General features: G+C 65.8%; 43 protein-coding genes, 1 other RNA gene and 1 pseudogene (1 of these 45 only partly in view). 22 read left to right on the top strand and 23 right to left on the bottom strand.

Annotated features, from left to right (window positions below):
* Positions 1-486, bottom strand: a 486-nt coding sequence (locus ACD584_RS16785; RefSeq protein ID WP_372357315.1) for a S41 family peptidase, incomplete at its 3' end; no start/stop codon positions are given.
* A gap of 320 nt (positions 487-806) precedes the next feature.
* Positions 807-1832, bottom strand: coding sequence for an RNA polymerase-binding protein DksA (dksA, locus tag ACD584_RS16780; protein WP_076035639.1), 1026 nt, complete (start codon positions 1830-1832; stop codon positions 807-809).
* Between the two features lie 90 nt (positions 1833-1922).
* On the opposite strand from dksA, the gene yidD reads away from it, so the two are divergent.
* The 6 genes from yidD (at position 1923) to eutC (ending at position 8814) form a co-directional block, all read left to right on the top strand.
* Positions 1923-2204 (top strand): membrane protein insertion efficiency factor YidD, encoded by a 282-nt coding sequence (gene yidD, locus ACD584_RS16775; protein WP_012438162.1) that lies wholly within the window; start codon positions 1923-1925, stop codon positions 2202-2204.
* The gene (locus ACD584_RS16770) at positions 2201-3550 is read left to right on the top strand and encodes a dihydroorotase (protein ID WP_076035638.1); all 1350 of its coding nucleotides are present in this window, start codon (positions 2201-2203) and stop codon (positions 3548-3550) included. The genes yidD and ACD584_RS16770 overlap by 4 nt, the downstream gene beginning before the upstream one ends.
* Complete coding sequence (locus tag ACD584_RS16765) at positions 3550-4395, top strand: M23 family metallopeptidase (protein WP_175611442.1); 846 nt, start codon at positions 3550-3552, stop codon at positions 4393-4395. The genes ACD584_RS16770 and ACD584_RS16765 overlap by 1 nt, the downstream gene beginning before the upstream one ends.
* An 833-nt stretch (positions 4396-5228) precedes the next feature.
* On the top strand, positions 5229-6593 hold the full coding sequence (gene eat / locus ACD584_RS16760; RefSeq protein ID WP_076035636.1) for an ethanolamine permease: 1365 nt from the start codon (positions 5229-5231) through the stop codon (positions 6591-6593).
* Positions 6590-7999, top strand: coding sequence for an ethanolamine ammonia-lyase subunit EutB (locus ACD584_RS16755; protein ID WP_076035635.1), 1410 nt, complete (start codon positions 6590-6592; stop codon positions 7997-7999). The genes eat and ACD584_RS16755 overlap by 4 nt, the downstream gene beginning before the upstream one ends.
* A 47-nt stretch (positions 8000-8046) precedes the next feature.
* Entirely contained in the window at positions 8047-8814 is a 768-nt protein-coding gene (eutC, locus tag ACD584_RS16750) for an ethanolamine ammonia-lyase subunit EutC (protein ID WP_228438081.1), read from the top strand.
* A gap of 75 nt (positions 8815-8889) precedes the next feature.
* Here eutC and ACD584_RS16745 read toward each other — a convergent pair whose 3' ends face one another.
* Both ACD584_RS16745 and ACD584_RS16740 read right to left on the bottom strand, forming a co-directional pair.
* Complete coding sequence (locus ACD584_RS16745; protein ID WP_175611441.1) at positions 8890-9180, bottom strand: hypothetical protein; 291 nt, start codon at positions 9178-9180, stop codon at positions 8890-8892.
* Between the two features lie 93 nt (positions 9181-9273).
* Positions 9274-10149 carry an MBL fold metallo-hydrolase gene (locus ACD584_RS16740; RefSeq protein ID WP_076037668.1) on the bottom strand — a complete coding sequence of 292 codons (876 nt, stop codon included), beginning with the start codon at positions 10147-10149 and terminating at the stop codon, positions 9274-9276.
* Between the two features lie 179 nt (positions 10150-10328).
* Between ACD584_RS16740 and ACD584_RS16735 the strand changes: the two genes are divergently transcribed.
* A non-coding RNA gene (locus ACD584_RS16735) (sX9 sRNA) lies at positions 10329-10402 on the top strand.
* Between the two features lie 13 nt (positions 10403-10415).
* Here ACD584_RS16735 and ACD584_RS16730 read toward each other — a convergent pair.
* Positions 10416-10904 (bottom strand): pyridoxamine 5'-phosphate oxidase family protein, encoded by a 489-nt coding sequence (locus ACD584_RS16730; protein ID WP_076035634.1) that lies wholly within the window; start codon positions 10902-10904, stop codon positions 10416-10418.
* A gap of 454 nt (positions 10905-11358) precedes the next feature.
* On the opposite strand from ACD584_RS16730, the pseudogene ACD584_RS16725 reads away from it, so the two are divergent.
* Both ACD584_RS16725 and ACD584_RS16720 read left to right on the top strand, forming a co-directional pair.
* Positions 11359-12496: pseudogene (locus ACD584_RS16725) on the top strand (putative acyl-CoA thioester hydrolase).
* A 769-nt stretch (positions 12497-13265) separates the two neighbouring features.
* Positions 13266-14936, top strand: a complete 1671-nt coding sequence (locus tag ACD584_RS16720; RefSeq protein WP_116923771.1) for a glycoside hydrolase family 28 protein — start codon at positions 13266-13268, stop codon at positions 14934-14936.
* Positions 14937-15001: 65 nt separating this feature from the next.
* On the opposite strand, the gene ACD584_RS16715 is transcribed toward ACD584_RS16720, so the two are convergent.
* The 6 genes from ACD584_RS16715 to efp all read right to left on the bottom strand — a co-directional run bounded on the left by ACD584_RS16715 (position 15002) and on the right by efp (position 20018).
* Positions 15002-15691, bottom strand: a complete 690-nt coding sequence (locus ACD584_RS16715; RefSeq protein WP_076035633.1) for a phytoene/squalene synthase family protein — start codon at positions 15689-15691, stop codon at positions 15002-15004.
* A 28-nt stretch (positions 15692-15719) separates the two neighbouring features.
* Complete coding sequence (locus tag ACD584_RS16710) at positions 15720-16385, bottom strand: phosphoglycolate phosphatase (RefSeq protein ID WP_076035632.1); 666 nt, start codon at positions 16383-16385, stop codon at positions 15720-15722.
* A gap of 112 nt (positions 16386-16497) precedes the next feature.
* Complete coding sequence (ubiG, locus tag ACD584_RS16705) at positions 16498-17217, bottom strand: bifunctional 2-polyprenyl-6-hydroxyphenol methylase/3-demethylubiquinol 3-O-methyltransferase UbiG (protein WP_372357314.1); 720 nt, start codon at positions 17215-17217, stop codon at positions 16498-16500.
* A gap of 28 nt (positions 17218-17245) precedes the next feature.
* A complete protein-coding gene (locus ACD584_RS16700; protein ID WP_070694402.1) occupies positions 17246-18583 on the bottom strand; it encodes a TRZ/ATZ family hydrolase in 1338 nt (445 codons plus the stop codon).
* Positions 18584-18600: 17 nt separating this feature from the next.
* On the bottom strand, positions 18601-19446 hold the full coding sequence (locus ACD584_RS16695; protein ID WP_076035630.1) for a hypothetical protein: 846 nt from the start codon (positions 19444-19446) through the stop codon (positions 18601-18603).
* A 5-nt stretch (positions 19447-19451) separates the two neighbouring features.
* Positions 19452-20018, bottom strand: coding sequence for an elongation factor P (gene efp, locus ACD584_RS16690; RefSeq protein WP_011037416.1), 567 nt, complete (start codon positions 20016-20018; stop codon positions 19452-19454).
* Between the two features lie 101 nt (positions 20019-20119).
* Between efp and epmB the strand changes: the two genes are divergently transcribed.
* Positions 20120-21148 (top strand): EF-P beta-lysylation protein EpmB, encoded by a 1029-nt coding sequence (epmB, locus tag ACD584_RS16685; protein WP_076035629.1) that lies wholly within the window; start codon positions 20120-20122, stop codon positions 21146-21148.
* Between the two features lie 447 nt (positions 21149-21595).
* Here epmB and ACD584_RS16680 read toward each other — a convergent pair whose 3' ends face one another.
* From ACD584_RS16680 to ACD584_RS16670, 3 genes are read right to left on the bottom strand one after another with little or no spacing between them, the layout of a single operon-like run.
* Positions 21596-23713, bottom strand: a complete 2118-nt coding sequence (locus ACD584_RS16680) for a bifunctional diguanylate cyclase/phosphodiesterase (RefSeq protein WP_011037418.1) — start codon at positions 23711-23713, stop codon at positions 21596-21598.
* Positions 23710-24627, bottom strand: a complete 918-nt coding sequence (locus ACD584_RS16675; protein ID WP_070691229.1) for a phosphate/phosphite/phosphonate ABC transporter substrate-binding protein — start codon at positions 24625-24627, stop codon at positions 23710-23712. The genes ACD584_RS16680 and ACD584_RS16675 overlap by 4 nt, the downstream gene beginning before the upstream one ends.
* Positions 24628-24687: 60 nt before the next feature.
* Positions 24688-25464 (bottom strand): RNA methyltransferase, encoded by a 777-nt coding sequence (locus tag ACD584_RS16670; protein WP_011037420.1) that lies wholly within the window; start codon positions 25462-25464, stop codon positions 24688-24690.
* Between the two features lie 117 nt (positions 25465-25581).
* Here ACD584_RS16670 and ACD584_RS16665 point away from each other — a divergent pair, with 117 nt between their 5' ends.
* Complete coding sequence (locus tag ACD584_RS16665; protein ID WP_011037421.1) at positions 25582-26415, top strand: inositol monophosphatase family protein; 834 nt, start codon at positions 25582-25584, stop codon at positions 26413-26415.
* A gap of 533 nt (positions 26416-26948) precedes the next feature.
* On the opposite strand, the gene ACD584_RS16660 is transcribed toward ACD584_RS16665, so the two are convergent.
* Positions 26949-27560 carry a superoxide dismutase gene (locus ACD584_RS16660; RefSeq protein ID WP_011037422.1) on the bottom strand — a complete coding sequence of 204 codons (612 nt, stop codon included), beginning with the start codon at positions 27558-27560 and terminating at the stop codon, positions 26949-26951.
* A gap of 286 nt (positions 27561-27846) precedes the next feature.
* Here ACD584_RS16660 and ACD584_RS16655 point away from each other — a divergent pair, with 286 nt between their 5' ends.
* Together ACD584_RS16655 and ACD584_RS16650 are read left to right on the top strand one after the other, a co-directional pair.
* Positions 27847-28296 carry a ribonuclease gene (locus ACD584_RS16655; RefSeq protein ID WP_076035628.1) on the top strand — a complete coding sequence of 150 codons (450 nt, stop codon included), beginning with the start codon at positions 27847-27849 and terminating at the stop codon, positions 28294-28296.
* A complete protein-coding gene (locus ACD584_RS16650) occupies positions 28293-28718 on the top strand; it encodes a barstar family protein (protein ID WP_076035627.1) in 426 nt (141 codons plus the stop codon). The genes ACD584_RS16655 and ACD584_RS16650 overlap by 4 nt, the downstream gene beginning before the upstream one ends.
* 66 nt (positions 28719-28784) lie before the next feature.
* Here the strand turns inward: ACD584_RS16650 and ACD584_RS16645 are convergent, their stop codons facing one another.
* The gene (locus tag ACD584_RS16645) at positions 28785-30692 is read right to left on the bottom strand and encodes an ATP-binding cassette domain-containing protein (RefSeq protein ID WP_076035626.1); all 1908 of its coding nucleotides are present in this window, start codon (positions 30690-30692) and stop codon (positions 28785-28787) included.
* A gap of 107 nt (positions 30693-30799) precedes the next feature.
* Between ACD584_RS16645 and dbpA the strand changes: the two genes are divergently transcribed.
* Complete coding sequence (dbpA, locus tag ACD584_RS16640) at positions 30800-32176, top strand: ATP-dependent RNA helicase DbpA (RefSeq protein ID WP_011037426.1); 1377 nt, start codon at positions 30800-30802, stop codon at positions 32174-32176.
* 89 nt (positions 32177-32265) lie between these two features.
* Here the strand turns inward: dbpA and ACD584_RS16635 are convergent, their stop codons facing one another.
* Together ACD584_RS16635 and ACD584_RS16630 are read right to left on the bottom strand one after the other, a co-directional pair.
* Positions 32266-32826: an adenine phosphoribosyltransferase gene (locus tag ACD584_RS16635; protein ID WP_014507965.1), complete on the bottom strand. Its 561-nt coding sequence runs from the start codon at positions 32824-32826 to the stop codon at positions 32266-32268.
* 84 nt (positions 32827-32910) lie between these two features.
* Complete coding sequence (locus ACD584_RS16630) at positions 32911-34467, bottom strand: YdiU family protein (RefSeq protein WP_076035625.1); 1557 nt, start codon at positions 34465-34467, stop codon at positions 32911-32913.
* 170 nt (positions 34468-34637) lie between these two features.
* On the opposite strand from ACD584_RS16630, the gene ACD584_RS16625 reads away from it, so the two are divergent.
* Positions 34638-35513, top strand: coding sequence for an alpha/beta hydrolase (locus tag ACD584_RS16625; RefSeq protein ID WP_076035624.1), 876 nt, complete (start codon positions 34638-34640; stop codon positions 35511-35513).
* Between the two features lie 56 nt (positions 35514-35569).
* Here the strand turns inward: ACD584_RS16625 and ACD584_RS16620 are convergent, their stop codons facing one another.
* Both ACD584_RS16620 and ACD584_RS16615 read right to left on the bottom strand, forming a co-directional pair.
* On the bottom strand, positions 35570-36268 hold the full coding sequence (locus tag ACD584_RS16620; RefSeq protein WP_076035623.1) for a glutathione S-transferase: 699 nt from the start codon (positions 36266-36268) through the stop codon (positions 35570-35572).
* A gap of 200 nt (positions 36269-36468) precedes the next feature.
* The gene (locus tag ACD584_RS16615) at positions 36469-36678 is read right to left on the bottom strand and encodes a cold-shock protein (protein WP_011037431.1); all 210 of its coding nucleotides are present in this window, start codon (positions 36676-36678) and stop codon (positions 36469-36471) included.
* A gap of 268 nt (positions 36679-36946) precedes the next feature.
* Here ACD584_RS16615 and ACD584_RS16610 point away from each other — a divergent pair, with 268 nt between their 5' ends.
* The 4 genes from ACD584_RS16610 to ACD584_RS16595 all read left to right on the top strand — a co-directional run bounded on the left by ACD584_RS16610 (position 36947) and on the right by ACD584_RS16595 (position 41368).
* Entirely contained in the window at positions 36947-37462 is a 516-nt protein-coding gene (locus tag ACD584_RS16610; protein WP_076035622.1) for a YaiI/YqxD family protein, read from the top strand.
* A gap of 24 nt (positions 37463-37486) precedes the next feature.
* Positions 37487-38035: a YaeQ family protein gene (locus tag ACD584_RS16605; RefSeq protein WP_011037433.1), complete on the top strand. Its 549-nt coding sequence runs from the start codon at positions 37487-37489 to the stop codon at positions 38033-38035.
* A complete protein-coding gene (locus ACD584_RS16600) occupies positions 38032-39213 on the top strand; it encodes an NAD(P)/FAD-dependent oxidoreductase (RefSeq protein ID WP_076035621.1) in 1182 nt (393 codons plus the stop codon). The genes ACD584_RS16605 and ACD584_RS16600 overlap by 4 nt, the downstream gene beginning before the upstream one ends.
* An 85-nt stretch (positions 39214-39298) precedes the next feature.
* Entirely contained in the window at positions 39299-41368 is a 2070-nt protein-coding gene (locus ACD584_RS16595) for an EAL domain-containing protein (RefSeq protein WP_076035620.1), read from the top strand.
* Between the two features lie 147 nt (positions 41369-41515).
* On the opposite strand, the gene htpX is transcribed toward ACD584_RS16595, so the two are convergent.
* On the bottom strand, positions 41516-42394 hold the full coding sequence (gene htpX / locus ACD584_RS16590) for a protease HtpX (RefSeq protein ID WP_042597688.1): 879 nt from the start codon (positions 42392-42394) through the stop codon (positions 41516-41518).
* Between the two features lie 100 nt (positions 42395-42494).
* On the opposite strand from htpX, the gene gluQRS reads away from it, so the two are divergent.
* The 3 genes from gluQRS (at position 42495) to phaR (ending at position 44944) form a co-directional block, all read left to right on the top strand.
* The gene (gene gluQRS, locus ACD584_RS16585) at positions 42495-43388 is read left to right on the top strand and encodes a tRNA glutamyl-Q(34) synthetase GluQRS (RefSeq protein WP_076035619.1); all 894 of its coding nucleotides are present in this window, start codon (positions 42495-42497) and stop codon (positions 43386-43388) included.
* A gap of 89 nt (positions 43389-43477) precedes the next feature.
* Positions 43478-44218, top strand: a complete 741-nt coding sequence (locus ACD584_RS16580; protein ID WP_014507974.1) for a beta-ketoacyl-ACP reductase — start codon at positions 43478-43480, stop codon at positions 44216-44218.
* 159 nt (positions 44219-44377) lie between these two features.
* Positions 44378-44944, top strand: a complete 567-nt coding sequence (phaR, locus tag ACD584_RS16575; RefSeq protein ID WP_011037439.1) for a polyhydroxyalkanoate synthesis repressor PhaR — start codon at positions 44378-44380, stop codon at positions 44942-44944.
* Between the two features lie 46 nt (positions 44945-44990).
* On the opposite strand, the gene ACD584_RS16570 is transcribed toward phaR, so the two are convergent.
* Positions 44991-45947, bottom strand: a complete 957-nt coding sequence (locus ACD584_RS16570; RefSeq protein ID WP_372357313.1) for a TraB/GumN family protein — start codon at positions 45945-45947, stop codon at positions 44991-44993.
* Between the two features lie 8 nt (positions 45948-45955).
* On the bottom strand, positions 45956-46592 hold the 3' portion of the coding sequence (locus tag ACD584_RS16565; RefSeq protein WP_175611440.1) for a DUF1684 domain-containing protein. It continues 302 nt past the right edge of the window; only the last 637 of its 939 coding nucleotides appear in the window; the start codon falls outside the window, past its right edge; it ends in the stop codon at positions 45956-45958.

The following is a 46592-nucleotide window of genomic DNA, read 5'->3' as shown; positions in this document are numbered from 1 at the left end:
TTGGTTGTGAAGCTTCGATGCGCGCGCAACCGCGACACAACTACTGGCTGGGTCCTCCAGCAACGCCCGCAAACCCGCGGCCTCGCCTTCATTGGCAGCCCTAGCGATCAGCGCCTGCACGCCTGATCGGTAGGCCGTCTGCTGCGTCTGTGCGGCCGGCACCGCCACGTCGGGGATCACGCCACTGCGCTCCAAATTGCCGCGGGTGATCGGGCTCACTAACCGGGCGTAGGGCACCACCGCAACAACCTGGTTACTGATCTTGAAGCCGCGGCTTGGATGCGCACCGCAAGCGGTGACCTCGCCCACCACCGTGGCGCGCGACAGCGCCTGCAGCGCATACGCAACGTCTTCGGCTGCCAAAAAGGTCTGCTGGCTGCTCAGGAGGTACACCGGTTTGCTGCCACCAAAAGCCTGCCCTGGCAGACCCGGCGTGGTCCAGGCTTGCTCGATCACTCCGCCCTTGCGGGTCACGATGTCGTGCAAGCGCACGCGCGTGTCGAACCGATAGCTGGCCAGCTACGCCACCATCGCCGGGTCGCCGGGTCGCCGCCACCGTTATCGCGCAGGTCAATGATCAGCGCATCGGTATTAGCGACGAAGTCCATCGCCGAACTCGTGGTTTCGGCGCCAGATACGGGTAGGCGAAGAAGCGGAACTTCGCGTAACCGATGTTGCCGGGCAGGCGCTGGACCTTGTCGAATGCAAAGTTGTCTTGGCCACCGCCGGGTGCGCGGCCCCCACGACAAAAGCCCCGCACTGGGCGGGGCTTGGTCGCAACGGGAGACAATCGCCCTAGCGGGTGATCAGTCGCCCTGCTGCTTCTGCAGGTGCTCCCAACGCTCCTGGGCGTCAATGGTGCGCTCGGCGGTCAGACGCGCCTCCAGGCGGTCCAGGCCGATCTCTTCGCCGGTGTCCACGCAATAGCCGTAGTCGCCGTCTTCCAGACGCTTGAGCGTGCTGTCGATCTTGGAGATCAACTTGCGTGCACGGTCGCGCGCGCGCAGCTCGAGCGAGTTCTCGGTCTCGCGGGTGGCACGTTCGGCTTCGTCGCCGATGTCACGCACTTCTTCGCGCAGGTTCTCGATGGTCTGCTTGGACTCTTCCACCATCTCGTTGCGCCAACGCTGCAGGCGCTGACGGAAGTACTCCTGCTGCAGCTTGCTCATGTACTCCTCGTCCGCGGAGGGCTTGTAGCCCTGCGGCAGGATCGGGCGGCCGGTGGTCTCGTCGGTCTTGTAGTCGACGACCTTGTACTTGGCCTTCGGGGTCGAGCCCGACGGTTTGGAGGTCACGGCCACAGCCACCTTGCCGACCGGACGGGTCGCGGCGGGCTTGGCGGGGGCTTCGGTTTTGGTTGGCGTTTTTGCTGAGGATTTCGAAACGGGCACGGGATTCTTGGATGACGGGGTCGCAGACTTCGCCGGCTTCGCAGGGACGGCCTTGGGGGCCGGTGCGGGCGCGGGCTTGGCAGCCTTGACCGGGACTGACTTGGCCGGAGCCGGCGTGGTGGCCGGCTTCGGTACGGACTTGGTGGCCACCGGTTTGGTGACCGGCTTGGCGGCAGCCTGAGCTGCCTTGCTCGCCGCCGGCTTGGCAGCACTCTTGGCGACGGGTTTCACGGGCTTGGGCGCTGCGGGTTTCGAGGCCGGCGCCGGCTTGGCAGCGGTCTTGGTCGCAGGTGCCTTCTTGGCAACCGGTTGCTTGGCGGCCGGGGTCGCCTTCTTGGCGGCCGGCTTGGCAGCGGCAGGCGCCGCGGCCTTCTTGGCAACAGGCTTGGCGGACTTCTTGGCGGCCTGGACGGCCTTTTGTGCAGTTTTTTTAGCAGCCACGAAACGCTCTTCCTTGGTTCCCCCGGGGCCCGGGAAAGCGGGCCTTTATAGCCTACCCCACAGACCCCCGGCAACCACGTATTAATCCAAGTGGCATATCATTGGCAAGTGATCGGACGCCTGCTCATCGCGCTGCTGCGCTTCTACAAGCGGTTCATCAGCCCCCTGCTGGGGCCGCGCTGCCGTTTTGCGCCCAGCTGCTCGGAGTATGCGATGACTGCCATCGCCCGCTTCGGTCCGCTCCGCGGCAGCTGGTTGGCTGCACGCCGCCTGGGCCGCTGCCATCCGTTCCATCCGGGCGGGTTCGACCCCGTCCCCGATGCGCCCGCATCCTCCCCCTCTTCCTGCCGCTGCAAAGGACCCCATCCATGAGCCGAACCGTCATCGTCAACGCCCGCCTGGTCAATGAAGGCAAGGAGTTCGACGCCGATCTCCTGATCGAAGGCGGCCGCATCGCCCGCATCGACAGCCATATCGCGCCGGCTGCCGGCGACACCGTGGTGGATGCGGCCGGCCGCTGGCTGCTGCCCGGGATGATCGATGACCAGGTGCACTTCCGCGAGCCGGGCCTGACTCACAAAGGCGACATCGCCACCGAATCCGGTGCCGCGGTGGCCGGTGGCCTGACCAGCTTCATGGACATGCCCAACACCAATCCGCCGACCCTGAACGCCGACGCGCTGCAGGCCAAGTACGATGCCGCCGCCGGGCGCGCCTGGGCCAACTACGGCTTCTATATGGGCGCCAGCAACGACAACCTGGCCCACATCCAGTCGCTGGATCCGAAGACCGCACCCGGCATCAAGGTGTTCATGGGCGCCTCCACCGGCAATATGCTGGTGGACAACCCCGAGACGCTGGATGCGATCTTCCGCGACGCTCCCACACCGATCATCACCCACTGCGAAGACACCCCCACCATCGATGCCACGATGGCTGCCTACAAGGAAAAGTACGGCGAGGCGTTGACTGCCGAGATGCATCCGGACATCCGCTCGCGCGAAGCCTGCCTGAAGTCCTCGCAGCTGGCGGTGTCGCTGGCGCGCAAGCACAACACCCGCCTGCACGTGCTGCACATCTCCACCGCCGATGAATTGATGTTGTTCGAAGCCGGCCCGTTGGTGGATGCCGATGGCAAGGTGCGCAAACGCATCACCGCCGAGACCTGCATCCATTTCCTGCGCTTTGACCGCAGCGATTACGCGCGCCTGGGCAACCTGATCAAATGCAATCCCGCGATCAAGGATCCCGAGGACCGCCTGGCATTGATCGAGGCCTTGGCCGAAGACGTCATCGACGTGCTCGCCACCGATCATGCCCCGCATACCTGGGACGAAAAGCAGAAGCCGTATGCGCAGGCACCCTCGGGCTTGCCGCTGGTGCAATACGCGCTGGTCGCCGCGCTGGAGCTCGTGCATGAAGGCAAGCTGCCGATCACCCGTATCGTGCAGAAGTTCGCGCATGCGCCGGCGCAGTTGTTCGACGTGGAGCAGCGCGGCTTCCTGCGCGAAGGCTACTTCGCCGACCTGGTGCTGATCGACAACACGCCGTTCACCGTCAAGCGCGAACAGGTGCTGTCCAAGTGCGGCTGGTCGCTGTTCGAAGGCACCACCTTCCGCTCACGCATCGCTGCGACCTGGGTCAACGGCCAGCAGGTGTGGGACGGCGAACAGCTGGTGGGCAGTGCCGCCGGCCAGCGCCTGACCTTCGACCGCTGATGCGTGCATTGCTGATGGGCGCGGCGCTTGCGCTGGCGCCGTGCGCATTGCTCACGGTGCCGGTGTGCGCGCAGGAGCCCGCCGCTGCAGACGGGCGCGTGGTGTTTCCGGCCAGCGCCTCGCAAGGGGCGATGGTGATCGGCAAGGTGCCGGCGGGCAGCCGGGTCGAGTACGCCGGCCGCGCGCTGCGCGTGAGCGGCTATGGCAGCGTGGTGTTCGGCATCGGCCGTGACGCCACCGGCCCGTTGCAGGTGCAGATCACCCGCGCCGATGGTGGAAAGGAGACCGCAACCATCGCGGTCACTCCGCGTGACTGGCCGGTGGAGCGCGTCAACGGCGTGCCGCCAAAGACCGTGAACCCACCATTGGCCATTGCCGAGCGCATCAAGCGCGAGCAGGCGCAGGTGACTACCGCACGCGATCGCGACGACCCACGCGCCGATTTTGCGCAGCCCTTCGTGTGGCCGGTGCAGGGCCGCATCAGCGGCCGCTTCGGCAATGCGCGCGTGTACAACGGCCAGCCTGGCGCCGGTCATTCGGGCATGGATATCGCCGTGCCCACCGGCACGCCGGTCAAGGCGCCCGCCGCTGGCGTGGTGACCTTTGCGGCACCGGATCTGTACCTGACCGGCGGCACGTTGCTGCTTGACCACGGCTTCGGCATCAGTTCGAACTTCCTGCACCTGTCGCGGATCGACGTGAAGGTAGGCGATCGCGTGGAACAGGGCCAGGTCATCGCCGCGGTGGGTGCCACCGGGCGCGCGACCGGGCCGCATCTGCATTGGGGGATGAATTGGTTCGATGTGCGTATCGACCCCTTGTTGGTGCTTGAGCGCGGGAAGTAAGTGCCAGTGGGCGGCTTTTCCCTTCTCCCCTCGGGAGAAGGTGGCGCGTAGCGCCGGATGAGGGTGCGGCTGCTACTGGTTAACTGAGTAACCGTACCCTCACCCCAACCCCTCTCCCGGGGGGAGAGGGGCTTTCACTTGCCGGCAGCGAAGCGTGTCGTCGACGATTGCGTACAATTGTTGATTGATCGAATGCCTGGGCTGTGGGCTGTGGGCTGTGGCAATGCCAGCGTTTGCGCATCAAGCGCTCAACCCGTGCACGCTCACAGCCACCCGTGGACACCTCCCTTCTCCCACCGGGCGAAGGTGGCGCGTAGCGCCGGATGAGGGCGCGCCGGCTGCTGGTTAACTAAGCAACCGTACCCTCACCCCAACCCTCTCCCGCAGGGAAAGGGGCTTTCAGCAATTGCGGCCGCACAGCGGCCTGTCGGTGATTCCACCCACTTGTCGATTGATCGAATGGATTTGCTGCGCGTGCGAGGCTATGCGGCACTAAAAGCGTGAGCCAACGACACGCTAGTGCCACTGCGCGAGCACAGGGCAGACATGCTGAACTCGCAGACCAGACCAGACCAGACCGGGAACCGGGAGCTGGGCCTGTCTCTCTGGAACCTGAGGTCAAGCATCAGGAAAGTTAATAAAGATCGGAACGCCACCACGTTGCACCACACCTACCCGCTGCGCTTGTGTCCGTCGCCGGGCTTTGGGGTATAACCGGGAGAGCGTCGATCATTGCCGGTGACAGCGGCCGATCAGCCAGCGACGGTCAGTCCGTGTCGCGGCCCAGTCCTGGCAACCGACGCGCTTCATCTCCCCTCCCCCGACTGCAGGAGATGTGCGACATGCGCAACGAGCAACTCAAGCCGACCCTGGGCACCTGGCAACTGTGGGGCATTGCAGTCGGGTTGGTGATTTCAGGCGAATATTTCGGCTGGAGTTATGGCTGGGGCACGGCCGGCACCTTGGGCTTTCTGGTCACCACGGTGCTGGTGGCGGTGATGTACACCTGCTTCATTTTCAGTTTCACCGAACTGACCACGGCCATCCCCAATGCAGGCGGCCCGTTCGCCTACAGCCTGCGCGCGTTCGGCACCTATGGCGGCATGCTCGCCGGGCTGGCGACCTTGATCGAATTCGTGTTCGCGCCGCCGGCCATTGCCATGGCAATCGGCGCGTATCTCAATGTGCAGTTCCCCACACTGGACCCACGCGTCGCCGCGATCGGGGCGTACGTGATCTTCATGAGCTTGAACATCGTGGGTGTGGCGATCGCGGCCACCTTCGAGTTGATCGTGACCTTGCTGGCGGTGATCGAGCTGCTGGTGTTCATGGGCGTGGTGGCGCCGGGTTTCAGCGTGACGCGCTTTGCCGCCAACGGCTGGGCCGGCAGCAATCAGTTCGGGCCGGCGGCGATCTCGGGCATCTTCGCCGCGATCCCGTTTGCGATCTGGTTCTTCCTGGCGATTGAGGGCGCGGCAATGGCCGCCGAAGAAGCCAAGGACCCGAAACGAACCATTCCACGCGCCTACATCGCCGGCATTCTTACCCTGGTGGTGCTGGCGCTGGGTGTGATGGTGTTTGCCGGCGGCGTCGGTGACTGGCGCCAGCTGTCCAACATCAATGACCCACTGCCGCAGGCAATGAAGGCGGTGGTGGGCAACAGCTCGACGTGGTTGCACATGCTGGTGTGGATCGGCCTGTTCGGTCTCGTGGCCAGTTTCCACGGCATCATCCTGGGCTATTCGCGGCAGTTCTTCGCGCTGGCACGCGCCGGCTTCCTGCCGCACGGGCTGGCGAAGTTGTCGCGCTTCCGCACGCCGCACCGGGCCATCCTCGCCGGTGGCGTGATCGGCATTGCGGCCATCTGCAGCGACAGCGTTGTGAAGATTCAGGGCATGTCGCTGACCGCGGCCATGATCACCATGTCCGTGTTCGGCGCCATCGTGATGTATGTGATGAGCATGCTCAGCCTGTTCAAATTGCGCCGCGCCGAACCCACGCTGGAGCGCAGCTTCCGTGCGCCCGGCTACCCGGTGGTGCCGGCGATCGCCTTGCTGCTGGCGCTTGTGTGCCTGGTGGCGATGGTCTGGTTCAACCCGCTGGTGGCGTTGGTCTTCGTCGGCCTGCTGCTGTTCGGTGCGGTGTGTTGCCTGCTGAGCTTGCGTGGCCGCGCCAACGCCGGGGGTATCGCGGGATGAGTGGATTTGCCTTCAGTGCCGGCGGCGAGCGCTTCCGCTTCGCCGATCTGAAGGACCTGCTGGCCAAGGCCACGCCCGCGCGCTCGGGCGACCAGCTCGCAGGGCTGGCGGCCCACTCCGAATTGCAGCGTGTCGCCGCACAGATGGCGCTGGCGGAGCTGCCGCTGCGGCATTTCCTCGACGAGGCGGTGGTGCCGTATGAAAGTGATGAAGTCACGCGCCTGATCGTCGATCAGCACGATGCTGCCGCGTTCGCGCCGGTGGCGCACCTTACCGTTGGCGGGTTTCGTGATTGGCTGCTGGGCGCGCAAGCCGACGACGCCGCGCTGGCGGCATTGGCACCGGGGCTGATGCCGGAAATGGTGGCGGCCGTCTCCAAGCTGATGCGGGTGCAGGACCTGATCCTGGTCGCGCAGAAAACCCGCGTGGTCACCCGCTTCCGCAACACGCTGGGGTTGCGTGGCCGCCTGTCCACGCGCCTGCAGCCCAACCATCCCACCGACGATGCCACCGGCATTGCCGCCAGCGTGCTGGATGGCCTGCTGTACGGAAACGGCGATGCGGTGATCGGCATCAATCCGGCCAGCGACAGCCTGGCCGCGACCACCGCGTTGCTGCGCATGCTCGATGCGGTGATCACTGGCTACGGCATCCCCACCCAGGCGTGCGTGCTCGCGCACATCACCACCACCATCGATGCGATCAACCGCGGCGTGCCGGTGGATCTGGTGTTCCAGTCCATTGCCGGCACCGAAGCGGCCAACACCAGCTTCGGCATCAACCTGGCGTTGCTGCAGGAAGGGCTGGACGCGGGCCTGTCGCAACAGCGCGGCAGCGTGGGCAACAACGTGATGTATTTCGAAACCGGCCAAGGCAGCGCGCTGTCGGCCAATGCGCATCATGGCGTGGATCAACAGACCTGCGAGGTGCGTGCCTACGCGGTGGCGCGCCAGTTCAACCCGCTGCTGGTCAATACCGTGGTGGGCTTCATCGGCCCGGAATATCTCTACGACGGCAAACAGATCATCCGTGCGGGACTGGAGGACCATTTCTGCGGCAAGCTGCTTGGCGTGCCGATGGGCTGCGACATCTGTTACACCAACCATGCCGAAGCCGATCAGGACGACATGGACATGCTGCTGACCCTGCTGGGCACCGCCGGCATCAACTTCATCATGGGCATTCCGGGCTCGGACGATGTGATGCTCAACTACCAGACCACCTCCTTCCACGACGCGCTGTACGCGCGGCAGGCGCTGGGCCTGCGCCCCGCGCCGGAGTTCGAACACTGGCTGGAGACGCAAGGCATCCTGCGCCTGCGCGATGGCCGGTTCGAATTGGGCAGTGAGATGCCGGCGCCGTTTCGCAAGGCGCTGTCACAGCTGGATGCGGAGCAACGCGGATGAGCACGCCAACCACACCACCTCGCGATGCGTGGGCACGCTTGTGAGCGCTGACACCGGCCCGCATCGCGTTGGGGCGAGCCGGCACCAGCCTGCCGACCGCTTCGCATCTGGAGTTCCAGCTTGCGCATGCGCAGGCGCGCGATGCCGTGCACCTGGCGTTCGATCCTGCGCCGTTGCAGGCGGTGCTGCAGCAGCGCGGCCGCCGCAGCGTGTTGCTGCATAGCGCGGCATCAGACCGTCATCTGTATCTGCAACGGCCCGACCTGGGCCGCCGCCTGAGCGATGAGGCGGCCGAACAGCTGCGTGGCACGACCGCCGTGCATGGCGGTGGCGCGGATCTGGCGGTGGTGGTGGCAGATGGTCTGTCTGCACTGGCGGTGCTTCGGCATGCAGGCGCGATGCTGGAGCAGATCGATGCGCTGGCCGCGCACGAAGGATGGTCGTTGGCGCCGGTGACCCTGATTGCGCAAGGCCGCGTGGCGATTGGCGATGAGGTGGGCGAACTGCTGCAGGCGCAAGCGGTGATCGTGCTGATTGGCGAGCGCCCGGGACTCAGCTCGCCAGACAGCCTGGGGCTGTATCTCACCTATGCGCCGCGTGTTGGGCATACCGATGCGGCACGCAATTGCATTTCCAATATCCGTGGCGAAGGCCTGAGCTATGCCGAGGCTGGCCACAAACTCGGCTACCTGCTGCGCGAGGCGTTCAGACGCAAACTCTCTGGCGTGCAGCTCAAGGACGAGGCGGATCGCCCACTGCTGGGCACCGATACCGCATCGCAAGCGGCGCCGCGCAACTTCCTGCTGCCCGAATAAACGAAGAGCGCATGGCGCTGCCTGAATCGGCGGCGCCACGCGCTCGTTTCCAAATCACCAAGCTGATACGCGCGCTTACTTGAGCGCGCCATCCTGCGGATCGCTGGCCGCATAGGTGCTGGTGGGCAATTCGTTATCGTGCGGCTTGCGCAAGGCGGCGCGCACTGATTCGGGGAGCTGTTCCACGTCCAGCATCACCTTGCCAGAATGTACATCGCGCACCACCGAGGTGGCCACGATGAAGTCGCCACCGTTTTCGATATTGATCACCAACTCGGCCCCGTTGCTGCGCACTTCGCGCACCGCGCCAACGCCCACTTCGCCATCGCGCAAGAACACCATCTGGCCCACTTCAACCTGCTGCATCGTGCTTCTCCTGTAGCGCACCGCGTGGCTGCTGCGGCACTGGTGGCGCATGATCGCGCTGCGGCACGTTCTGGCGAAGTGAAGCGCACGTGCTCACGCTGTGGGCGCGTGTTGCAACGCGCCCGCAGGCAAGCGTGCGGGCAGCCCGGCAATGCGCTCGAATTCCACGACATCGTGCGAACAGAACACCTCCACCTCCGCACCATGCTGCTGCCGCAGTGCGCGCAACCGTTGCTGGTTATGCAGCCTTGCAGTGCGGTCCTTTTCCAGCATCCATTGATAGAAACGCAGCCCGGGCGTGCAATAAGGCTGCGGGTCCATTTCGCGGTGATAGAAATACGCATCGCCGGCGAGCAGCAGCCAACGCTCAGGGGTGCGCACCGCGACGGCGGCATGCCCGAACGTGTGGCCGGGCAGCGGCACCAGCAGGATCTCTGGCGGTAGCCCGTGCAAATCATGCACGCACTCCAGGCCCATCCAGCCCGCGCCGGCGGTACTGTCATAGGTGCGCCATTGCTCACGCGTGGACCATTGCTGCGGGCGAAAGCGTTGCCGGTCCATCCAGGTGTGCTGCGCCAGCGCGGCATCACGCTCACGCGTCATCAGATGCACGCGCGCATGCGGAAAATCATCCAGCCCGCCAGCATGGTCGAAATCCAGATGGGTGAGCACGATATGCCGCACATCGCGCGGGTCGAAACCCAAGCGCTGGATCTGCCGGATCGCCGTCATGTCTTCGCGCAGGTCCGGTTTCACCAACGCCAGAAAGAACGCGCTTAGCCGCGCACGTGGCTCGGCGACATCCCGCAGCCCGAAGCCGGTGTCAATCAGGACCAGACCGGCATTGGTTTCCACCAACAGGCAATGGCAGCTCAGGTGGCCGCGCTCAAGCACGCCGTGCGTGCGTCCATCCATCAGGTGGCCGCCCAGCGGGCAGGTGGAGATGCAGTTGAGGTGGTGCACGCGCATCGGCACGCTCCGCGCTTGGCGGGCCAGCATTGCAAGGCCGTCGTCGCTCATCGGTGAGCGATGCAGCGACGACGGCCGCCACGCACACACTGCTTTGACGGCTGTGTGTGCGTGCCAAGAGCAGCGATCAAAACGACTGCGCAGCTGCCAGGCGGGCGCGGCCGATGCTCGGAGTTGGTATATACCCACGTACACTCCGATTCCTCCACGCGGCCGCATCCACCTGACGACTGCTCGCTACGTTCCGTTAGGCGCTCCAGGGCACCTCAGCGCAGCGGGACGTCCGCCACCTTGTCCTGGTAGTCCTTCTTCGGGTCCACGCCGAGCAGCACCTTGATGCCGGCCAGCAGGCTGGAGCCGTTGAGCCAGATTTGCGCGTGATCGGCGTCCAGGCGCAGCAGCGCCAGCTTGGGATCGTCCTTGCCGCCTTCGTACCAGGCCGCGACGTACGGGTTCCACAGGCGATCGACTACGGCTGGGTCGGTGTCTTCGCGCAGCGAACCACTGATGCTGGCGAACAGGTCATGCCCCTTGCTGCTGAACGCGCCGATCACGCGCCGGCCCTGGCCCAGCATCGCAATCAAGGCATTGTCCTTGGAAGTAAAGAACCAGATCGGGCCACCACTGTCGCCTTCGATCTGCGCGGTCATCGGGCGCGCATGGCCGTCTTCGACGCCATCCAGGCCGAGCATCACGGTGCGATCGGACTTGAGGGCTTTCCAGAATTTGTCTTGCAGGTCTTTGGGATCTGCCATCTTCGATTCCTGACTAGGCGCATGTCTCTGCGGGTGCGTCAGTCTGGAAGCCGGCATGCCCACGGCATGTGACGACGTGCGCCGTTGCATGCCGCGTGGGCCTGCATGGTTGCGTGGCACTGCCGTTGTGCAAACGCATATTCGCGTTGCCCAGCAGTGCGTTGTTGCGACGCGCGCACAGTGCAAAGCATGACCCCGGCGAAGCTCTTGCACATTGCCGCTGCTGCACGCCGCAGCCAAGCGGCCGCGGCAGTAGCATCGCCGCACCGCGCATGCGGTGCCAGCACGTTTGCTTCGCAAGCCACGGTGTGCCCCGCCTGCGTCTGCTTTGCCAGCACGCGGCGCACCGTTGGTGTTTGGCGTTTGGCGTTTGCCATCCGGCAAGCGCATCCTCTCCGGAGAGCGTCATCCCATGTCTGCATCGCATATCCGCACCACCTGCCTCGCCACCGCGCTGCTGAGCCTGATCAGCCTTGATGCTGCTGCCCTCACCGGCACCGCCAGCCGCCCGCAGCTCACCAGCAGCGAAGCAGGCACGTATACGATCAGCAAGGCGCTCGCCAAAGCCGGCCCGATCACAGCGTTGGTGACCGACAACTGGAACCCCATTGCCGGCGTGGCGCTGCTGATCGCCGACTTTGCAGTGGCCGCCGATGGCTCCACCCATTATCGCACGGTGCAATCGGCAATCGACGCGGCAGTGGCCGCCGGTGGCAGCACGCGCCGCTACATCAGCGTCAAGGCCGGCACCTACACCGAGCTGGTGTGCGTGCCGAGCGGCGCACCGCCACTGACCCTGTTCGGGCTTGGCAGCGCCACGACCGACACCGTCATCCGCTACAACAACGCCAACCCCACGCCCAAGCCAACCGGCACCGCAAGTCACCCCTGCGCCAGCAATGCGTCAGCCGCCACAGTGGGCACTTCCAATAGCGCGACGGTTACCGTGCGTGCCAGCGGCTTCCAGGCACGGCATCTGCGCTTCGACAATAACTATGTGGAAGGCACCTACGCCGACAACAATCAATCGGCAGTGGCACTGGCCGTGCGCGGCGACCAGGCCAGCTTCGAAGACGTGCTGGTCACCGGCAACCAGGACACCTTGCTGATCAGCGCGACCAACGCCGCCAACGTGATCCGCGCCTATTTCAAGAGCAGCACGATCGAAGGCGATGTCGATTTCATCTTCGGATCCGGCATCGGCGTATTCGACAACGCAATCATTCGCTCGGCCGGCGCGCGCCTGGGCAGCAGCCTTGGTGGCTACATCTTCGCGCCAAGCACGCGCCCGGCAGCGGCTACGGGTTTCTTGCGATCAACAGCCGCTTCGTGACGGGCTCCGGATCGCCGGACAATCAAACCTACCTCGGGCGCGCATGGGACGAAGGCGTCAGTGGCCTGTCCGCGTACGTCAACGGCACCTCACCCAATGGCCAGGTCACCATCCGCGATTCCACACTGGGCAGCCACATCCGCAAGACCGCGCCATGGAATGCCTCCACCGCCACCCGCCCGTTCTGCAGCAGCAATTGCACCAATTCGGCCAACCGCTTTTTGAATACGGCAACAGTGGTGCTGGCAGTGCCGACTGATCCAGACCGCAGCGTGCGATAGCAGCGTCGGGCCGGCACGCGTGTTTGCGCATGCCGGCGGCGGCGCCAGCGCAGTGGACCTGCTTCGCTAAATAGGTTATCTGTCTCGCTGTGATTACGCGGCGAGGTGCAACGGATATCGCAGCGGGTATTGAACTCACATAACGGCCCCCGGCTTGCTGTTAGGTGGAGCACCACGGCAATGAGTACGGCTTGTTGCCTTAGCGCCAGCCGTTTGATACCGCGCGAGAGGGCAATTAGATGGAGGCAGTGCGACCGCAACGCGACATGCGCTTTTGCGATTAGCGCTTCGCAGACATCGAGACGCCGTGCACCTCCATGCGTGTGGTGAGATAGATCTCGCAGCGCTCTCCGCGGTAAGCCATCCGTAGCGCAGGACTGGCAGCGCCGCGGCCGGCAACTGCGCGCACGTCTAAACATCAGCTCGGCACGCAGGCTGCCGCCTCCACGCCAACACCTCATCAGACCTCGTACTCGCTTCGGCGCAGCGGGGCAGACTTCGCCTGCCGGTTTGCGAGCGCCAGGCAAACGCGCGATGGTGGCGTGCCATCCGACCAATCACGCACACGATCAATCATGCGACTCGCATCCGCGCTGCACTGTGCATCTCTCGCATGAGGTGAGCAGTGCACTGCGCAAATTCAGCGTGGCGTGCCATCGCAGCGATCTGCGCTTATTCCTTGCAGCACGCATCGCATCCCTTTTTGTCATCTCCCGCTCCCACTTCCCTCCCCGCCCGGAACCGCCGATGCAACCGCACCCTCGCCTTCCCGCGCTCGCGCCACTCTCGCTCGCACTCCTCGGCCTTGCCACGTTTCAGGCGAGTGCAGCACGCCCGCATGGGCTTGACGGCGCCGATACCGCGCACAGCATCTCCACCAGTTGGGGTGTCGTGCAGCAGCCCACGCTCCCCAGCCAGGTCTGCACAACGCTCAAGGCTGCGCTGGTGCCGGTTGCCGGCTCGCTGGATGCGCTCGACCAGGATCCCACCCAGTCCAAACGCGACACCGCACGCCTGCAGGCGGCCATCGACGATTGCCCTGCCGGCAGCGCGGTGCGCTTGGTGGTTGGCGATGGCGGAGAATCCGGCCTGTTGAGCGGCCCTCTCACCATCAAGAGCGGCGTGACCTTGTGGATCGATCGCGGCGTGACCTTGTTCGGCTCGCGCAATCCGCAGGATTACGACAATGGCCTGGGCACCTGCGGCACCGCCACCACCGACAAGGCCAAGTCCTGCAACCCGTTGATCCACGCCGCCAACACTGCCAAGAGCGCCATCGTCGGTGCCGGCAAGATCGACGGCCGCGGCGGCAGCACGCTCACAGCAGGACCGAATGCGGGCAAGGCCAGCTGGTGGGATCTGGCCTATCTCAACATCACCAAGGGCCTGAGCCAGCACGTGCCACGGCTGCTGCAGATCGATGACAGCACCGACTTCACGCTGTACGACATCACCCTGGAAAACTCGCCCAATTTCCACGTCACCACCGACAACGTTGTGGGCCTGACCGCCTGGGGCATCAAGATTCTCGCGCCCAGCCTGGTGTATTCGCGCCCCGGCTACCACTGCCCTGCCGGCAGCACCCCGGACGTCAATCCGCACGCCAGCTGCTTCACCCCGGAAACCGCCAAGAACACCGACGGTTTCGACCCTGGCCAATCCAAGAACGTGCTGCTGGCGTACTCGTATATCGGCACCGGCGATGACGGCGTGGCGATCAAGGCGCATGCCAAAAACAAGCGCAGCATCGCCTCGGAAAACATGCTGTTCGCCTACAACCAGTTCTACTACACGCACGGTTTTTCGCTCGGCAGCGAAACCGATTCGGGGATGCGCCATATCGCCGTGCGCGGCTTGAGCATCGACGGCTTCAACGCCAACGACGTGCAGCGCGATCCCTATTCGGCCAATGGCCTGCGTATCAAGTCCGATGCTTCGCGCGGCGGCCAGGTCTACGACATCAGCTTCGAGAACATCTGCATGCGCGGGGTTGCGCGGCCGCTGGTATTCGACGCCAACTACGCCAACCCGGCCACACGCGATCAGTTGCCGCGGTTCAGCGGCATTGCACTGACCAATGTGCACTCCCTGGGTTCCAAGGCCTTCGGTGGCGGCGAATTGAGCTTCTACGGCTATCGCGATGCGACCACCACCGTGCCCATCACCATGTCGCTCGACAACGTGGTGCTCGACGGCGGGCCGGTCGCCTTTGCGCAGCCGCATTTTGGTGGCCCAGCCAGCAACCCGGGCGCGGTGCACTTCACCTTCAAAGGCGGGCCGGTGAGCTTCTTTGATCAGCTCACCGAGTCGGCGGCCTACGATGTGCAGTTGCAGGGCCGGCCCGGGCCGGGCGCGCCGTTGCAATGCGACGATGCCTTCATTGCGTACCACAGCGTGCTGCCCGACTCACCGATCTAGGCAACGCGGTGTCCGCGTGTATGTGGCGCTGCTGCGGCCGGCCTGGCCGCAGCAGCATCGGTTATTTATTCAGCGCCGCTGGCCGCGCGCCAGCTGTGCCAGAGCTGCTGCATCGGTGGCGCATAGGCCGTGCGGCCGGCCAACTCGCGCTGCAGGCGCAGCCGCGCCAGACGCGACCAGACCCGATGCGGTCTGGCCAGCGCCGCCTTGCGTGGCCACGCGCGCAACAGCTGCGCGCGCCAGGCCGGCGCACCCACGCCCCCCGGTGCGGCACTGTCGCCGGCCACACGCTGGCGCGCATCCAGCCATTGCACCACCACGGCCGTGGCATCGCTGCTGCGTGTACGTGCGAAGACCACCGCTTCCACCGCCACCACCGCTTCGGCAAATGCCTGCAGCCGCCCCGTGGCCTGCGCCAGGTCGTCCGGCTGCGCACGTGCGGCCTGCATGGCCGGCAAGGTCTGCGCCAACTGCGCCCAGGGTGCGCGCACCGGTTCAAGCACGCGCCCCAATGGATGACGCGAGCGCTGGTTCGACCAGTCGTTCAATTCCTGCTGCCACCAGGCCAGCTTGGCGTCGGCCGGCAACGGGTCGCCGGCGATGTTCATGATGTCCTCCCATTCCTGCAGCAATGCGAACCAGGCCGCGGCCAGGCGACGCTGCGGTTCGGGAATGAAGGGCTCGGCCACCGACCATTCCGGCCAGCGGCTGCGCCACTTGTCGAGAAAACTGTCCAGGGCGCTGGATTGGCTCATGGCGGGTCCAGAAAAGCGAAAGAAAATATCAGGGCTGCGGCCAGGCGGCCGGCTCCCACAACTGCGGCGGCTGTTCCACCAGCACGTCGGCCTGCCAGCTCAGCGGGTCGTCATCGCCCAGCCGGTAGCCCCATAACGCGGCCACCGACGGCATGCCGGCCGCACGTGCGGCCAGGATGTCGCGCTCGTCGTCACCCACATAGACGCACTGCGTGGCGGCGACGCCGATGCGATCGGCCGCCACCAGCAACGGCAGCGGATGCGGCTTGCGCTCGGCCAGCGTATCGCCGCCGATCAGCACCGCGCAGCGCTGCTGCCAGCCCAGTTGCGGCAGGATCAGCTGCGCAAGGTATTCGGGCTTGTTGGTGACAATGCCCCAAACACAGCCGGCCTGCTCCAGGCGCTGCAGCATGACCTCGACACCGTCGAACAACTGCGCCTGCGTGCCGAGCAGCGCTTCATAGCGCTGAAGGAACTCCGGCACCAGCGCCTCGCGCGCGGCCGCATCCAGATGCGCGAAGGCCACAGCGAGCATGGCGCGCGATCCTTTCGACACCACCGGTCGCAGCTGCGCCAGCGTGATGCACGGCAGCCCGCGCTCGCTCAGCATCGCGTTGACGGTGGCCAACATGTCCGGCGCACTGTCGAGCAAGGTGCCATCCAGGTCGAACAACACCGCACGCGGAAACCTCACAGACGCACCGCCATCCCAGCGCGGTCGGCCATCAGGCAGGAACCGGTCGACATCAAGACCGCAACCAACCGCCGTTGCGATTCCCGAGTCCCGATTCCCCACTCCCCGCTCGTCACGGCTTCACCGCACACGCCAGATAGTTCACTTCGGTGCGCGAGGACAACCGCGCGCGGTTGCGCCACGGCTCGTACAGCATGCCGCTGACGTCTTGCAGCTGCAGCTCGGCTGTGCGCAGCCAGGCGGCCAGTTCGGATGGCTTGATGAAATCCTTGTAGTGGTGCGTGCCCTTGGGCAGCAGCCGCGCGATGTATTCGGCGCCCACTACCGCCAGCGCAAACGCTGCCGGGGTGCGATTGAGTGTGGACAGGAACAGCGTGCCGCCCGGCTTGAGCAGGCTAGCGCAGGCACGGATGATCGCCAGCGGGTCTGGCACGTGCTCCAGCATTTCCATGCAGGTCACCGCATCGAAGCTGCCCGGCTGCTCGGCGGCCAGGTCTTCCACCGACTGCACGCGGTAGTCCACCTGCACGCCCGATTCCAGGCTGTGCAGGCGCGCCACTTTCACCAGCTCCGGCGCCAGGTCGATCGCGATGACCTGCGCGCCCAGGCGCGCCATCGCTTCACTGAGCAGGCCGCCACCGCAGCCGACGTCGAGCACGCGTGCGCCTGGCAGCGCAACCCGCGCGGCCACGTAGTCCAGCCGCACCGGATTGAGCGCATGCAGCGGCTTCTGCGGGCCGTCGACATCCCACCAGCGGTTGGCCAGCGCAGCGAACTTGTCCAGCTCGGTCTGGTGGAAATTGGACGATGTGGATTGCGGATTCGGATTCATGTGGCTCTCCGTGATGCGATGGCCGCGCTCAGGCGCGGACGGTGCGGATGCGGTCGCGCCACTGGCGCGCATTGGCAACCAGGGCAGCGGTATCCATGTCGATGAGCTCGCGTTGCACCAGCTTGGGCTTGCCGGCGATCCACACATCGGTCACCTGGTGGCGGCCGGCGGCATAGATCAGCTGCGACAACACGTGATGCAGCGGCTGGGTTTCCAGCGCAGACAGATCCACGCAGACCAGGTCGGCCTGCTTGCCCACCTCGATCGAGCCGATGCGGTCGCCAAAACCGAGTGCGCGTGCGCCCCCCAAGGTGGCAGCCCGCAAGGTGGTGGCCGCATCCAGCGCAGTGGCATCGTTGGCCACTGCCTTGGCCAGGATCGCCGCGGTGCGGTTCTCGCTGAACATGTCCAGGTCGTTGTTGCTGGCGCAGCCGTCGGTGCCGATCGCCAGGTTCACGCCGGCACGTTGCAGCGCGCACGCCGGGCAAAAGCCCGAGGCCAGCTTGAGATTGGATTCGGGGCAATGCACCACGCTGACACCGCGCTCGGCGCACAGGTGGATTTCGGCCTCGGTGAGCTGGGTCATGTGCACCGCAATCAGGCGGTCGTTGACCAGCCCTAGACGATCCAGCCGTGCCAGCGGGCGCTGGCCGTACTGCGCCACCGAATCGGCCACTTCCTGCGCGGTTTCGTGCGTGTGCAAGTGCACCGGCATGTCCAGCTGGTCGGCCAGCATGCGTACGCGCGCGAAGTTGGCATCGTTCACCGTGTACGGCGCATGCGGCGCAAACGCAGTGCTGATCAGCGGATCGTCGCGCCACTGGTCGTGCAGCTCGCCGGCACGTGCGAAGTATTCGTCGTCCGACGAGGCCCAGGCGGTGGGGAAATCGATGATCACCGCGCCCACCAGCGCACGAAACCCGTGCTGCTTGTAGACAGCGGCCTGCACGTCGGCAAAGAAGTAGTTCTCGTTGACGCAGGTGGTGCCGCCGCGCAGCATCTCGGCGATTGCCAGGGTGGTGCCATCGGCGACGAATTCCGGGCCGATCACTGCCGCTTCCACCGGCCAGATGTGCTGCTGCAGCCACACCATCAGCGGCAGATCGTCGGCCACGCCGCGCAGCAGCGTCATCGGGTTGTGCGTGTGCGCGTTGACCAGGCCGGGCATCAGCGCCGCGTCGGGGCGCGACACGGTGCGTGCCGGGGCAAAACGCGCGCGTGCGTCGGCCGTTGGCAGCACGGCAACGATGACACCGTTGCTGACCGCCACCGCGTGGTCTTCAAGCACCACCGCGTGCGGTTCGATCGGCACCACATAGCCGGCCTCGATCAGCAGGTCGCAGGGTTCGGGCGGGGCGTTGGTCATGAGCGGATCCATTGAAGTTAGTTGCCAAACGGCCAGGAGTCGGTGGAGCGTGACACAGGCACATAGCGCATGCCGTTGTAACGCAACACTTGGCGTTGGCGGCGCGTGCGTTCGGTGTCTTGTGCGCCCTCAACCGTGGTGGAGGTCACCACGTTTGCGGTCAGCGCGATGTCGGCGTAGCCGGCGTGGACCGGCGTGTCCATCGACAGCGTCAAGGTGCCGCGCTCGGTCACCACGCCCGCCTTCCCCCAGTTGCATAGCTCGCCTTGCACCTGTCGCCAGACAGTCAGGTTCTGCTGCAGCACCGGGCGTAGCCGGCGCCCTTCGCGGACCAGCAAGGTCAATGCGTCGTCGCTGTCAAAATCCGGGCAACTCGCGCCCCGCGCAACGCTGTGCACCACGACACCAACCGCGCGCACGCCTTTGGCCAGGTCATAGCGCGCGGTGTCCAGGCGCAGACTGTCGGCCGCAAGTTCCAGGCTGGCATCCTCGCCCATTGCCTGGGCGTACAACGCCACCACCTCGCCACTACCGGCATCGAGCATTGCAACGCGCAACTCCAGGTCGCGCTCGCCAGCGGGGGTGGTGGCATCGCCAGCAAACGCAATTGCCGCCAAGCGGATGGCTGGATCGTACGGCCACGGCTTGCAGGTCTGCGCCACGGCACGCTCCGCCGGCACCGCCGCTGCAGCGCCACCGACCACGCCGGAGGCCGCAACCGCGGCCACCGCGGCCACGCTTTGCGCGTCGCAGGCGGTGGCTCCCGTTTGTGCAAACACCGGGCACGCCGCAAGCGTGCCACTCAGCACCATCAGGACACTGGCACTGCGTACTGCTCGGCCGGACCGGCGTCCCAGGTGCATCGGGATTACTTGACGCGCGCCGAGTACTCGCCCGAGCGGGTGTCGACCTTGATCACTTCGTCCTGGTTGACGAACAGCGGCACACGCACCACCGCGCCGGTTTCCAGGGTGGCCGGCTTGCCGCCGCCGCCAGAGGTATCGCCACGCACGCCCGGGTCGGTCTCGGTGATCTTCAGCTCAACGAAGTTCGGCGGCTGCACCCAGATCGGGGCGCCGTTCCACAAGGTCACGATGCAGTCTTCTTCGCCCTTGAGCCACTTCTCCGCGCCGCCCATGCCGGCCTTGTCGGCCTGCACCTGCTCGAAGGATTCCGGGTCCATGAAGTGCCAGTACTCGCCATCGGTGTACAGGTAACGCATGTCGGTATCGACCACGTCGGCCACTTCCACGTCATCGGTGGCCTTCATGGTCATTTCCACCACGCGGCCGGACTTGATGAAGCGGTACTTCATGCGGGTAAAGGCCTGGCCCTTGCCCGGCTTGACGTATTCGGTCTCGGTGATGACCGCCGGTTCGTTGTTGACCAGGATCTTCATGCCGTTCTTGACGTCGTTCATGCCAACAGTGGCCATGGTGCAGCTCCTCGATAAGGCGACGGCCCGCCACTTCCTGGCCGGCCGGATTAGAATGGGGCGCCCGCCGCAACCGGCGGGCATTGCTTTTGTGACCGCACATGATAACCGCAGCCCCACTCGCCTTACAGCCATCCACACCGCCCGCCCTGCAGCCCCCGCGCTGGCAACAGCTGTGGCGACAGGCCGTGCGCGACCCGCGTGAGCTGCTGGCGCTGCTGGGGCTGGACGCGCAGGCGGCGGGCATCAGCGAGGACGCCGCGGCCCAGTTCGCCGTGCGTGTGCCGCGCAGCTTCGTGGCGCGCATGCGCCCGGGAGACCTGAACGACCCGCTGTTGCGCCAGGTGCTGCCGCTGGATGCGGAGATGCGCGTGGTGCCCGGCTTTGCGCTCGACGCGGTGGGCGATGGCGCCGCCCGCACCACCACCGGGGTGATCCAGAAATACCGCGGCCGGGCGCTGCTGATCGCCACCGGCAGCTGCGCGGTGCATTGCCGGTACTGCTTCCGCCGCCATTTCCCGTACGCCGAGGAAACCGCCGCCCGCGATGGCTGGCGCGAGGCCGTGGCGGCGATCGCCGCCGATCCGGACATCGACGAGGTACTGCTCTCCGGCGGTGACCCGTTGTCGCTGGCCACGCCCAAGCTGGCCGAGCTCACCGACGCCCTGGCCGCCATCCCGCATCTCAAGCGCCTGCGCATCCACAGCCGCCTGCCGGTGGTGTTGCCCGAACGCGTGGATGCATCGCTGCTGGCGTGGCTGCACAGCCTGCCGTGGCCGGTGGCCTTCGTGATCCACGCCAACCACGCCAATGAATTCGATGCCGAGGTGGACGCCGCACTGCACGCGCTGCGTGGTGCCGGCGCGCAGCTGCTCAACCAGGCCGTGCTGCTGCGCGGCGTCAACGACAGCGTGGACGCACTGGCGGCGCTGAGCGAGCGCAGCTTCGCCGCCGGCGTGCTGCCGTACTACCTGCATCAGCTAGACCGCGTGGCCGGCGTGGCGCATTTCGAAGTCGACGACGCACGCGCCCGTGCGCTGCATGCCGAGCTGGCAACGCGCCTGTCCGGCTATCTGGTGCCGCGCCTGGTGCGCGAGATTCCCGGCGATACGGGAAAGCGGCCGCTGTAAATACCTCGGTGGCGCATGGGAGTGGCATGTAGAGCGCAGCTTTCCGCTCGCCTGCGGGGAAACAAACCACCCCCACATCCCGTAGGAGCGCACTTGAGCGCGACCGGCGTTACCGGGAACGCCCCATCGCGCACAGGTGCGCTCCTACGTAGCTAGCCGCGCTGCTCTGCAATCGATTAAGTAACGCCGACAAGATGCGGCGCAATCCCATCGGTTGAGCGCACTCGCTCGCCTGCACGGAAATAAACCAAACCACCATCTCGTGGGAGCGCATCCGGGTGCGACCGGGCACCCTCCATCCCCTAGGAGCGCGCTTGGGCGCGACCGGCGTTACCGGGACAGCCCCATCGCGCACAGGTGCGCTCCTACGTGGCTAGCCGCACTGCTCAGCAGTCGGTTAGGCGACACCAAGAACAGACGCTGTCATCAAGCCGGTTGAGGCACTCGTCAGCCCGCCGCGATCAGCTTGACCATGTCGGCCGGGCTCAGCGGGCGGCTGAACCAGTAGCCCTGGCCCAGGTCGCAGCCGCGGTCGCGCAACAGGTTGAACTGCGCTTCCTGCTCGATGCCCTCGGCCACCACGGTGATCCCCAGCGAATGCGCCATGCCGATGATGGCCGTGGTCAGGGCCAGGTCGTCGGGGTCGCGCTGCAGGTCGGCGATGAAGCTCTTGTCGATCTTGACGCCATCCACCGGCACCTGACGCAGATGGCTCAGGCCGGAAAAGCCGGTGCCGAAATCGTCCAGCCACACCTTCACCCCGGTGCGGTGCAATTGGTCGAGCAGGCTCGCAGCCATCATCTCGTCGCCGATCACCGCGGTCTCGGTGAGTTCCAGATGCAGGCGCGCAGCCGGCAGGCCGGATTCGGCCAGGCACTCGGCCACGGTGTCGATCAGGTCGCCACTGCGCAGCTGCCGCGGCGAGACGTTGACCGAAATAAACAAGCCCTCGCCCACCACCGGCCATTTGGCCGCTTCCAGGCAGGCCGCACGCAGCACCTTGGGGCCGATCACTTCGATCAACCCACTCTGCTCGGCGATATCGATGAAGGTGGACGGCGGAATCGTGCCCAATGCAGGGTGCTGCCAGCGCAGCAACACTTCCACACCCACCAGCACGCGGTCGCTGGTGCGGTAGATCGGCTGATAGACCAACCGCAACTCATCACGCTCCCAGGCGCCGCGCAACTCGTGCTCCATGTGCACGCGGCGCTCCACCGCATGGTCGGCTGCGCGGCTGTAGAACCGGTGGCAATTCTTGCCGGCCACCTTGGCCTGGTACATCGCGATGTCGCCGTTCTTCAGCAGCGCCGTGGCGTCGTTGGCATCGTCCGGGAACAAGGTGATGCCGATCGACGTGCCCAAAAACACCTCGCGCCCCTGCACGTTCAACGGGCGGCTCAACTCATGCACCAGGCGGTCGGCCAGCTGCGCGGCGAGCAAGGTCACATCGCCGCTCTGCAGCAGGATCACGAACTCATCGCCGCCAAACCGCGCCAGGATCGCATCATCGCCGCCCAGTGCCGCCACTGCACGGCTGATGCGGCTGGAGAACTGCAGCAGCGCTTCGTCCCCGGCCTCGTGGCCCAGGGTGTCGTTGACGCGCTTGAAGTCGTCGATGTCGGCGAACAACAGCGCCAGCTTGCTGTCGGTACTGCGTGCGGTGTGCAGCAGATGGTCCAGGCCTTCGCGGAAGCCCAGGCGGTTGGTCAACCCGGTCAGCGCGTCGGTGTAGGCCATGTGGCGCACCTCGCGATCGTGCCGGGCAATGCTTTCGCTCATGCGCCCGAACGCGGAAATCAGCTCGCCGATTTCGTCATTGCGCGGATGCGGCGGCAGCTGCACCAGATAGTCGCCGCGTTCGATCTGCCGCGCCGCCGCGGCCAGCAGGCGCACCGGCGCAACCAGCGTGCGTTGCACATAGATGGCCAGCAGAATGCCTAGCGCCACCAGCGCTGCCAGCAGTACCAGCAGCCAGCCCAGATCGCGCTTGCCGATCGCATTGAGATTCTGCACCAGGGTGAGGTTGGCGCTGGATTCGATCTTGCGCACGCGCTCACGCGACATCCCCACCCGCACGCCGCCGATGCGCTGGTCGCCGACCTTGATCGGCACGGTCACATCCAGCACTTCCGGCGAAGACTGCAACAGCAGGGCTGGCGCGGCGATCGCCTTGGCAGCGAGCGGGTCCTGCATGGGCTGTCCATAGCCCTGCAGCGTGGCGCTGCCGTCGTGCACCAGCCGGCCGCGGCGGTCGAACACCCGCACGTAGCTCACCACTTGCTGGCGCGAGGCGTTACGCACCAGCGCGCCCACCGCCGCCAGATCCGAGTAGTACAGCGGGTTGGCCAGGCCCGAGGCCAGCTCGGTGGCCAGGGTCTCGCCGCGCGTGCGCAGGCTGCGGTCGAACAACTCATGCAGGATCTGCGCGCTCAGGCTGCGCACCTCGCGCTGCATCGAACTTTGCCGCTGCAACAGCGAGGCCAGGATGGCGCCGACCAGCAATAGCGTCAGCGCCATCACCAGCAGGAACCGGGCCTGCAATCCAAAGCGCACCTGCGTCATTCCACCTGCGTCCTGACCTGTTGCAGGCCGTTGCGCAACGCCTCCAGGCGCGCGCGGCTGGTCGCGTCCACGGGATGGAACGCCGTGGTGCCGAAAAAGCGCTTCAGCGCCGGGCCGGCCTGCGGGTCGGCCGCGGCCTGCAACAGCACCGCGCGCAGGCGCCGCTCCACCGCCGGATCGATGCCGGTACGCACCATCTCCACCGCGCGCGGCACCGGCGCACTGCGGTGCACGATGCGGAACTCGCGCTTGAACGTGGGCGGCAGGTGGCGCTCGTCGTCCCAATCGAGGTTGCTGAAGGCGCCGGCGTCGATCAGCCGCTTGTGCACGAAGGCGGCGATGTTCAACTTCGAGCCGACCAACAGGTAACCCACCGAACCGAGCACCTGGGTATCGTCGGGCGACAGCAGCACATCGCAGGCCAGGCCATTGCGCACCAGCTCCAGCATCGGCACCAGGTAGCCACTGGTGGACGAGGCGTTCTGCAGCGCCAGGGTATGGCCACGCAACTGCGCCAGCGAACGGATCGGGCTGTCGCGCCGCACGAAGAACACGGTGTGGAAGTCGCGCACCCCGCTACGTTCGGTCATCAACAATGGATGTGCGCTGCCGCGCTGCTCCAGCAGCATCGCCGCACCGGCGGTTTCGCTGACCCAGTCCACCCGGCCACGGCGCAGGTAACTGGCCATCTGGCGCGCATCCGGCGCCATCAGGATCTCGCCACTGCGGATGCCCACCTCGCGCATGCGCGGCACCACGTAGTCCAGCAGGGGCTTGAGTTGATCGTAATGGGTGGCCGGATCATCGCTGATACGCCCCAGAACCAGGACCGAAGAAGGCGCTGCCGCAGCCGTCGCGGCGAAACTTGCGCAGGCCAGCAGCCACGCAATCAGACAGCATCGTAGACCGCGCAAACCAGCTACTCCCCTAGAGTCGCCGACACCTTAGCCGAATCTTCCAGGTTGTGACAGCCGTCAGGTTCCGGCCTGGCGCGCCAGCCCCGCCATGCGCTGGGCATCGGCCAGGATGCCGCGCAGCAGACGCACTTCCTGCTCGGTCATTTCCGCGCGCAGCAGCAGCCGACGCAACTTGCGCATTGCCGAATCCGGCGCACGGCCCTTATGGAAGTCGATCTCGTCCAGGGTCTGGCCCAGCTGGCCGAACAACCCTTCCATCTGCGCATGGCTGGCCGGCAGCTCACGTGGGCCAGCGCTGTCCGCGGCCGGCGCGGCCGGTGCGGCGGGCGTGGCCTCTGCCGCAAGCTGTGCCAGGCGCATCTCGTAAGCCAGCACCTGCACCGCCGAAGCCAGGTTGAGCGAACTGAACTGCGGGTCGGAGGGGATATGCACGGCCGCATGGCAGAGCTGCAATTCGTCATTGGTCAGCCCGGTGCGCTCGCGCCCGAACACGATCGCCACCTCGGCCGGTTCGGCCGCCTTGGCCCAGGCGCGGCCCGCGCCCACGTCCGGTGCCAACTCTTCCAGCGCTACCCGGCGCGCGCGCGCCGTGCAGCCGATCACCAGCGTGCAGTCCGCCACCGCCTCGGCCAGCGTCTCGAAGATCGGTGCATCGCTGAGCACGTCTTCGGCGCCAGCAGAGCGGCGGTAGGCATCTTCATCGAGTGCCTTCTCGGGTGCGACCAACACCAGGCGCGTCAGCCCCATGGTCTTCATCGCGCGCGCGGCGGCGCCGATGTTGCCTGGATGCTGGGTACCGACGAGAACAAAACGGATGCGCTGACTGACGGACATGAACGGAGATTGGGGGAGCAGTTCGGCCGTAGATGGTAAACTGCGCGGCCGGCTTTCGCGCCGGACCGCTCTTTTACCTTCGCCATTTCCGATTCTGCCTTCACGGGAGCTTTAACCATGCAGAAACCCGCCGTCACCGTCATGGTCAAAGCCGCCCGCCTCGCCGGCAATGTGCTGTTGCGCGGTATCAACAAGCTCGATGCCCTCAACGTGGTGCAGAAGGGCCGCATGGACTACGCCAGCGAAGTCGATGCCGACGCCGAGAAGGTCATCATCAAGGAACTCAAGCGCGGCTACCCCGAGTACGCCGTGTTCGGCGAAGAAGGCGGCGTGCAGGGCGGCAAGAGTGGCCGCTACACCTGGGTCATCGACCCGCTCGACGGCACCAGCAACTACCTGCGCGGCTTCCCGCATTACTGCGTGTCGATTGCGCTGGTGGAAAATGGCGAGCCGACCGACGCGGTGATCTTCGATCCGTTGCGCAACGAGCTGTTCACTGCCAGCCGTGGCGCAGGCGCAGTGCTCAACGATCGCCGTATTCGCATTGCCGAACGCAAGGATCTGGAAGGCGCGATGGTCCACACCGGCTTCCCGCCGCGTGAGCGCGCACGCGCCAGCGCCCAGCTCAAATGCGTGGATGCGCTGCTGGTGCAGGCAGAAGACGTGCGCCGCACCGGCTCGGCCGCGCTGGACCTGGCCTATGTCGCGTGCGGCCGTGCCGATGCGTATTTCGAAGCCGGCGTCAAAGCCTGGGACATTGCGGCCGGCGTGCTGCTGGTGCGCGAGGCCGGTGGCCGCGTTTGCGACTACAAGGGCGCAACCCCGCCGCGCATGGACAACATGGGCCCGGAAACGCAGCAGATCGTGGCGGGCAACATCAAGATCAGCGACGCACTGCAGAAGGTGATCGTCAACACCGGCTACGCACGCGAATTCGATTCGAAGTTCTGATCGGCGCTCCGGCAATCGTAGGAGCGCGCTCGCGCGCGACGGAGCTTTCCCGAGGAACGCCTCCTCGCGACCAAGGTCGCTCCTACACGACAGACCGCACCAAACGAAGAAGGCCGGGATCGCTCCCGGCCTTCTTGCGTTACAGCGTGAACGCTGGCTACTCACCTACATTCGCCAACACATTTTAATCAGCGCTCCGGCAATCGTAGGAGCGCGCTCGCGCGCGATGAAGCTTTCCCGAGGAACGCCTCCTCGCGACCAAGGTCGCTCCTACGCGACAGACCGCAGCAAACAAGAAGGCCGGGATCGCTCCCGGCCTTCTTGCGTTACAGCGTGAACGCTGGCTACTCACCTACATTCGCCAACACATTTTAATCAGCGCTCCGGCAATCGTAGGAGCGCGCTCGCGCGCGATGAAGCTTTCCCGAGGAACGCCTCCTCGCGACCAAGGTCGCTCCTACGCGACAGACCGCAGCAAACAAGAAGGCCGGGATCGCTCCCGGCCTTCTTGCGTTACAGCGTCAGCGCAAGACTCAGGCGATCGCGGCGTGGTAACGGCGCTCGACTTCGTCCCAGTTCACCACGTTGTAGAACGCGCCGATGTAGTCCGGGCGACGGTTCTGGTACTTCAGGTAATAGGCATGTTCCCACACGTCCAGGCCCAGGATCGGCGTATTGCCTTCGAACAGCGGGCTGTCCTGGTTGGCGGTGCTTTCGACCACAACCTTCTTGTCCGGGGTGACGCTCAACCATGCCCAGCCCGAACCGAAACGGCTCAGCGCGGCCTTGGTGAAGGCTTCCTTGAACTTCTCGAAACCGCCGATGTCCTTGTCGATCGCCTTGGCGACCTCGCCCTTGGGCTCGCCGCCGCCGTTGGGCGACATCACGGTCCAGAACAGCGAATGGTTGGCATGGCCGCCACCGTTGTTGCGCACCGGGCCCTGCAGGTTTTCCGGCAGGCTCTTCAACTTGGAGACCAGCTCTTCAACCGGCAGGTCGGCGTACTCGGTCCCTTCCAGCGCCGCATTGACGTTGTTGATGTAGGTCTGGTGATGCTTGGTGTGATGGATTTCCATCGTCTGCGCATCGATGTTCGGTTCCAGCGCGTCGTAAGCGTAAGGCAACTGCGGAAGGGTATAAGCCATGAGGGCCTCCTGGACTTGCCGCCCGGCAAAAGACCGGGCGTTGCGGGGTAGATGGTAAGGACCTGGGCTGCGCTTACCAAGGGTGAGGCGAGGGAAACTTCATCCCATCACCTGCGCAGTGCCGCAGTTCCTCGGCTGCACACCTTGCACCATGCCCCGGTTACTTGGGCGTGAACCGGGCGTGCCCTTCCCCGCCGCCACGTTCAAAGTCGACACAGTCGCGCGACGGCATACTTGGTCTCTCATCCGCCATGGCTGCGGCTGCCTCTTTCGCTTCGGACCACCCATGCGCAAACCCGCCTTGCTGATCGTCGCCATCGTCCTGCTTGTGGCCGGGCTCTGGGGCATGCGTGTCGTGCAGACGCCCAAGCCGCAGTTCGCCCCGCAACTGTCGGCACCGGTGACTGCCGCACCAGCCGCAACGTCGGCGCGCCAGGTGCCGCGGCTGCCGGCATTCCTGCCGACCGAAGCCATGGCAACCATCGTGTTGATACAACGCGGCGGGCCGTTTCCATATCCGCAGGACGGCGCGGTGTTCGGCAATCGTGAGCAGCGGCTGCCGGAGCGGCCGCGCGGCTATTACCACGAATACACCGTGGACACGCCCGGCAGCGCCGATCGCGGCGCACGCCGGATCGTCACCGGCGACACGCCGCCGCAGAGCTGGTACTACAGCGACGATCACTACGCCAGTTTCAAATCCTTCCAGGGCCCTACCCCGGAGCAGGCACCATGAGTGCAGGCGACTTTGCGCTGGATCTATCCGACCCACAGCAGTCCGGCGTGTACCAGGCGCAGACCCAGGACCTGGACACCATGGCCGCCCTGGCACGCGATGCCGGGCTGCGCATCCTGCGGGTGGATCTGGCGGCCTGCGCCGACAAACGCACCCTGCTGATGCGCCTGGCAATCCAGCTCGATTTCCCGCCTGTTTTTGGTCGTAATTGGGACGCGTTGAGCGATGCCCTGCGCGATCTCAGCTGGCTACCGGCACCACACGGCTACGCGTTGTTGCTCGATGGTGCCGATGCATTGGCCACCCGCGCACCGGCCGACCTCGACAGCCTGCTCGACATCCTCGACGAAGCCGCCACCGCCTGGGCGGCGCGCGGACGCAGCTTTGCCGCCTTCGTCGCGCCGGCAAGCGCCTGCGACTGACATGCAGGACAGATGCTACGCCGACGCAGCACTCGCGCGTCGGCGTCACCTGCCCCGCGCACTTCTTCAGCGATCCAGCTCGCTCCAGCGTGCGTAGGCCGCATCCAGCTGCGCTTGCGCATCGGTGAGGGCGGCAGTGTGCGCGGTCATCGCCGCGCTATCGCGCTGATAGAACGCCGGGTCGTTCATGGCGTCGGTCAATGCGGCGACCTGCTGCTCCAGGGTCTCGATCAGCGCCGGCAGCTGCTCCAGCTCGCGCGCTTCCTTGTAGCTGAGTTTGCGCTTGGGCGCAGCCTCCTCGGCTACAGCCGGCACCGGTGCAGCAGCGGCCACCGGCGTGGTCGCCGCTGCAGTTGCCGAGGCCTTGGCCACCGCCATCGCATTAGCGGGCGCGGTGCGCCGCTGGCGCAGCGAATCGCTGTATCCGCCGACGTAATCGCCGATCAGGCCATCGCCTTCCATCACCAGCGTGGAGGTGACCACGTTGTCGAGGAAGTCGCGGTCATGGCTGACCAACAGCAAGGTGCCGGTGTATTCGCCGAGCAGCTCTTCCAGCAGCTCCAGCGTTTCCACGTCCAGGTCGTTGGTCGGTTCGTCCATCACCAGCAGGTTGGACGGCTGCGCGAACAGGCGCGCCAGCAGCAAGCGATTGCGCTCACCACCGGACAGGCGCGTGATCGGCGCACGTGCACGCTCGGGCGTGAACAGGAAATCCTGCAGATACGCGTGCACGTGCTTGCGCTTGCCGTTGATCTCGATGAAGTCGCGCCCTTCGGCCACGTTTTCGATCGCGCTCCAGTCCTCGCGCAAGGTGGCGCGGTACTGGTCGAAATAAGCAATCTGCAGATTGGTACCGATACGGATCTCGCCCTGCTGCGGCTGCAGGTCACCCAGCAGCAGCTTGAGCAAGGTGGTCTTGCCGCTACCGTTAGGGCCGATCAGGCCGATGCGGTCGCCACGCTGGATGATGCTGGAGAAGTCCTTGACCATCGTGCGCGCGCCGAACGCAAAGGTGACTTCATTGGCTTCGATCACCTTCTTGCCGGACGACTCGCCCTGCGAGACTTCCATGCGCACATTGCCGGTGAGATCGCGGCGCTGCACGCGCTCGTTGCGCATCGATTCCAGCCGTCGCACGCGGCCTTCGTCGCGCGTGCGGCGCGCCTTGATGCCCTGACGGATCCAGATCTCTTCCTGCGCAAGCATCTTGTCGAAGCGCGCATTTTCCTGCGCCTGCGCATTGAGCCGCTCTTCGCGCCGGCGCTCGTAATTGGCCCAGTCGCCCGGCCAGCTGGTGACCTGGCCGCGATCGATCTCGACGATGCGCGTGGCCAACGCGCGCAGAAAGCGCCGGTCATGGGTAACGAACAGCACGCTGCCGTTCCAGCCCTTGAGGAAGGTTTCCAGCCAATCGATGGCTTCGATATCCAGGTGGTTGGTTGGCTCGTCGAGCAGCAGCACGTCCGGCGAAGCCACCAGCGAGCGTGCCAGCAGCACGCGCCGCTTCATGCCGCCGGACAGCCGCGCGAACTCCGCATCGCCGTCCAGATCGAGCTTGGTCAGCGTCTCGCTGACGCGCTGATCCAGCGCCCAGCCCTCGGCCGCATCGATCTTGGCCTGCACCTTGCCGAAGGCATCGGCATCGAAGACCTCGGCGTGGCTGAGTTGATGGAACTCGGCCAGCCAGTGACCCAGTTCACCCAGCCCGTCGGCCACCACGTCGAACACGCTGCCGCCGGTTCCCTGCGGAACCTCCTGCTCCAACCGCGCGATCCGCACGCCCTGCTGCACGCGCACTTCGCCGTCATCGGGCTTGAGCTCGCCGGCAATCAATTTCATCAGGGTCGATTTGCCGGCACCGTTGCGGCCGATCAGGGCGATACGCTCGCCCGGCTCGATCGTCAGGTCGGTTTTTTCCAGCAACAACGGGCCGCCGACGCTGTAGTCGACGCTTTGCAGAGTGATTAAAGGCATGGGCTAATTGTACGGGAATCGGGAATGGTGAATCGGGAATGGAAAAGCCTCGCCGTTGCGATTCCCCATTGCCCATTCCCGACTCCCGATTCCCGTTAAAATGCGCCATGAACGAATTCTCCGCGCTGCCGCTCTCGCCAGCCTTGGCCCCCGGCATCGATGCCCTGGGCTACACCACCCTCACGCCGATCCAGGCGCAGAGCCTGCCGCCGATCCTCCAGGGGCTGGATGTGATTGCCCAGGCGCCCACCGGCAGCGGCAAGACCGCCGCGTTCGGGCTGGGCCTGCTGCAAAAGCTCGACCCGGCGCTGACCCGTGCGCAAGCGCTGGTGCTGTGCCCCACGCGCGAGCTTGCCGACCAGGTCGGCAAGCAACTGCGCAAGCTGGCCACCGGCATTCCCAACATGAAGTTGCTGGTGCTCACCGGCGGCATGCCACTTGGTCCGCAGCTGGCATCGCTTGAAGCGCACGACCCGCAGGTCGTGGTCGGCACGCCCGGCCGCATCCAGGAACTGGCGCGCAAACGCGCCCTGCATCTGGGCGGCGTGCGCACGCTGGTGCTGGACGAGGCCGACCGCATGCTCGACATGGGCTTCGAAGAACCCATCCGCGAAATCGCCAGCCGCTGCGACAAACATCGCCAGAGCCTGCTGTTCTCGGCGACCTTCCCCGACATCATCCGCACACTCGCGCGCGAGCTGTTGAAGGACCCGGTGGAAATCACCGTGGAAGGCGCCGACAACGCACCGGAGATCGACCAGCAGTTCTTCGAAGTGGACCCCACTTATCGGCAGAAGGCGGTGGCCGGGTTGCTGCTGCGCTTCAATCCCGAATCCAGCGTGGTGTTCTGCAATACCCGCAAGGAAGTGGACGAAGTGGCCGGCTCGCTGCAGGAGTTCGGTTTCTCCGCGCTGGCATTGCATGGCGACATGGAGCAACGCGACCGCGACGAGGTGCTGGTGCGCTTCGTCAATCGCAGCTGCAACGTACTGGTTGCCAGTGACGTGGCCGCGCGCGGCCTGGATGTGGAAGACCTCGCGGCGGTGGTGAATTACGAGCTTCCCACCGACACCGAAACCTATCGCCACCGCATCGGCCGGACTGCGCGCGCCGGCAAACACGGCCTGGCACTCAGCCTGGTGGCCCCGCGCGAAAGCGCCCGTGCGCAGGCGCTGGAGGCCGAGCACGGCCAGCCGCTCAAGTGGTCGCGCGCACCGCTGGCCACCGCGCGCCCGGCGCAATTGCCGCTGGCCGCGATGACCACGCTGCGCATCGACGGCGGCAAGACCGACAAACTGCGCGCCGGCGACATTCTGGGCGCCTTGACCGGCGAAGCAGGCTTGTCGGGTGCGGCGATCGGCAAGATCGCCATCTACCCTACCCGCTCGTACGTGGCGATTGCGCGGGCGCAGGTCGCTCGTGCACTGACCCACTTGCAGGCCGGCAAGATCAAGGGCCGTCGCTTCCGGGTGACCAAGCTCTAGGCAGCGCGTCTAGCCGAATCAGGGAGCCCACGCAGGTGGGCTCGACGGCGCAGCGGCTTGGCCGCTGCACAGGTACAGCGATCCCTTGCTCAGTAGCTCAGCGTTGCCAGCAGCGGCACATCGTTGAGCCATTTGCTGCGGCCCTGCAGGGCCTGCAGCTCCACCAGCACTGCCGCGCCGACGATTTCCAGCTCCAGCTGCGCGGCCAGGCCCAAGGCCGCACGCAGGGTGCCGCCGGTGGCGAGCACGTCGTCGACAATCAAGACCCGTGCACCACGCGGCAGCGCATCCTCGTGCATCTCGATGCGGTCGGTGCCGTATTCCAGCGCGTACTCCTGGATCAATGTACGCCCCGGCAATTTGCCCGGTTTACGCACCGGCACGAAGCCAGTGCGCAGTTCGCGCGCCAACGCCGCGCCCAGAATGAAGCCCCGCGCCTCGATGCCCAGCACCGCATCCAGCGGTGTGGTGCGCCAGGGCTGCGCCATTTCATCCAGCGCAGAAGCGAAATCCGGGCCATCGGACAACAGCGGCGTGATGTCCTTGAACACGATACCCGGCTTGGGAAAATCGGCGATGTCGCGGATCCGGCCCGACCAGTGGGTCGGTCCGGAAGAGGTGGAACCGGCGCAGCGGCTGCAGTCGTTCATGGCGGTCGTGGCCAGTGGGAGCGCTCTATTCTAGGCGAGCACGCTGACTGTGCGGCGCCGACGACCGCTGCCGACATGAGCGCGTCAGGAACTGCAGGACAACATCGAGCATCCCGCTCGGTCCCGCGCCCAGTCCGGGCGCTTGGCCGCGAATGCCTCACGCCCGGGCTGGTTGTCGTAGGGGCGCTGCATGACCTCCAGCAGCGTGTGCACGCCCGACAGATCGCCCTGCTCGGCCTGGTCGATCGCCTGCTGCGCCAGATAATTACGCAGCACGTAGCGCGGGTTGGCCGCCCGCATCCGCGAAGCGCGAACCGCATCTGACGCGCCGTCTTGCAGGCAACGTGCGGCATACCGCTGCCGCCAGGCGTCCAGCGCTGGCGCCTGCGCAGCACGCTTGGTCTCGTCGTAGAAGGCCTCACGCAGCACAGAAGCATCCGGCTGCTGCGGCGACAGATCCACCAGGCCACGGAAGGTCAGCGTCATGTCCATCTCCGCTTCGCGCATCAGCGCACGCAGGTCGTCGATCAGGTGCAGATCCTCGTCCTGGCACTCGGCCAGCCCCAGCTTGGCCGCGGTATCGCGCCGGTCACAGGCCAGATAGGTGTCACGAAACTGGTCCAGCCCGGCCTGCAAGGGCGCCGCATCGCCGAACAGCGGCGACAGTGCCTGGGCCAGCCGCCCCAGATTCCAGTACGCCACCTGTGGCTGGGTGCCGAAGCGATAACGGCGACCCTGCGCATCGGTGGTGTTGGGCGTCCAATCCGGGTCGTAATCGTCCACCCAGCCATAGGGGCCGTAGTCGATGGTGAGCCCCAGGATGGACATGTTGTCGGTATTCATCACCCCATGCACGAAGCCCACGCGCATCCAGTGCGCGACCATCACCGCAGTGCGCTCGCACACCTGGCCGAACCAGGCGGCAATCCGGTCTTCGCCGCTGCCCGGCAGGTCAGGGAAATCGCGTGCCAGGGTGAAGTCCACCCACTGCCGTAGCAGATCGACGTCGCCACGCGCGGCGGGCAGTTCGAAATTGCCGAATCGAATGAACGAGGGCGCCACGCGGCACACGATCGCGCCCGGCTCGCGGCGCGGATGCCCGTCGTAGAACATGTCGCGCACCACTGCATCACCGGTGCCCACCAGGCTCAACGCCCGGGTGGTCGGCAAGCCCAGGTAATGCATCGCCTCGCTGCACAGGAATTCGCGGATCGACGAACGCAGCACGGCGCGGCCATCCGCCCCACGCGAATACGGCGTTGGCCCGGCACCCTTGAGCTGCAGTTCGTAGCGCCCGCCATCGACCCCGATGGCCTCGCCCAATGAGATCGCGCGGCCATCGCCCAGCTGCCCTGCCCAATGCCCGAACTGGTGACCACCGTAGTTGACCGCCCAGGGCTGCATTCCCGGATACAAGGCATTGCCGCCAAACACCTCGGCAAACTGTGGGCTGGCAAGATCCTCGGCACGCAGACCCAGGCGTTGCGCCACATCCGCCGAATACGCCAGCAGCGTGGGCGCAGCGACCGGCGTCGGCTGCACTGCAGACCAGGCGGCCAGCACTTCGCGGCGGCGTGGGCCTTCTTCCGGGTCGCCCGGCAACTGGGCGCGCAAACGGTTATCAAATTGAAGATGCGTCATGCGTGCAAGCCTAGGGCACTGGCGATGAACTTCGCATGCGGGCAGCGCGCATCCACGCGCGCGCCGGCATCGTATCTTCACCTGCTGCACCATTGCCAAGCAGGCTCGGCCTGCCTGCAGTCACCACGCGCCCAGCACCCTCTCTTCTTGCCTTTCGAGCGACACCGCCCATGCCCTCACGCGCTTCCCGCTGGTTCCGCCCCGCCCTCGTGCTATTTGGTTCGCTGACCTTGAGTGCCTGCAGCAGTGTGTTCTTCGGCGGCATCAATGCCGCCACCAGTCGCGAGGGCGTGATCGAGCACCGTAACGAGGTGTTCGACCCGGCCCTCGGGCTGGCGCTGGACGTCTATCAACCGCGCAACGCACTCAATGCGCCGGTGGTGGTGTTCTTCTACGGCGGCACCTGGAAGCGCGGCACGCGCCAGAACTACAGCTGGGTCGGCCGCTCGCTCGCGCGCCAGGGCGTGGTCGCACTGGTCGCCGATTACCGCAAGTATCCGCAGGTCGGGCTGGACGGCTTCATGACCGATGCCGCAAAGGCAACGGCGTGGGGCTATCACCATGCGCAGGCCTACGGCGGCGACCCGACACGCGTGGCGGTGATGGGGCATTCGGCAGGCGCGCATATTGCCGGACTGCTGGTGACGGATCGCAGGTGGCTGCTCGCGCAGGGCCTGCGTCCGCAACAACTGTGCGGTTTCGTCGGACTTGCCGGTCCGTATGATTTCTCGCCCATGACCGATCCCGAACTCATCGAGGTCTTCGGCACCTCACCTGCACAGCAAGCGGCGTCGCAGCCTGTGGTTCACGCAGATGGCGACGAGCCGCCGATGTTGCTGCTGCATGGGCAAGACGACCGCGTCGTGGAGCCGCGCAACAGCACCTCGCTGGCCGCTGCCGAACGGCGCGTCGGCGTCCAGGCAAACACCACGTTTTATCCCGGCATGGGGCACATGGGCCTGGTGCTGTCGCTGCGCAAAAACCCGGCCGATTCGCCAGCCCTGCGCGACACCCTGCAATTCCTGCATGACTGCAAGGCTCCTTGACGGGAGGGCCGCCTAATCGGGCAGCCCGCATCAGTCAGCCGGCACCTGCGGACGACTCAGGTGGCGGGCTTGGCCCGCTGCAGCTCGAACGGCCCGCCCTTCTTCAGTGCGGCCTGATATGCCGGCCGCGCCTCGATGCGCTCGATAAAGCTGCGCAGCTTGGGGTAGGCCTCCAGCCCGCCGCCCCGCGCAGCCGCCGCCTGCACCGGGAAACTCATCTGAATGTCGGCCGCGGTAAAGCGCTCACCCGCGAACCAACCGCTGCCGCTCAGCGATTGCTCCATCCAGTCCATGTGCAACTTGAGTTGTGGCCCGACGAAGCCAGACATCGCCTTGTCGACGATCGCGCGCGCTATGGGCTTGGCGAAAAAGGGCATCGGGGCCGAGCGGATGCGCCCAAAGATCAGCGTCATCAGCAATGGCGGCATTGCCGAGCCTTCGGCGTAATGCATCCAGTACCGAAATTGCAGGCGCTCGGCGGACTCCGCTGGCCGCGCCGACGGCGACAGCGCGCATTCGGTGTCGTAGCGCTCGGTGAGGTATTCCAGGATCGCGCCGGACTCGGCAATGGTCAGCCCACCATCGACCACCACCGGCGACTTGCCCAGCGGATGGATCGCGCGCAACGCCGGAGGCGCCAGCATGGTCTTTGGGTCGCGCTCGTGGCGCACGATCTGGTACGGCAACGCCAGTTCTTCCAGCAACCAGAGCACGCGTTGCGAGCGGGAATTATTGAGGTGGTGGACAGTAAGCATGGGAGAGCCGGCGTGCGGAAAACGCACATCCTACCCAGGCATACGTCATTGCCGTGCTCACTGCATCCGTCACGCCAGCACCGGTGTGCACGCGGGAGGGCAGGACGCGCAGGCCGGTCAACGCGACAAATCGCAGACAATAAAAAACGCCGGACGCTTGCGCGCCCGGCGTTTTTGGCAACCTTACGGTTGCAGACGGATTAGACCGCCTGCACCTGGTCAGCCTGCATGCCCTTCTGGCCCTGCACGGCGACGAAGGAGACCTTCTGGCCTTCCTGCAACGACTTGAAGCCGGTGCCCTGGATGGCACGGAAATGCACGAACAGGTCCGGGCCGCTTTCCGGGGTGATGAAGCCGAAGCCCTTGGCATCATTGAACCACTTCACGACACCGTTCTGACGATCTGACATTTTACTAACTCCTGAACTTTTAGATGGATAAATCGCAGCAACCGAAAAACCGGCGCTGAGACTGAGTTGCAGGCGTTGGTAAAGCGGAACGATGGAGCGGGATCGAATGAGATCTAGCTACACCAGGCCACGATTCACGGTGACCCTTGCAAACACAGTGAGTGCACAGTACTCGTGTTTTATGCAAAAAGCGACACCTTCGGACAAAACTTTTGCTGTCAGGCGCATTCTGACCCCCTGTCAGGCCATTTCCCTCCCGATTTCCTAGATGAATACGCCACTCCCGCCAGGTCTTGCGCAGATCTGGGTCGACGCCGACGCCTGCCCGGCGGTCATTCGCGACATTTTGTTCCGCGCCGCCCAGCGCACCGGCATCCCTGACACCTTGGTCGCCAACCATTTCCTGCGCACGCCAACCCTGGCCCATGTGCGGGCGCTGCAGGTGCCCGGCGGCCCGGATGCGGCCGATGACGCGATCGCCGAGCGGGTCAACGCTGGCGATCTGGTAGTGACGCAGGACATTCCTTTGGCGGCGCGCGTACTGGAACGCGGCGCCGCAGCGGTCAGTCCGCGCGGGGAGCCGTTCAGCAGCGACAGCATCGCCGAGCGCCTGTCGGTGCGCGGTTTTCTGGAGGAATTGCGCGGTGCCGGCGTGGCCACGGGCGGGCCGCCTGCGCTGCACGCACGCGACCGCCAGGCGTTCGCGGCGCAACTGGATCGCTGGCTGGACGGCAATCCGCCCGGCCATGAAGACCCTCGCGCGGAGCCCGCAGGCGTATCATGACCGCCCTTTGCAACTGGTTTCCCGATGGCTCTCACCGCCACCGTCCGCAGGGCGGAACTGCAGATCAGCGACATGGATCGCGGCTACTACGCCAACCATTCGCTGACCCTGGCCCAGCACCCTTCCGAAACCGACGAACGCCTGATGGTGCGCCTGCTGGCCTTCGCCCTGTTCGCCGACGACCGCCTGGAGTTCGGCCGCGGGCTGAGCAATGACGACGAACCGGATCTGTGGCGGCGCGACTACACCGGCGACCCCGACCTGTGGATCGACCTGGGCCAGCCCGACGAGAGCCGCGTCCGCAAGGCCTGCAACCGGTCGCGGGAAGTCGTGGTCATCGGTTACGGCGGCCAGGCCACCGAGACCTGGTGGAAAAAACATGCCAACGCACTTGGCCGGCACCGCAACCTGCGCGTGCTGGAGCTCGAATCGCAGGCCACCGAGGCGCTTGGTGCGCTGATCCAGCGCGGCATGCGCTTTGACGTGATCATCCAGGACGGCGAAGTGCAGATGCTGGCCGACCAGGGCACCGTCACGCTCACGCCGATCGTGCGACAAGCCCCGGCGGAATGAGCACGCGTTGCGATGTGTTGGTCATCGGCGCCGGCGCTGCCGGGCTGATGAGCGCCTTCACGGCCGGCCGCCGCGGGCGGCAGGTGCTGGTGATCGACCACGCCAACAAGGTGGGCAAGAAGATCCTGATGTCCGGCGGTGGGCGCTGCAACTTCACCAATACTGGCACCACCCCGGCCAACTTTGTTTCGGCCAACCGGCACTTCTGCAAGTCCGCCCTCGCCCGCTACACCCCGGGCGCGTTCGTGGAAATGGTGGAGCAGCACGGCATCGCCTATCACGAGAAAGAGCTGGGCCAGTTGTTCTGCGATGTGTCGTCCAAGCAGATCGTGCGCATGCTGCTGGACGAATGCGAGGCGGCCGGCGTGCAGATCCGCACCCAATGCGAGGTGCAGGCGGTGCGCCGCGACAGCGACGGCTTCAGCGTGGACACCAGCCAAGGCCGCGTGCAGGCGCAGGCCCTGATCGTGGCGACCGGCGGGCTGTCGATTCCGAGCATGGGCGCAAGCGGGTTCGGCTACACGCTGGCCAGGCAATTCGGTCATCAGCTGCTGCCTACCCGCGCCGGCCTGGTGCCGCTCACCCTCAGCGGCAAGCATCAGGAACGCCTGCAGGATCTGTCCGGCCTGGCCGTGCCGGTCGAGGCGCACTGCAATGGCGCCAGTTTCCGCAACTTCATGCTGATCACCCACCGTGGCGTCAGCGGGCCGGCGATCCTGCAGATCTCCTCGTTCTGGCAGCCCGGCGATGATCTGCGCCTGGACCTGCTGCCAGGCCATGACGCCGAGGCCTGGCTGCGCGAACAAAAGAAGCTGCGCGGGGCCACTGAGCTGCGCAACGTGCTGGGCGAGGTCCTGCCACGGCGCTTTGCGCAGCGGCTGTGCGAGGTGTGGCTGCCGGACAAGCCGGTGCGCCAGCTCGATCCACCACAGCTGCGCGCAGCTGCCGACCTGCTCGGTGGCTGGCCGCTGGTGGCCAGCGGCACCGAGGGCTATCGCACCGCCGAGGTCACCCTGGGCGGCGTGGACACCGACCAGGTGTCCAGTGCGACGATGGAGTCACGCCTGGTGGCCGGGCTGTACTTCGTTGGCGAAGTGCTGGACGTCACCGGTTGGCTGGGCGGCTATAACTTCCAGTGGGCCTGGGCGTCCGGGCATGCTGCCGGAAGCGTGGCCTAGGTCTCACCGTCGCTGCGCGCCCGTCCACATACATGGACGCGCCGAACCCCTTCGTGTATTAAAGCCCGTCTCTAGGGAGCCGCGCATGCAGAAAGGCAAAGATCTCACCCTCCGCCTGATGATTGTCGATGACAGCGTGGAGAGTGCCGAGGCCATCGTGACCGCGCTGCGCAACGGCGGCATCGCCGTGCGGCCGTCACGCCCGCAGACACCGGAAGAGCTCGGCAGCATGTTGTCCGGGCAGATCGACCTGGCGGTGCAGGGCCAGGCGCAGCAGATTCCGATGTCGGCCCTGCAGCAGCACATTGCCGGCAGCGGCAAGGACATCCCGATCATCCAGCTGGCCGATCGCATCGAAGAGAACGCATTGGTCGAAGCCGCTGCGCATGGCGTGCGCGCGATCGCGCTGCGCCATCGCACCGAACATCTGCTGGCATTGGTGCGCTCGGAGTGGGCCGACCTGCAGGCGCGCCGCGGCTTGCGTCGCATCGAAGCGCAGATGCGCGAAACCGAGCGCCGCTGCGATGCACTGATTGCTTCGTCGCGCGACCCGATCGCCTACGTCCACGAAGGCATGCATATCCGTGCCAACGAGGCGTACCTGGAGATGTTCGGTTTCGAGTCCTTCGAGGACGTGGAAGGTGTGTCGCTGCTGGACATGATCGCCGCGCAATACGTGGACGATTTCAAGCAACTGCTCAAGGCCCTGTCCAAGGGCGAGCCGCCACCGGCGCAGTACAAGGTCGACGCGCGTCGGCTGGAGGGCGACACCTTTCCGGCGACCATGGAATTTGCCACCGCCACCTATGAGGGCGAGCCCTGCATCCAGGTGGTGTTCCGGCGCCGCGAAGAGTTCGACCCGGAACTGGCGCGCGAGGTCGAAGACCTGCGCCAACGCGACCAGGTCACCGGCCTGCTCAACCGCCCCACTTTCATGGTGGCGCTCGAACAGGCGGTGGCACAGGCCGGCCGCAGCGAAGGCCAGTCCGGCTTCCTGTTAATCGAACCGGATCATTACGCGCGGATCCTGCCGGAGATCGGCCTGGATTCGGCGGATGCGCTGATCGCCTCACTGGCGGCGCACCTGGCCAGCGTGCTGGATGACAGCGTGGTGGCCGCGCGCTTCGGCGAGCACAGCTTTGCATTGTTGATGGACGGCAACTATGCGCGCTCGCATGCGCTGGCCGAATTGGTGCGTGACGCGTTTGCGCAGCACGTGTTCAGTGTTGGCGAACGCTCGGCCACGGTCACCGTCAGCATCGGCGGTGTGCAGATTGGCGAGAAGATCGCCAGCATCGGGCAGGTACTCAATCGCGGCACCGAGGCGGTGCGCACCACGGCCGAGCTCGGTGGCAATGCGGTCAGCATCTTCGACCCGGCCGCCGCCGATCGCGCCGAGGAAGAACGCATCGAGCGCTGGGTGGAACAGCTGCGCGAGGCGCTGATCGGCGACGGCTTCCTGCTGCATTACCAGCCCGTGCTCAACCTGCAGGGCGAGCCGCTGGAGCTGTATCAGGCGTTCCTGCGGCTGGAGCGCAATGGCGAGATGATGTCGCCGAATGCGTTCATGGCCATTGCCGAAGAACACGACCTGATCACCGAGATCGACCGCTGGGTGGTGGCACGTGCGATCCGCCAGCTGGGCGAGCGCCAGCGCGCCGGGCACAAGACCCACCTGCTGGTGCGCATCGGGCCCAATTCGTTCTCCGACCCACAGATGATCGACACCATCCGCGAACAGCTGGCGGTGTATGGCGTGCCAGGCGAGCGGCTGTGGCTGCAGACACCGGAATCGAAAGTGTTCACCCATCTTCGCAACGCCCAGCAATTCCTGGCATCGGTCTCGGCAATGGGCTGCAAGGTGGGGCTGGAGCAATTCGGTTCGGGCCTGGATTCGTTCCAGCTGCTCGCACACTTCCAGCCCGCGTTCCTCAAGCTCGACCGCGGCATCACCGGCGACATCGCCTCTGCCCGCGAAAGCCAGGAAAAGATCCGCGAGATCACCTCACGGGCGCAGCCGACCGGCATCCTCACGGTGGCCGAGTTCGTGGCCGATGCGCAATCCATGAGCAGCTTCTTCACTGCGGGGGTCGATTACGTGCAAGGCGACTTCGTCGCGCCCACCGGCCCGCTGATGAACTACGAGTTCGGCTGAGGCCGTAGCCACCCGCGTAAGGCGCCATGCTGCTGGCTGGCGCCGCGTGCGGTTTATCGCGACGGTGCGCTGCCGAGAATCAAGGAAACACGCCGCAACAAAAAACCCGCATGACGCGGGTTTTTTGTTGAGAGGCAAACCGATGGCTTACATCGCCGTACCGCTGGACGCGCGCAAGGCGGCAATGCGCTCGGTCAGCGGCGGGTGGCTCAGGAACAGGCGACGCAAGCCCTCACCCACACCGCCGGAAATGCCGAATGCCTGCACCTGCGAGGGCAAGGTGTTCTGGCCGTGATTGAGCGACAGCCGCTCCAGCGCGGCGATCATCTTGTTGCGCCCGGCCAGCTGCGCGCCACCGGCGTCGGCACGGAACTCGCGGCGGCGCGAGAACCACATCGCGATCATCGTGGCGAACAGGCCGAACACCATCTCCAGCACGAACACGATGATGTAGTAGGCAAATCCACGCCCGCTGTCGCGATTGCCAGACAGCGCGCTGTCGATGATGCCGCCCACCACGCGCGCCAGCACGATCACGAAGGTGTTCAGCACGCCCTGCAGCAAGGCCATGGTGACCATGTCGCCATTGGCAATGTGGGCAATCTCATGGCCCAGCACCGCCTCGGCCTCGTCTTCGCGCATGTGCTGCAGCAAGCCGGTGGAAACCGCCACCAGCGCATTGTTGCGGTTGGCGCCGGTGGCGAAGGCGTTGATTTCCGGGCCGTCGTAGACGGCCACTTCCGGCATGCCGATACCGGCTGCCTGGGCCTGGCGGCGCACCGTGTCCACCAGCCAGCGCTCGGTCTGCGTCCGCGGCTCGGTGATCACCTGCGCGCCGGTGCTGCGCTTGGCCATGAACTTGGACAGCAGCAACGAAATGAACGAGCCGCCGAAGCCGAAGATGGCGGCCATCACCAGCAGCCCACTCATCTGTGCCGGATTGACGCCCAGCACCGACATCACAATGCCGGCCAGGATCAGCACCGCAAAGTTGGTCAAGAGAAACAGGACGACACGGTTGAACATAGAGGCAGTGGCTCCGCACGCAAAGAGGATGAACTGCTGCGGATCTGCGGACGTGGCGGGTTGAAATCAAGCAAGCACCCGACCGACGATTCAGCTGCCCATGTCCTCACTCCCCTACCGCGGCCGGTTCGCGCCCTCGCCCACCGGCCCCCTGCACTTCGGCTCGCTCCTGGCTGCGTTGGGCAGCTGGCTGCTCGCGCGCCATGCCGGTGGCGAATGGCATGTGCGAATCGAAGACATCGACCCGCCGCGTGCCGAGCCAGGCGCCTCGCAGCGCCAGTTACATACGCTGGCTGCGTTCGGGCTGCACGCTGACGGTCCGGTGCTGTATCAGTCCGACCGCGATGCGCATTACGAGGCGGCACTGTCGCGGCTGCTGCGCACCGGTGCGGCGTTCGAATGCAGTTGCAGCCGCGCAGAGCTGGCCGCGATGGGTGGCATCCACCACGTCTGCGTGGCGCCACTGGGCATCCGCCGCGCCGTGCGCCTGCGGGTGCCGCCGAACACCCAGGCAAGCTTCCAGGACGCGCTGCAGGGGCGCATCACCCAGGATGTGCACGCCGATGTGGGCGATGTCGTGCTGCGCCGTGCCGACGGCTACTGGGCCTACCAGCTGGCGGTGGTGGTCGACGATGCGGCGCAGGGCATTACCGATGTGGTGCGCGGGGCGGACCTGCTCGACTCCACCCCGCGCCAATTGGTGCTGCAGCAGGCCCTGGGCATGGCACCGCCGCGCTATCTGCATCTGCCGCTGATCCTGGGCGCCGACGGGCGCAAGCTCTCCAAGTCCCACGCGGCGCAACCCGTGGACGACAGCGACCCGCTGCCAGCGCTGCGCGCGGCCTGGCGGGCGCTGGGCCAGGCACCGGCGGCCCTGCCCGCGCGCGCATCGGTGGCCGGTGTGCTGCAGCATGCTGTGCAGCATTTTTCGCCGCAGCGGCTGCCGCGCGTTGCCAGCCTGGACGCTGCCACGCGCATCGACGCCCCGGCTTGACTAGAATTGCGACCCAGCACCGGCTTTCGCCCTGACGCCTCCGCAGCGTCGCGGGCGCCGCCAGCCCTATCTGTTCATTGGAGTTGCGCATGACATCTCGCGTCGCGTTGGTCACCGGCGGCACCGGCGGTATCGGCACCGCCATCTGCAAGCGCCTGGCCGACCAGGGTCACCGGGTCGCCAGCAATTTCCGCAACGAAGAAAAAGCACGCGAGTGGCAGCAGCGCATGCAGGCCCAAGGCTACGAATTCGCCCTGTTTCGTGGGGATGTGGCCTCGTCCGACCATGCGCGCGCGCTGGTGGACGATGTGGAAGCCGCGCTCGGGCCGATCGAAGTGCTGGTCAACAACGCCGGCATTACCCGCGACACCACGTTCCATCGCATGACCGCCGAGCAGTGGCACGACGTCATCAACACCAATCTCAATTCGGTGTTCAACGTGACCCGGCCGGTGATCGAAGGCATGCGCAAGCGTGGCTGGGGCCGGGTGATCCAGATCAGCTCCATCAACGGGCTCAAAGGCCAGTACGGCCAGGCCAATTACGCCGCGGCCAAGGCCGGCATGCATGGTTTCACCATCTCGCTGGCGCGCGAAAATGCGGCCTTCGGCATCACCGTCAACACGGTGTCGCCGGGCTACGTGGCCACCGACATGGTGATGGCTGTGCCGGAAGAAGTGCGCGCCAAGATCGTCGCCGATATCCCTACCGGCCGGCTTGGGCGGCCGGAGGAAATCGCTTATGCGGTGGCGTTTCTGGTGGCCGAAGAGGCGGCGTGGATTACCGGCTCCAACCTGGACATCAACGGCGGCCACCACATGGGCTGGTAACGTTTGCTGCAGATGAGCGGTGCAGCATGGAAATGCGGGTCAAATCATGCTGCGCAGCATTTTTTTCCCGTCTGCTTAAGAAAATAAGGCGTTCTGGCTGTTGCAAGCGCTGCTGCGGTGCGCCATCCTGCGCGCACTATCGTTGTGAGTGAACGTTCCATGGCCGGACTTCGCATCATCAAGAAGTACCCCAACCGCCGTCTCTACGACACGGAAATTTCCAGCTACATCACCATCGAGGATGTGCGCCAACTGATCATCGACGGCGAGGAGTTTGAGGTCCGCGATGCAAAAAGCGGCGAAGACCTCAGCCGCGCCGTGCTGCTGCAGATCATCGCCGACCAGGAACAGGACGGTGAGCCGATGCTCTCCACCCAGTTGCTGAGCCAGATCATCCGTTTCTACGGCGACTCCCTGCAGGGCTTCATGGGTAATTACCTGGAGCGCAGCATGCAGGTGTTCCTGGACCAGCAGCAGCAGTTCCGCCAGCAGATGGGCAACCTGCTCGGGCAGACGCCCTGGGCGATGATGAATCAGCTCACCGAGCGCAATCTCGAGCTCTGGCAGGAATTCCAGCGCAACTTCGGCGCCGGCTTTGGTCGCCCGGGTGGCCCTGGTACGCCGCCCACCCCGCCCGGCAGCAGCAGCATGGGCAGCGGTCTAGGCAGCGGAACCAGCAGCAGCAACGCGACCGGCACCACCGGCAAGGCCCGCAACCGCGGCTGAGCCCTGACCGGGCGTGGCGCAACCTGCGCCGCGCCCGGTCATCACATCAGTGGCCGGCCTGCTCCGCGCAGGCGGTGCAGATCCGCTCCACGCGATACCCGCGTGCACGCAGACGCTCCACCACCCCGTCGCGACCCAGCAGGTGCAAGGCACCGACCACCACCAGCGTGGTGCCGGCCTGCTTGCCCAGCCGCTGCTCCAGACGCGGCACCCAGCGCGCATTGCGCTCGACGTTGATGTCTTGATACAGCGCGGGATACTGCTTGCGCATGTCTTCGGCCATTTGCGTGGTCAGCAGATGGACGTCACCACGGCGCCAGGCGTCGTGCAGCGCATTGACCTGATCGGCGGCACCGGCCTCGTCGAGGGTTTCGGCCAGCAGTTGCTGTTGTTCGGTCGCAGTCATGCCGTCGAGCAGGGCGATCTGTTCGTCCGCGCGCTCCAGGCCATCGGCCGGTTTGCCACGTGCCTGGGCCAGCTGCATCAGGTAATTGTCCAGCCCCGCATCGGCCTGCATGCCCTGGCGTCGCATCTCGGCCAGACTGAGCGTCAGGGCGACAAACCACGGCTTCATCGGCTGCAGGCTCTCCAGTGGGATGCCGTGCTTGCGCGCCTGCGTGGCGAGCGCCTGCCAGGTCGGGGCGTCAAGCGCATCCTGCAGGCGCTTGCCATCGCTGCGGCGGGCGGCACGCAGCATCTTGGCCGCCAATTCGGGCGACTGCACATCGGCCGGTGGCAGTTCGAAGGTGAGCCGGTCGGCCTGCGCAAAGGCCTGCATCACATCCGGCGACAGCGGGTAGTCATCGGGCTTGAGCAGATGGAACGAGCCAAGCAGATACAGCGTGCCGCCTTTGCCATCGACCTTCCACAGCAGCGGCACCGGCGGGCTGGCGGCAGCAGCGATGCCACGTGCCGAGGCGGCAGCCGCTGTGCCGCCCCACAATGCAGCGATCGCCAACAGGCTGGCGCAGGCGGGCAGCAGCGCGCGACGCGTCCGTGTCATCCAGCGCATCAATGCGCTGCCTTGTAGGCTTTTTCGCCCGCCGATACGGCTAGGTCGATGCGATTTTCCGGCGGTGGCAATGGGCAGGTCGCAAACGGCGTGAACGCGCACGGCGGGTTGATGGCGCGGTTGAAGTCCACCACCACGTGCCCGGAGGCGTCTGGGGCTTCCAGATCAAGAAAGCGCCCGGCCGAATAACTGCCATGGCCGCTGGTGCGATCGGCGAACACTACGAACATCGGGCGACCCGGCTCGCCAATGGCTTCCAGCCGATAGGTCTTGCCATCGCGCTCGAATTCGATTGCACCGGCATTGGGCTGCTCGCTGCTGATGCCGACGATATCCACGATGGGAATGGTTTTGCCGACATTGTTGGGCACGTAGCGCGCCTGGATGCGCCAGGACGGATCGATGGGCCAGTACTCCAGCCCCGCAAACCCGGTGCGCGACGGCGCATCGGCATGCTTGACCCGCAGCGCGTAGCGATCACCGCGGTGGATCAGGCTCAACACGCCCTTGCCGTCGTCGAAGCCGATCAGCGTCGGCTGCGGATCGACATCGGACTGGAAGCGGATCTTGCCGGTGAGCGGTTTGCCACCGACGGTCAGTGCCGCACCACGCTCGGGCACGAACCACACCGCATCG

Source organism: Xanthomonas sp. NCPPB 2922, assembly GCF_041520885.1.
Classification (GTDB): domain Bacteria; phylum Pseudomonadota; class Gammaproteobacteria; order Xanthomonadales; family Xanthomonadaceae; genus Xanthomonas; species Xanthomonas campestris.
Note: the sequence above shows the minus strand (reverse complement) of the source record. Positions and strands in the feature narration are given on the sequence as shown.

What these genes read in the sequence shown, in the direction of transcription:
- ACD584_RS16770 (WP_076035638.1), top strand. Translation starts at nt 2,201, where the DNA reads ATGAGCCGAACCGTCATCGTCAACGCCCGCCTGGTCAATGAAGGCAAG.
- ACD584_RS16765 (WP_175611442.1), top strand. Translation starts at nt 3,550, where the DNA reads ATGCGTGCATTGCTGATGGGCGCGGCGCTTGCGCTGGCGCCGTGCGCA.
- eat (WP_076035636.1), top strand. Translation starts at nt 5,229, where the DNA reads ATGTGCGACATGCGCAACGAGCAACTCAAGCCGACCCTGGGCACCTGG.
- ACD584_RS16755 (WP_076035635.1), top strand. Translation starts at nt 6,590, where the DNA reads ATGAGTGGATTTGCCTTCAGTGCCGGCGGCGAGCGCTTCCGCTTCGCC.
- ACD584_RS16745 (WP_175611441.1), bottom strand. Translation starts at nt 9,180, where the DNA reads ATGCAGCAGGTTGAAGTGGGCCAGATGGTGTTCTTGCGCGATGGCGAA.
- ACD584_RS16740 (WP_076037668.1), bottom strand. Translation starts at nt 10,149, where the DNA reads ATGCGCGTGCACCACCTCAACTGCATCTCCACCTGCCCGCTGGGCGGC.
- ACD584_RS16730 (WP_076035634.1), bottom strand. Translation starts at nt 10,904, where the DNA reads ATGGCAGATCCCAAAGACCTGCAAGACAAATTCTGGAAAGCCCTCAAG.
- ACD584_RS16720 (WP_116923771.1), top strand. Translation starts at nt 13,266, where the DNA reads ATGCAACCGCACCCTCGCCTTCCCGCGCTCGCGCCACTCTCGCTCGCA.
- ACD584_RS16715 (WP_076035633.1), bottom strand. Translation starts at nt 15,691, where the DNA reads ATGAGCCAATCCAGCGCCCTGGACAGTTTTCTCGACAAGTGGCGCAGC.
- ubiG (WP_372357314.1), bottom strand. Translation starts at nt 17,217, where the DNA reads ATGAATCCGAATCCGCAATCCACATCGTCCAATTTCCACCAGACCGAG.
- ACD584_RS16700 (WP_070694402.1), bottom strand. Translation starts at nt 18,583, where the DNA reads ATGACCAACGCCCCGCCCGAACCCTGCGACCTGCTGATCGAGGCCGGC.
- ACD584_RS16695 (WP_076035630.1), bottom strand. Translation starts at nt 19,446, where the DNA reads ATGCACCTGGGACGCCGGTCCGGCCGAGCAGTACGCAGTGCCAGTGTC.
- efp (WP_011037416.1), bottom strand. Translation starts at nt 20,018, where the DNA reads ATGGCCACTGTTGGCATGAACGACGTCAAGAACGGCATGAAGATCCTG.
- epmB (WP_076035629.1), top strand. Translation starts at nt 20,120, where the DNA reads ATGATAACCGCAGCCCCACTCGCCTTACAGCCATCCACACCGCCCGCC.
- ACD584_RS16680 (WP_011037418.1), bottom strand. Translation starts at nt 23,713, where the DNA reads ATGACGCAGGTGCGCTTTGGATTGCAGGCCCGGTTCCTGCTGGTGATG.
- ACD584_RS16670 (WP_011037420.1), bottom strand. Translation starts at nt 25,464, where the DNA reads ATGTCCGTCAGTCAGCGCATCCGTTTTGTTCTCGTCGGTACCCAGCAT.
- ACD584_RS16665 (WP_011037421.1), top strand. Translation starts at nt 25,582, where the DNA reads ATGCAGAAACCCGCCGTCACCGTCATGGTCAAAGCCGCCCGCCTCGCC.
- ACD584_RS16660 (WP_011037422.1), bottom strand. Translation starts at nt 27,560, where the DNA reads ATGGCTTATACCCTTCCGCAGTTGCCTTACGCTTACGACGCGCTGGAA.
- ACD584_RS16655 (WP_076035628.1), top strand. Translation starts at nt 27,847, where the DNA reads ATGCGCAAACCCGCCTTGCTGATCGTCGCCATCGTCCTGCTTGTGGCC.
- ACD584_RS16650 (WP_076035627.1), top strand. Translation starts at nt 28,293, where the DNA reads ATGAGTGCAGGCGACTTTGCGCTGGATCTATCCGACCCACAGCAGTCC.
- ACD584_RS16645 (WP_076035626.1), bottom strand. Translation starts at nt 30,692, where the DNA reads ATGCCTTTAATCACTCTGCAAAGCGTCGACTACAGCGTCGGCGGCCCG.
- dbpA (WP_011037426.1), top strand. Translation starts at nt 30,800, where the DNA reads ATGAACGAATTCTCCGCGCTGCCGCTCTCGCCAGCCTTGGCCCCCGGC.
- ACD584_RS16635 (WP_014507965.1), bottom strand. Translation starts at nt 32,826, where the DNA reads ATGAACGACTGCAGCCGCTGCGCCGGTTCCACCTCTTCCGGACCGACC.
- ACD584_RS16630 (WP_076035625.1), bottom strand. Translation starts at nt 34,467, where the DNA reads ATGACGCATCTTCAATTTGATAACCGTTTGCGCGCCCAGTTGCCGGGC.
- ACD584_RS16625 (WP_076035624.1), top strand. Translation starts at nt 34,638, where the DNA reads ATGCCCTCACGCGCTTCCCGCTGGTTCCGCCCCGCCCTCGTGCTATTT.
- ACD584_RS16620 (WP_076035623.1), bottom strand. Translation starts at nt 36,268, where the DNA reads ATGCTTACTGTCCACCACCTCAATAATTCCCGCTCGCAACGCGTGCTC.
- ACD584_RS16615 (WP_011037431.1), bottom strand. Translation starts at nt 36,678, where the DNA reads ATGTCAGATCGTCAGAACGGTGTCGTGAAGTGGTTCAATGATGCCAAG.
- ACD584_RS16610 (WP_076035622.1), top strand. Translation starts at nt 36,947, where the DNA reads ATGAATACGCCACTCCCGCCAGGTCTTGCGCAGATCTGGGTCGACGCC.
- ACD584_RS16605 (WP_011037433.1), top strand. Translation starts at nt 37,487, where the DNA reads ATGGCTCTCACCGCCACCGTCCGCAGGGCGGAACTGCAGATCAGCGAC.
- ACD584_RS16600 (WP_076035621.1), top strand. Translation starts at nt 38,032, where the DNA reads ATGAGCACGCGTTGCGATGTGTTGGTCATCGGCGCCGGCGCTGCCGGG.
- ACD584_RS16595 (WP_076035620.1), top strand. Translation starts at nt 39,299, where the DNA reads ATGCAGAAAGGCAAAGATCTCACCCTCCGCCTGATGATTGTCGATGAC.
- htpX (WP_042597688.1), bottom strand. Translation starts at nt 42,394, where the DNA reads ATGTTCAACCGTGTCGTCCTGTTTCTCTTGACCAACTTTGCGGTGCTG.
- gluQRS (WP_076035619.1), top strand. Translation starts at nt 42,495, where the DNA reads ATGTCCTCACTCCCCTACCGCGGCCGGTTCGCGCCCTCGCCCACCGGC.
- ACD584_RS16580 (WP_014507974.1), top strand. Translation starts at nt 43,478, where the DNA reads ATGACATCTCGCGTCGCGTTGGTCACCGGCGGCACCGGCGGTATCGGC.
- phaR (WP_011037439.1), top strand. Translation starts at nt 44,378, where the DNA reads ATGGCCGGACTTCGCATCATCAAGAAGTACCCCAACCGCCGTCTCTAC.
- ACD584_RS16570 (WP_372357313.1), bottom strand. Translation starts at nt 45,947, where the DNA reads ATGACACGGACGCGTCGCGCGCTGCTGCCCGCCTGCGCCAGCCTGTTG.